The organism is Streptomyces avidinii (genome assembly GCF_014650695.1).
Classification (GTDB): Bacteria; Actinomycetota; Actinomycetes; order Streptomycetales; family Streptomycetaceae; genus Streptomyces; species Streptomyces avidinii.
On record NZ_BMVL01000013.1, the window covers coordinates 92391 to 150061 of the forward strand.

A 57671-nucleotide genomic window follows, 5' to 3' on the forward strand; every position below is an offset into this window, starting at 1 on the left:
AGGACGGAACGCGCGGGCGGCGGACCGGTCTCGGCCGTCCCGGTCGTCGTGCCGTGCAGGGGTGTGGTCGCCACGGTGGGGTGCTCCTCGTTCGTCGGCAGGTAGCGGATCGCGGCTCGATGACCCCGACCCGGGGGTGTTAATGAAAACGATAACCATTACAGTAGCGTTTGAACGAGGCACTCCTGCCCGGTGCACGACCACACCCGCGCCCTTCCACGCACTTCCACGCCCTTCCACGCTCTTTCCAGACCGGAGAACCCATGCGCCACCGCGCCCGACCCGGCATTCCCCTCACGCTCGCCCTGGCCCTCGCGGCCGCGGGCTGCTCGACCGCCACCACCACCGAGGACCGCGCGTCCGCCGACAGGCCCTCGGCCGCGGCGGCCATCGACAGTTGCGGCCGGCAGCTCTCCTTCGACCGGCCCCCGCAACGCGCCGTCGCCCTGGACCAGACCTCGACGGAGACCCTGCTGGAACTGGGCCTCCAGGACCGGATGGCCGGCACGGCCAACCTCAAGACGAAGATCCCGGCGCGCTACCAGGAGGCCTACGCCAAGGTCCCGGTCATCGCCCCGAAGATCGCCACCGGCGAGCAACTGCGTTCTGCCGCGCCCGACTTCGTGGTGGCCGGTTCCGCCGACCTCTACACGAAGGACCGCGCCGGCACCCGGGAGGAGCTGGCGGCCGTGAAGGTCCCGGCCTTCGTCAGCGCGGTGGACTGCCCCCAGCAGAACGAGGCCGGAAAGTCGCCCTTCGAACTTCTCTTCTCCGACTACGAGCAGCTCGGCAAGGTCTTCGGCAGCGAGCAGCGGGCCGGCGCCCTCGCCCGCGAGCAGCGCGCCGTCGTCGCGAAGGCCGGCGAGAACGCCGGCAGGGCCGCCGCCCGGGACGGTGGGCAGCCCACCGTCGTCTACCTCTACTCGGTCTTCAACGGCATGCCGTACGTGGCGGGCGGGACCGGCCTGCCCGGCGAGATGAGCCGGATCGTCGGCGCGAAGAACGCCTTCGACGACGTGGCCGAGGACTGGCCGGAGGTCTCCTGGGAGGAAGTCGCCGCGCGCGACCCGGACTTCATCGTGATCGGCGATCTGAGCGAGCGCGGTCGGCCCGGAGACAGCGCCGCCGAGAAGCGCGCCGCGATGGCCGGGGACCCGGTGGTCTCCCGGCTGGCGGCGGTGCGCGAGAACAGGATCATCGAGGTGCCGGGCATCGAACTGGACCCCTCCGTACGCTCCGTGCACACCCTGGGGCTGCTGGCGGACGCGATGAAGGACCTCGGATATGTCCGCTGACCCGGGGACGGTGGACCTGCTGCTGCCGGCCGCCCGCGACGTCCGGGTGGACGGCGCCCCCTCGCGGCGGGTCCGGGCCGGGCGGGCCGGCGGGCCGGCCCGGACGGGGCTGTTCCTCGCCGGGGTGCTCGTACTCGCCGTCTCGGTGGCGGCCGGTACCCGGATCGGCGCCGCCGACGTGGGATGGACCGACCTCGGCCGGGTGCTCGGGGCCCGGCTGGGACTCGGCACCGAACCACTGCCGCCGCTGCTGGACTCGCTGGTCTGGGACCTGCGGCTGCCGCGGGTCCTGATGGCGGCGCTGGTCGGCGCGTCGCTCGCGGTGTGCGGCACCGTGCTGCAGGCCGTCACCCGCAACGCGCTGGCCGACCCGTACCTGCTCGGGGTGTCCTCCGGCGCCTCGGCCGGGGCCGTCATCGCGGCCGTCCTGCCGCTGGCCCTGGCCGGGCCGGGCGCCGGCGCGCTCGGGGTGACCGGCGGCGCGCTCGTCGGCGCCCTGCTCTCCTTCGGCCTGCTGCTGGCGCTGCTGCGCCGCACGGGCCTGGACTCGGTCCGCATCGCCTTGACCGGAGTGGTCGTCGGGCAGCTCTTCACCGCCCTGACCTCGCTGGTCCTGATGGCCTCCGCGGACGCCGACACCACGCGCGCGCTCACCCACTGGCTGCTGGGCTCGATGGCTCCGGCTCGCTGGGATGCCGTCGCCGTCTGCGCGCTCGTGACCCCGCTCGGGCTCGCGGCCGCCTGGCTGTGCGCGAACTCCCTCGACGGGCTCGCCTTCGGCGCGGACACCGCCGCCTCCCTGGGGATCGGCGTACGGCGCACCCGGATGCTGCTGCTGGTGGTGACGGCCGTGCTGACCTCGGTGGCGGTGGCCACCGTCGGCGCCATCGGGTTCGTCGGGCTGATCGTTCCGCACGGGGTGCGTCTCCTCGTCGGTCCGCTGCACCGGGTCCTGCTCCCGCACGCGGCGCTCGCGGGAGCGGTGTTCCTGGTGTGGACCGATGCCCTGGCACGGGTCGCCTTCGCGCCGCGCGAGATCCCGGTCGGCGTGATCACCGCACTGCTCGGCGTCCCCCTGTTCCTCGTCGTCCTGCGCAGGAAGGGGGAGCTGTGAGGATCACCGCCGAAGGGCTGAGCTGGTTGGCCTCGGGCACGCCCGTCGTCCGCGGGGTCGGCCTGGACATCGCGCCGGGCGAGACGGTCGGCCTGCTGGGCCCCAACGGCTCGGGCAAGTCCTCCCTGCTCCGCTGCCTGGCCGGGCTGCGCGTGCCCGACGCGGGCACGGTGCGCTACGACGGCCTGCCCGTACGGGACTGGAGTGCCCGGCGGATCGCCCGCCGGATCGCCTTCGTCGAGCAGGACTCCGGGCTCGACACCGACCTGCGCGTCGCCGACGTCGTGGGACTGGGCCGGACGCCCTTCCGCGACCGCCTGCACGGACCCGACGCCACCGACCGGGCGGTCGTGGCCGCCGCACTGGACCGTGTGGGCCTGACCGCGCTCGCCGGGCGCTCCTGGCGGGGGCTGTCGGGCGGCGAGCGGCAGCGCGCCCACATCGCCCGCGCGCTCGCCCAGCAACCGTACGGCCTGCTGCTCGACGAGCCCACCAACCACCTCGACGTGAGGCACCGGTTGGAGCTCATGGAGCTGCTCGCCGGCACCGGGCAGACCGTACTGGTCGCCCTGCACGACCTCACCCTGGCCGCCCGCTACTGCGACCGGCTGCTGCTCATGCACCACGGCCGCCTGATCGCCTCCGGGCCCCCCGCCGCCGTCCTCACGACCGAGCACCTCGCCGGGATCTTCGAGGTGGACGCCGAGCTGGCCACCGACGCCCTGGGGCGGCCCGCGGTCTGCTACCGGGGACCGCTGCGGCCCGCCGTACCGGCATCCGCAACCGCAACCCCGCCCGAACCCGCGCCTGCGCCCGCGCCCCGACCCGTATCGACACTCCGTGAAGGAACCTCATGACGACCCGGACCACCACCGCGCCCGCACCGACCGTCGACGCCCTCATCACGTCCGTACTGGCCGGTGAACACGGGCCGTTGCCCTCCGCACTCGTGGCGACCAGCGTGTTCTGGATCCACCACGGCACCCGCCTGGCGGGCGGCGACACCACCTATCTCAACCAGTACGTCCTGGTGCGCCTCGGCGGCTCCTTCGGCGGCTGCGCCTTCGAGCCCGGCGAGATCGACCCGGCGGTCTGCCGCGACGCCTCGGGCGCCCCGCTCGACGTCCTGCTGCGCGAGGCACCGCGCCCGCTGCGGATCGCCGCCCTCGACGCGTACCTGGCCGAGCAACACCCGCACCGCGACGCCGCGGCCGAACCGATCGCCCTCCCGGTCGGCACCCCCGAAGTGCGCGCCCGGGCCCGCGACGCGGCCATCACCGGGCTGCTGGACATCGGCGCGGGCGCCCGGGTCGGCCTCATCGGCGTGGTCGACCCGCTCGTAGCGGCCATCCGCGAGCGGGGCGGCGTACCGCTGCCGTGCGACTTCAACCTCAGGGCCACCCGGTGGGGCGATCCTGTGACCACCGACATGCACGAGGTGCTGGAGCGCGCCGACGCCGTCGTCGCCACCGGCATGACCCTCGGCAACGGCTCCTTCGACACCGTCCTCGACCGCTGCCGCACCCGGGGTATCCCGCTGGTCGTCTACGCACAGAGCGGCAGCGCGGTGGCCCGCGCCTTCCTCGGCTCCGGGGTGACCGCCCTGTCGGCGGAGCCCTTCCCCTTCTCCCAGTTCAGCGCCGACCCGACGACCCTCTACCGCTACCGGGCGGTGGCGCAGCCGTGATCGCACCCACCGCCCGCCGCGGGGTCGGGCAGGCCCCCTGCCACCACGGCGAGATCCTCCAGGGCGTCTTCCTCGACGCCGCCGGGCGCCGGTGCGCCGGTCTGGTCACCCTGCCGATGACCGGGATGGGCAGCCGGGCCGAGTTCACCCGGCGTCCCGGCACCGCGCCGGAGAGGATCGGTGTGCTGCCGGGCGACCGTACGAAGGCGGCGAGGGCCGCCGCCCTCGCCGTGGCGGAGTGCGCGCCGCGATGTCAGGAGGCTCCCTGCGGAGGCGAGTTGCGGATCGCCTCCGACATCCCGGTGGGCCTCGGCATGGGCAGCTCCACCAGCGATGTCATCGCCGTCGTACGCGCCGTCGCGGACTCCTACGGGGTGCGGCTGGCGCCCGGCACCGTCGCCCGGCTCGCGGTGAGCGCCGAACTGGCCTGCGACCCGCTGATGCTCGACGCCCGCCCGGTGCTCTTCGCCCAGCGCGAGGGGCGAGTGCTGGAGGTGCTCGGCCCCTGCCTGCCGCCCCTCGTCGTCGTGGGCTGCGCCCTGGGCGGGGGTGCGCCCGTGGACACCCTCTCGCTGCCGGTCCCGGCGCACGGCGCGAGCGACGTACGCGCCTTCGAGCGGCTGCGCACCCTGCTGCGGCGGGCCGTCGCCACGGGGGACGCGGCCCTGCTGGGCCGGGTCGCGAGCGCCAGCGCACGACGGGGCCAGCAGCTGTTGCGCCACCGGGAGTTCGACACGCTCACCGACATCGGCCGGCGGCTCGGGGCGGTGGGGGTCCAGATCGCACACAGCGGCGCGGTGGCCGGTCTGCTCCTCGACCCGGCGGCCAGGGGCCTGCGCCACCGGGTCCGCAGCTGCGTACGCGCCCTGGAGAGCAACGGCATCCACGCGACCCGCACCTTCACGACCTTTCCGACGCCCCTTCAGACGACCAGGGAGTTCCCGAGTGGACCAGCACATCGCGGAGGCCATCGGCCGACCGGACCTCATACGCCTCGACGACCGGCTCCTCTGCCTGCGCTTTGAGACCATGAAGGTCGTCTCCGCCCTGGCCGCGGTCCGCCACCTGCTCGACACCGGGGCGGTGCGGCGCGGCGACACCCTGCTGGACAGCTCCAGCGGGATCTACGCGTACGCCCTCGCGCTGGCCTGCCACCGCCACGGCATGCGCTGTCACATCGTGGGCTCGACGACCGTCGACCACACGCTGTGCACCCAACTCGCCGTGCTCGGGGCGACCCTGGAGCGGATGGAACCCTCCACCGACCTGAAGCTGGACCAGAAGCGGCGGGTCGAGCGCATCCACGAGATCCTCGCCGAGCATCCCGAGTACCACTGGATGCGGCAGTACCACGACGACATCCACTACCTGGGCTACCGCGCCGTGTCCGACCTGGTCCGGAAGTCGACGGGCGGGGACGGCCTCACCGTCGTCGGCGGGGTCGGGTCGGGCGCCTCCACCGGCGCCCTCGCCCGCTACCTGCGGGAGGACTCCCCCGACGTCGAACTGGTCGGTGTGCAGCCCTTCGGCAGCGTCACCTTCGGCGCCGAGCACGTCGCCGACCCCGAGATCATCATCGCCGGGATCGGCAGCTCCATCCCCTTCGGGAACGTCAGCCACGCGTCGTACGACACGCTCCACTGGATCTCCTTCGACGCCGCCCTGGCCGGCAGCGTCGACCTGCTCCGACGGCACGCGGTGTTCGCCGGCCTGTCCACCGGGGCCGGCTACCTCGCGGCCCGCTGGGAACGGTCCCGGGCGCGGGAACGCACGGTCCTCTTCATCGCCGCCGACACCGGCCACCGCTACGTGGACACCGTGTACGCCCGCCACCGCGAGGCGGTCGCCGTCGACTCCCTGTCCCCGCGCCCGGTCGCCGACCGTGCCGAACTCGCGCTCCCCTGGTCCCGGATGCGCTGGAACAGGGCCTCGGGCATCGAGCCTCGGGGGTGACCTTGGCTGATATACGGGTTCGGTCGCGGCCGGGACACGATCCCCCGTAGGCATGAACACCTGGGGAGTCACGTACGCCCGTAGTACGAGCCCGGCATTCTGCAGCTTGTCGACCGCCGAGCCGGGGATCGCGATGTGACAACGAGAGGGATGGCCGTGAAGGTTGAGCAGGCGCACGGCGGTTCGTCCTCGTCACCGGTCCCGTTCGGCCCCCGCCGCCCGGCGGGCGAGGGCCGCGACGGACGCGTGCCGCGGCATGTCGCCTGCGTGATGGACGGCAACGGCCGATGGGCGGCGCAGAGGTCGCTGCCACGCACGTCCGGTCACACCGCGGCCGAAGCGACGGTGATCGACGTCATCGAAGCGGCCCGGGCGGCCGGGGTGGAGTGGCTGAGCCTGTACGCCTTCTCCACCGAGAACTGGAGCCGCCCGAGCGGCGAGGTGGATTTCCTGATGCACCTGGTGCGCCGTGTGGTACGCAAGCACGCTCCGCTCCTGCATGCGCGCGGGATCCGCTGCAGGTTCCTGGGCGTTTCGGATGCCAGGATTCCGGCTCCGCTGGCCCAGGACTTCGCCGATCTGATGACGCTGACCGGTGCCAACCGCGGCATGACCCTGACGGTGGCGTTCGATCACGGCGGGCGCAGCGACATCGTCGAGGCGGCGCGCTCACTCATCCGCGCCGGGGTACCGGCCGAGGCCCTGGACGAGCAGGTCTTCGCCGCTCATCTCCCCTTCCCGGACACACCCGATGTCGACCTCGTCATCCGCACGTCCGGCGAGCAGCGCATCTCCAACTTCATGCTCTGGCAGGTCGCCTACGCGGAGTGGATGTTCCCGCCGGTGCTGTGGCCCGATTTCCGCGCGACGCACTTCGCCGAATGCGTACACACCTACCAGCAGCGCGACCGCCGTTTCGGCGGCGTCGCACCGCACGCGAACGGAGACCTTCGACCGTGACCTCCTTCAACCCCGGCGCACCGGGCGATGCTCACCACGACGGGGCCTCGGTGTTCGGGCCGGAGTCCGAGTTCCACCGGTTCGCGAACGACCCTCGCTGGGCACTGGCCCTCATCCGGGCGACGGTACTGGAGGCCGCTCACCCGCAGGTCGGCGCGGCACTGATCGACAACTCCACCTTCGTGACGCACCCGTGGCGACGGCTGCGGAACACCTTCCTGAGCCTGCAGCGCATGTTCGGCGCCGATGACCAGGTGCGGGAACGGGAAGCGGCGCGCTTGAACCGGCTCCATGCCCGGATCAACGGCGCCGACGCACACGAGCAGCCCTACGACGCGATGGATCCCGGGGTCCGGGCCTGGGTGGTGGCGACCTTGTTCGAAAGCGTCGTCACCATGTGCCGGCTCAGCGGCCAGCCCCTGGAACAGGCCACCATGGAGCGTCTGTACGCCGAGCACCAGGCCTTCCTGGCGCTGTTGGGAGACCGGTCCGGCCACCTGCCGCCGACCCTGCGGGAGTTCTGGCCCTACTTCGACCGGATGGTCGCGGAGGAGCTGGAGAACACCGAGGCGCTGCGCATCATCCTCTACAAGCTCTTCGACCACCTTCCCGCGCCCGCGGTACTGGGTGATCTGCCCACCCTCTGGGCAGCCGGCCGGACCCTCGCCGGCCCCGTCATCGGCGCCATCACCGTGGCCTCCCTCCCGGAGCCCTTGCGGCGCCGGGCCGGGCTGCCCGACATCCCCGGCGCCCGGACGCTGACGCAGAGTGCGTACCTGGCCATGGGCCTGGCACGCTTCCTGCCCGCCGGCTGGGTCCAGACGGATGAGCTGGTCGACCTGCTCTCCCTCACTCCCGACAGCGATGACCCCCGTGCGAGAACGCTCACCGCGGTCCGCGACGGCATCAAGCGGGCCGGCGCCCTGCTCAGGCTGATCACACCGCTTCCCCCGGAACCCGGCCCCGCCCCGTCGGCCGGGCCCGCGCGCAGCGCCGAGGAGTTCTTCCACGACGTGCTCGACCAGACCGGCGACGGCTACCTGGACTGGCCCGACCTCGCCGCAATGGCCCGGGAGCTGTCGGGCCGCCTCGACCTGGACGAGCCCAAGGAGACCCGGCTCTACAACGCCTTCGCCGACTGGTGGCGGGAGCTGCAGGCATCACTCGACGCCGACGGGGACGGCCGCATCAGCAAGGCCGAGTACGCAGCGGCCGTGCCCTCCCTCGCCGGGCCCGCACTGATCAAGGTCGCCGAGGTGCTCTTCGACGCCGCCGACTCCGACGGCAACCAGTCCATCGACGAACAGGAGTACCGAGCGCTGTTCCGCACCGGGTTCCGGCGCTCCATGACCGACACCGGAGCCACGTACTCCCGCAGCGCTTTCGTCAAGGACTTCGTGTCCTTCATGTCGGGCCGTCAGCGTTCCAGCGCCTACGACCCCCTGCTGGCGGAAGCCTGAGGAACCCACAGACGGCGCCACCATGGGCGGCGGCGGGTACCCCTCAGGCGTGGTTGACCGGGAGGACGTCCGGGGAGAGGGCGCCCGCCCGGGCCGCGGCCGAGGTCATGCGCCTGCGGTGGTGGCGGCGGCAGAGGACCTCGTAGCCGATCTCCTCCGCCGGGCGGTTCACGTCGCCGACGACGACCTGGGCGCCCTCGACCACCATCTCCCCGCCCACCGTACGGGCGTTGTGCGTGGCCCGGGCGCCGCACCAGCACAGGGCCTCGACCTGGAGCTGCTCGAGCCGGTCCGCCAGCTCGATCAGGCGCTGCGAGCCCGGGAAGAGCTTCGTGCGGAAGTCCGTGGTGATCCCGAAGGCGAAGACGTCCAGCCCGAGGTCGTCCACGATCCGGGCCAGCTGGTCGATCTGCTCCGGGGCGAGGAACTGCGCCTCGTCCACGATCACGTAGTCCGCCCGGCCGCCCTTGGACAGCTGCGCGACCAGGTAGCCGTACAGGTCCATGTCCTCCGGCGCCTCGACCGCCTCCGTCACCAGGCCGAGGCGTGAGGACAGCTTGCCCTCGCCCGCCCGGTCGTCACGGGTGAAGATCACGCCCTGGAGTCCCCGCGCGTCACGGTTGTGCGCGATCTGGAGCGCCAGGGTGCTCTTTCCGCAGTCCATCGTTCCGGAGAAGAACACCAGCTCGGGCATGGGAAGTACGGGACCTTTCGGGTCGTGGGCAGGTGGTGGGCGGTACAGGTCCGGGCGCGGTGGGCCGACGCGCGTCAGGTGCGGATTTCGAGCAGCGGGACGAGCTGCTCCGCCGCCGTCATGGAGCCGTGCATTCCGGCGAGGGCGGACTCGTTCGGCTCGTTGCGCGAGGCGGTGATCGCGGCATCGGACTGGGCGGCCGCCACCACGTCGCCGATGCGGCCGAGCACGCGCTCGTCGCACTCCCCCGGCACGCCGAACCAGCCCAGTTCCAGGGCCTCTTCGCGGCTCGCGACCCAGAACCGGTCGCCGAGCACCTCGCGCCACACGGTCAGTACGTCCGCCTGCGCACCCGGCACGGCGTACACGTGCCGGGCCCGGCCCTCGCCGCCCAGCAGGGCCACGCCCGCGCTCAGCTCCCAGTCCTCGTCGAAGTCGATCCGGGAGTCCTCGTCGAAGGGGACGTCGACCATGCCGTGGTCGGCGGTCACGTAGAGGGCGGTGCGCGGCGGGAGCTGCTCGGCGAGCCGCTGGACGAGCCGGTCCACGTACATCAGCTGGCCGCGCCAGGCGTCGGAGTCCACGCCGTGGCGGTGGCCGGCGCCGTCGAGCTCGCTGTAGTACGTGTAGACGAGCGAGCGGTCACCGGCCGCGAGGCGTTCGGCCGCCAGGTCCATCCGCTCCTCGCCGGTCATCCGGCCGAGGAAGGTGCCCCCACTGAGCGCGATCTTGGTGAGCGGGGTGGTCTGGAAGGCGGGCGAGGAGACCTGGGCGGTCGCCACTCCGGCCTTGTCCGCCTGCTGGAAGACGGTGGGGTACGGCTGCCAGGGTTTCGGCGCGGTCCACGGGTACCAGCGCAGCTGGTTCATCAGTTCGCCGGTGGCCGGGTTGCGGACGGCGTAGCCGGGCAGGCCGTGGCGGGCCGGCGGCAGGCCCGTGCCCACGGAGGCCAGGGAGGTGGCGGTGGTCGCCGGGAAGCCCGCGGTGATCGGGCGGCCGGTGCCGCCGCGCGAGCTGCCGAGCAGGGAGGTGAGGTACGGGGCCTCGTCCGGGTGGGCCTTGATCTGCTCCCAGCCCATGCCATCGACCAGGAACACGCAGTTCCGGTCGGCCGGGGTGAGCTCGGGGATCGCGGCGGTGAAGCCGGGGACGCCCTGGCCCGCCACGAGCGTGGGCAGCAGGTCGGCGAGCGACCCGGTGCCGTACTCCGGGACGGGGGCGCCGGCCAGGTCGAGCAGCTCCGGCTCGGGCCACTCCTGCGCCGCGGAGTACGCCATCAGCGGGCGGGGGTGGACGTGGCCGCGGTGGCCTCGGAGAGCGCCTGTGCGAAGACCAGGGTCTGGCGCACCGCCTCGGGGCCGTCGCCGGCCTCGCTGACGCGCAGGCTGAGGTCGTCGGCGGTGGAGTTGCCGGTGTAGCCGTGGTCGGAGTCGCAGTTCGGGTCGCCGCAGGCGGCCGGCTCCAGGTCGATGCGCGAGACCGCGCCCCAGCCGATGGTCAGGACGACCTCACGGGGCAGGGTGCCGGGAGTGTAGGACTCCGGGTTGGCGACGACGCGGCTGAGCACCACGGAGGAGATGCTGGACAGCTTGACCGACTCGGTGGAGGTGGTCGCGTACGGGGAGGGGGACCCGGCGTCGGCGGCCTGCTCGTCGGTGTGGCTGACGATGAAGCGGTTGCCGGTCAGCACCAGCACGGTGACGTGGCGCCGCACCTCGTTGGAGTCGAAGGTCGTCTCCTGGTGGACCAGGTACGACGAAATCGGCTCGCCGCCCACCGCGGCCTCCACGGCCTCGGCCACGAGGGCCGGGTAGTAGCCGCTGCGCTCGATCGCCGTGCGCAGCCCCTGGGTCGTCGTACCGGATTTCGCCATGAGGTCCATCCTAAGGCCCGTACGGGGCCCTCAGGCCGCGCCGTACCCGGTCAGTAACTGGGGAGGGTCCGCGGGCCGAGATCGCCGCGGGCGGGCGGGTGGGCGACGCGGACGGTGGCGCTGAGCACGGACAGCCCCTCGGCGGCGACCACGACGGGCTCCAGGGAGACTCCGATCACCTCGGGGTGGTCGTCCACCAGGCGGGACAGCCGCAGGAGCAGGTCCTCCAGGGCGGGCGTGTCCACGGGGTCGCTGCCGCGCCAGCCGAAGAGGAGGGGTGCGGTCCGGATGGACCGGATCAGTCCGGCGGCGTCCCGGTCGGTGGCCGGGACCAGCCGGTGCGCGGTGTCGCCGAGCAGCTCGGAGGCGACGCCGGCGAGCCCGAAGGAGAGGACGGCGCCCGCGGCGGGGTCGATGACGGAGCGGACGACGGTGTCGACCCCGCGCGGCACCATGGGCTGCACCACGGGCTGGAGCTCGGCCGGCTTGCCCAGCGCGTCGGTGAGCTCCTCGTACGAGCGCCTCAGTTCGGCCTCGTTCGGGAGGTCGAGCCGTACGCCGCCCAGGTCCGCGCGGTGGCGCAGGTGCGGGGCGGTGGTCTTGAGCGCCACCGGGTAGCCCAGCACCCCGGCGGCCCGGACCGCCGCGTCGGCGCTCGGCGCGGGCAGGGTGGGCAGGACCCGGATCCCGTACCGCGCGAGCAGCTCGCGGGCGTCCCAGTCGGTGAGGGTGAGCACGGCTCCGGCATCGACGTCCGTGAGCAGTCCGGCCAGCTGGGCCGCGGCTCCGGCCTCGTCGATGTCCTCGTACTCGGGAACCCGCCCGTCGTCGTCGGCGGTGGCCCGGCGCCACTGGCCGTAGCGGACGGCTTCGGCGACGGCCTTGACCGCCCGCTCGGCGGCGGGGTAGCTGGGGATGCTGGCCCCCGCCGTGGTCGGCAGGCCCGCCGGGGACCGCGGGTCCGGGGCAGGGACCCCGGCCGGGTAGGGGGCCGGGTGCGGCAGTCCACGTACCGCGGACAGGGCCTCGACGAGCTCCTCCAGCTCGACGTGCACGACCGCCACCGGCTTGCCGGGATGCTCGGCAACGGCGTCGCGGAGCGCACCGGCCAGGTCGTCCGCGGGAGCGTCCTCGCTCACCCAGGGGATGGCCGTGACCACGACCGCGTCGCAGTCCTCGGAGCGGAGGGCATCGGTCAGGGCGGTGCGGAAGTCGGCCGGCGAGGCGGCCGTCGTCAGGTCCAGCGGCGGCAGCGGCTGCAGGCCCTGGGTGAGGCAGGCGTCGTAGGTGAGGATCCCGAGGGACTCGGAGTTGCCGAGGATCGCGATCCGGGGCCCGGCAGGCAGCGGCTGCGCGGCCAGCAGGAGGCCGACGTCCACCAACTCGGTGACCGTGTCGACGCGGATGACGCCGGCCTGCCGCAGCAGCGCGGAGACGGTGGCCTCCGGGAGCCTGGTGCCGGGGACGACGTGCCCGGCCGGGCTGTGGCGGCCGCCCTTGGCGACGACCACCGGCTTGACGGCCGCCGTCCGGCGGGCGAGGCGGGTGAACTTCCTCGGGTTGCCGAGGGTTTCGAGGTAGAGCAGGGCGACGTCGGTCGCCTCGTCGTCGTACCAGTACTGGAGGATGTCGTTGCCGGAGACGTCGGCCCGGTTCCCCGCGGAAACGAAGGAGGACAGTCCCTCACCGCGCCGGAGCAGGCCGGAGAGCAGGGCGATCCCGATCGCCCCGGACTGGGTGAACAGGCCGATCCGGCCGCGCGTGGGCATCGGCGCCGGGGTGAGGGAGGCGTTGAGTTCCACCTCCGGCGCGGTGTTGATCACCCCGTAGGCGTTCGGGCCGATCAGCCGCATCCCGTACGAGCGCACCTGCCGCACGAGTTCGCGCTGGCGGGCGAGCCCGGCGGGGCCGCTCTCCCCGTAACCGGCGGACAGGACGACCAGCCCCTGCACCCCGTGCTCGCCGCAGGCGGCCACCGCATCGGGGACCCGGTCGGCCGGGACCGCGATCACGGCGAGGTCGACCGGGGCGCCGACGGATCCGATCGTGGGGTAGGCCCGTACGCCGTCGAGCAGGTCACGGGTGACGGCCTCGTTGACGGCATAGAGGTGGCCGCGGAAGCCGCTGTCTCGGAGGTTGCGCAGCGCGGCCGCGCCCACGCCGGCGCCGGACCGGCTGACTCCGACGACGGCCACCGATCCGGGAGCCAGCAGCCGCTGCACCGAGTGGGCCTCGGCACGCTGTTCGCGGGCCCGCTGGACGGCAAGGGATTCGGCGGTGGGTTCGAGGTCGAGCGTGAGGTGGACGGAGCCGTCCTCGAAGCTGCGCTTCTGCTGGTAGCCGGCGTCCGTGAACACCTTGATCATCTTGTTGTTGGCGGGCAGCACCTCGGCGGCGAACCTCCGGATGCCGCGCTCGCGGGCCACCGCGCCGATGTGTTCGAGGAGGGTGGAGGCGACCCCGCGACCCTGGTGGGCGTCCTGAACGAGGAAGGCGACCTCCGCCTCGTCGGCGGGCCCCGAGGCGGGCCGGCCGTCGGGGCCGATGCGGTCGTAGCGGACGGTGCCGATGAACTCCCCGCCGATGGTCGCGGCGAGCCCGACCCGGTCCACGTAGTCGTGGTGCGTGAAGCGGTGCACGTCGCGGTCGGAGAGCCGGGGGTAGGGAGCGAAGAACCGGTAGTACTTCGACTCGTCCGAGACCTGTTCGTAGAAGCTGACGAGCCGCCCCGCGTCCTCGGTGGTGATGGGCCTGATCCGGGCGGTACCGCCGTCGCGCAGGACGACATCGGCTTCCCAGTGGGCCGGGTACGAGGGGTCCGACTCGATGGTCATGGGCCTACCTTACGGCCGGATCGGGCGGGGCAGCTCTCGCGCGGCGCATTAGGCAGGACTGGACAAACCAGTGCAAGCTGGGCAAGGTCGAACGGCGAAAAATTGAGGCCGAAGGTCGGTCCGAGCATTCCGGACGTCGTGAGAGACTGGTCTAGACAACCGTAAGAACCTGAAGGGCATCACCATGGCAGAGCGCCGCGTCAACGTCGGTTGGGCCGAGGGCCTGCACGCTCGTCCCGCCTCGATCTTCGTCCGTGCGACGACCGCTTCCGGCGTCCCGGTGACCATCGCGAAGTCCGGCGGCGACCCCGTCAACGCCGCCTCCATGCTGGCGGTTCTGGGCCTGGGCGCCCAGGGCGGCGAGGAGATCGTCCTCGCCTCCGAGGCCGAGGGCGCCGAGGCCGCACTCGACCGCCTCGCGAAGCTGGTCGCCGAGGGTCTCGAGGAGCTCCCCGAGACCGTCTGACCCTTCGGGTTCGACCCCACGCACGAAGCCGCGGCCCCCGCTCCCGGGACCGCGGCTTCGTCGTATCCGGTCCGGGCCCCTGCCTGCCGGCCGGAACCCCGGTCCCGGTCCCGGCCCCGGCAACACCCCCTGCCGGGCCGCACCCTTGACACCCGAACCGAAGCCGCCCGGAGGGATCCCGCCGGGCAAAGAAAAGCCCGTCCGAAATCCCGGCGCACGCCGAATTCAGATCCGTGGAAATTCGGCACGGCAAATAGGCCCGGCACGCAATCCGACCCGCCGCCGCGCAGCGAATTCGCGCGATTCCATCCTTTGTATACGGCTCCTGTTAATGCCGGCCGCCCGACATGTTTACGGCAGGTTGCGAAGTCCTCACCGCCGCGCGGAGCCGAAGCCGGTGCGCCCCCGCCGCCCGGTCGGCGTGGACCACGGTCAGCGCCCGCGCCCGTTCGGCGTCCCCGCGCGCCACCGCGTCCACGATCGCGCCGTGCTCCGCCCAGGACTCCACCGGCCGGACCGGCGCGTCCACCACGTACATCCAGGCGATCTTGTGCCGCATCTGCGTGAGCAGCGAGATCAACCCGGGGCTGCCGGAGGACTGCGCGAGCGTCTCGTGGAACCAGCCGCCCAGGGACCGCAGATCCTCCCCCTGGCCCCGTCTGGCCCGCTCCTGCCCCAGCCTGACCAGCCCGCGCAGCACCTTGAGGTGCGCGTCGGTGCGCCGCCGGGCCGCTCTGGCGGCCGCCAGGGGCTCCAGGAGCATCCGCAGCTCCAGCAGGTCCGCGGCCTCCTGCTCGGTCGGCTCGGCCACGCAGGCCCCCGCATGGCGCCGCGTGGTCACGAAGCCCTCGGACTCCAGGGTCCGCAGGGCCTCTCGGACCGGGACGCGCGAGACCCCGTACCGGCGGGCCAGCACCTCCTCGGTCAGCCGGGCGCCCGGCTCGAACGCCCCGGAGACGATGTCGTCGCGGATTGCTGTGCATACCGCGTGCGCAGGAATACGCAAGACCGAACCTCCGCCTATTTCCGACTGCCAGTCTCATTGCACGCACATGCGCGTGCTGCGACTCTATTGCAACACACGATAATTTCCGAGAGCAGCCGAAAATGCGAAACATTTGCACAAGGGCGCAACACAAAGACCCCGGCTCGGGGAGCCGGGGCCTTCGGTGAAGCGGAGGGTGGAGCCGACGCGCTGCGGCGCAGCCTCAGAGTTCGACGCCGTGCGAGCGCAGGTACGCGATCGGGTCGATGTCCGAGCCGTACTGTGAGCCCGTGCGGGCCTCGAAGTGGAGGTGCGGGCCGCTGGAGTTGCCGGTGGAGCCCGACAGACCGATCTGCTGGCCGGGGGTGACCTGCTGGCCGACCGAGACGTTCAGCGAGGTCATGTGCCCGTACTGGGTGTACGTACCGTCGTTGTGCTTGATGACGACGTTGTTGCCGTACGCGCCACCCCAGCCGGCCTCGACGACGGTGCCGACGCCGACGGCGTGGACCGAGGTGCCGGAGGCGGCGTGGAAGTCGATGCCGGTGTGGCTGCCGGAGGACCACATGCCGCCGCCCGCGTGGTACTGCGTGCTGACGTACGAGCCGTCCACCGGGGCGACGAAGGTGTTGAGGCGCTTGCGCTCCTCCTCGCGGGCGGCGCGCTCGGCGGCCTCGCGCTCGGCCTTCGCCTTGGCCTCCGCGAGGCGCTTGGCCTCCGCGGCCTTCTGCTTCGCGTCGGCCTCGGCCTGCGCCTTGGCGGCGGCGTGCTCGGCTGCGCGGTGCTGGGCGTCGGCCTGCTCGGAGATGTCGCCCGCGAGCTCGTCGGCGACGACGACGGCACCCAGGCCGTTGTCCATGCCGATGTTGCTGCTGTGGTTGTCCGCGGCGAAGGCCGGGGCGGCGAGGGAACCGACGACACCCGTGGTGGCGATCGCGGCGATACCGGCGTAACCGGCGGTCTTCTTGCTCAGACGGCTGGAACCACGGTGCTTACCGGAACCAGCGGGACGACTGCCAAACGCCATGAAGGGTTTGATCCTTTCCTTCCTTCTCGCCTACCGGGTTAGCTGACGGGTTCGGAGCAGGAAGGTCTCCTACGGACCTCCTCTTTCGAGGGGGTCCGATTCACCCCAGGGACTATGTGGGTCCCCGGCTCCCCAGGCTCGCGCCTGACGGGGACTCGGCGATCGCTGCCCGGTGCCGCGGGTGCGGCGGGCACAACTGACGGACAGCACGGCCGACGCTAGGCGGATCATCAGTCAATCGCCAAACAGACACGGCTTTTTGTTGCGTACGCCACACCGCATACAAGCAACCTCGCCACTAAACGGACAAAAGGGGTTCTGGTAAACAAGTCACCAGAACCCCTTGCTGAAACCTTCAGCCGGCCCTCAAGGGGCCGCATCCCGACCGTCAGTTGGAGACGACCGTGACCTCACCGATCCCGAGGGCCCGCACGGGCTCCTCGATCAGCGCCGCATCGCCCACCAGGACGGTGACCAGCCGGTCCGCCGGGAAGGCCTTCACGACCGCCGAAGTCGCCTCCACCGTGCCGGTTTCGGCCAGCTGCGCGTACAACTGCGCCTGGTAGTCGTCCGGCAGTTCCTGCTCGACCTGATCGGCGAGCGTGCCCGCGACCGAGGCCGCCGTCTCGAACTTCAGCGGGGCCACGCCCACCAGGTTCTGGACGGCGACATCACGTTCGGCATCGGTCAGACCGCCCTCGGCGAGGGTGCGCAGCACCTTCCAGAGGTCCTCCAGCGCCGGGCCGGTGTTCGGGGTGTCCACGGAGCCGCTGATGGCGAGCATCGAGGCGCCCTTGCCGTCCGCGGTGGAGCGCAGCACCTGGCCGAAGGCGCGCACCCCGTAGGTGTACCCCTTCTCCTCGCGCAGCACCTTGTCCAGGCGCGAGGTGAGGGTGCCGCCCAGGCAGTACGTACCGAGCACCTGGGCCGCCCACACCCGGTCGTGGCGGTCCGCCCCGATCCGGCCGATCAGCAGCTGCGTCTGGACCGCTCCGGGCCGGTCCACGATGACCACGCGACCGGTGTCGTCGGCGGTCACCGGCGGCACCGGGAGGGCCGCGGCGGTGTTGCCCGTCCAGGTGCCCAGGGTGTCCGCCAGCACGGCGTCCAGGTCGATGCCGGTCAGGTCCCCGACGACCACTGCGGTGGCCGTGGCGGGGCGTACGTGGGCCTCGTAGAAGGCGCGTACGGCGGCGGAGTCGATCCGGGCGACGGTCTCCTCGGTGCCCTGGCGCGGCCGGGACATCCGCAGGGTCGCCGGGAAGAGCTCCTTGGAGAGCTGCTTGGCGGCGCGGCGCTGGGGGTTGGCCAGCTCGTGCGGGATCTCGTCGAGCCGGTTGCGCACCAGCCGGTCGACCTCGGCGTCGGCGAACGCGGGGGCGCGCAGCGCCTCGGCGAGCAGGCCCAGGGCCTTGGGCAGGCGGGAGGCCGGGACCTCCAGCGAGACCCGGATGCCGGGGTGGTCGGCGTGCGCGTCGAGGGTGGCGCCGCAGCGCTCCAGCTCGGCCGCGAACTCCTCGGCGGAGTGCTTGTCGGTGCCTTCGGAGAGGGCCCGCGCCATGATGGTCGCCACGCCGTCCAGGCCCGCGGGCTCGGCGTCGAGCGGAGCGGCGAGGTTGACCTCGACCGCGACGACCTGCTGGCCCGGCCGGTGGCAGCGCAGCAGGGTCAGCCCGTTGGACAGCTGCCCGCGGTCGGGGGCCGGGAAGGCCCACGGCTGCGGCTCGCCGGCCTGCGGCTGCGGGTGGAAGGTCATCGTGACGGCTGCGGTGTCGCTCACTGCTCCGCCCCCTCGTTCTCGTCGGACTCGTCGTGCTGGTCGGACCCGTCGGCCGCGATCGGCTCGTAGACGAGCACCGCGCGGTTGTCCGGGCGCAGTCGGGCCGCGGCCACGGCCTGCACTTCCTCGGCCGTGATGTCCAGGACCCGCTGGACGGCGGTCAGCGCCAGCTGCGGGTCGCCGAACAGCACCGCGAAGCGGCACAGTTCGTCGGCGCGCCCGGCCACCGTGCTCAGCCGGTCCAGCCACTCCCGCTCCAGCTGCGCCTGGGCGCGCTCCATCTCCTCGGCCGTCGGGCCCTCTGCGGCGAACCGCGCGAGCTCCTCGTCCACGGCCGCCTCGATGGCGGGGATCTCGACCCCGCTGGAGGTCTTGACGTCCAGCCAGCCCAAGGAGGGTGCGCCGGCCAGGCGCAGCATGCCGAAGCCGGCCGCGACGGCCGTCTGGTCGCGGCGTACCAGCCGGTTGTGCAGCAGCGAGGACTCGCCGCCGCCCAGGATGGTCAGCGCCACGTCGGCGGCGTCGCACTCGCGGGTGCCGTCGTGCGGGAGCCGGTAGGCGGCCATCAGCGCACGCGCCGGGACCTCCTCGACGATCTCCTCGCGCAGCTGCTCCCCGATGGTGTCGGGCAGCGAGCCGTCGCGCGGCGGCTGCTTGCCGTCGTGCGCCGGGATGGTGCCGAAGTACTTCTCCACCCAGGCGAGCGTCTGCTCGGGGTCGATGTCCCCGACGACGGAGAGCACCGCGTTGTTGGGCGCGTAGTACGTACGGAAGAAGGTGCGCGCGTCCTCCAGGGAGGCGGCGTCCAGGTCGGCCATGGAGCCGATCGGAGTGTGGTGGTACGGGTGGCCCGCGGGGTAGGCCAGGGCGGTGAGCCGCTCGAAGGCCGTGCCGTAGGGAACGTTGTCGTACCGCTGGCGGCGCTCGTTCTTGACGACGTCGCGCTGGTTCTCCATGGACTCGTCGTCCAGGGCGGCCAGCAGGGACCCCATCCGGTCCGCTTCCAGCCAGAGCGCGAGCTCCAGCTGGTGGGTCGGCATCGTCTCGAAGTAGTTGGTGCGCTCGAAGCTGGTGGTGCCGTTGAGCGAACCGCCGGCGCCCTGGACCAGTTCGAAGTGGCCGTTGCCCGGTACGCTCGCAGACCCCTGGAACATCAGGTGCTCGAAGAGGTGAGCCAGGCCGGTACGTCCCTTGACTTCGTGGCGCGAGCCGACGTCGTACCAGAGGCAGACCGCGGCGACCGGGGTCAGGTGGTCCTCGGAGAGCACCACGCGCAGGCCGTTGGCCAGCCGGTGCTCGGTCGCTGTCAGGCCGCCGGAGCCGGCCTGGGCTGTGGCCGTGTGACCCATGGGCATGTGGTCCCTTCGATCGCGATGCAGAGATTTCTTATCGACCTGCCACTGTATGCAAGCGCGTCGGCCGCCGGATAAGTTCCCGGGTCACTCCCCCGCACTCCGTCCGGGGGACCCCCGGGGTCGGAGTCGGCGTTGTCGGTGCGTCGGGCCACAATGGTCCGCGTCGTACCCTCGCCGGACACCACAAGACCGCCAGACCGAACCAGACACCCCGCCAGACACCCAGCACATCCCATTTTGGTTAAGGAGCCGCGCAGCGATGGCCCGCCGCAGCACGAAGACCCCGCCGCCGGAGGATTTCGAGGAGAAGATCCTCGACATCGACGTCGTCGACGAAATGCAGGGCTCCTTCCTCGAGTACGCGTACTCGGTGATCTACTCCCGCGCCCTGCCCGACGCCCGGGACGGCATGAAGCCGGTGCACCGGCGGATCGTCTACCAGATGAACGAGATGGGCCTGCGCCCCGACCGCGGCTACGTGAAGTGCGCCCGTGTCGTCGGCGAGGTCATGGGCAAGCTCCACCCGCACGGTGACGCGTCGATCTACGACGCCCTCGTGCGCATGGCCCAGCCCTTCTCGATGCGGCTGCCGCTGGTCGACGGCCACGGCAACTTCGGTTCGCTCGGCAACGACGACCCGCCGGCCGCGATGCGTTACACCGAGTGCAAGATGGCCGATGCCACGTCGCTGATGACGGAGTCGATCGACGAGGACACCGTCGACTTCACCGCCAACTACGACGGCCAGGAGCGGGAGCCGGTCGCGCTGCCCGCCGCGTACCCGAACCTGCTGGTCAACGGCGCGTCCGGGATCGCGGTCGGCATGGCCACCAACATGCCCCCGCACAACCTCGGCGAGGTCATCGCGGCCGCCCGCCACCTGATCCGCCACCCGCAGGCGGACCTGGAGGCGCTGATGCGCTTCGTGCCGGGTCCCGACCTGCCGACGGGCGGCCGGATCGTCGGCCTCTCGGGCATCAAGGACGCCTACGAGAACGGGCGCGGCACCTTCAAGATCCGCGCGACGGTGGCCGTGGAGGACGTGACGCCGCGCCGCAAGGGCCTGGTCGTCACCGAACTGCCCTTCACGGTCGGTCCCGAGAAGGTCATCGCGAAGATCAAGGACCTGGTCGGCTCGAAGAAGCTCCAGGGCATCGCCGACGTCAAGGACCTGACCGACCGCGCGCACGGCCTGCGCCTGGTCATCGAGATCAAGAACGGCTTCCACCCGGAGGCCGTCCTGGAGCAGCTCTACAAGCTGACGCCGATGGAGGAGTCCTTCGGCATCAACAACGTGGCGCTGGTCGACGGGCAGCCCCTGACCCTGGGCCTCAAGGAGCTGCTGGAGGTCTATCTCGACCACCGCTTCGAGGTCGTGCGGCGGCGCAGCGAGTTCCGCCGCACCAAGCGCCGCGACCGGCTGCACCTCGTCGAGGGCCTGCTGGTGGCCCTCATCGACATCGACGAGGTCATCCGGCTCATCCGGGACAGCGAGAACTCGGCCCAGGCCAAGGCCAGGCTGATCGAGCGGTTCTCGCTGAGCGAGATCCAGACCCAGTACATCCTGGACACCCCGCTGCGCCGGCTCACCAAGTTCGACCGCCTGGAGCTGGAGTCCGAGCGCGACCGGCTGACCGGCGAGATCGACGAGCTGACCGGGATCCTGGAGTCGGACAGCGAGCTGCGCAAGCTGGTCTCTGCGGAACTGGCGGCGGTCGCGAAGAAGTTCGGCACCGAGCGCCGTACGGTGCTGCTGGAGTCCGCCGGTACCGCGGTGGCGGCGGTTCCGCTGGAGGTCGCGGACGACCCGTGCCGGGTGCTGCTGTCCTCGACGGGCCTGCTGGCGCGTACGGCGAACGGCGACGCGGTGCCGGAGGAGGAGGGCGGAGCCCGCGCCAAGCACGACCTGATCGTCTCGCAGGTCGCGGCGACGGCCCGGGCCGATGTCGGCGCGGTCACCTCGTACGGGCGGCTGCTGCGGCTGGCGGTGATCGACCTGCCGCAACTGCCGGACACCCACGCCGCGCCGAACCTGGCGGGCGGCGCCCCGGTCTCGGAGTTCCTCTCCGGGCTGGAGCCGGACGAGAAGGTGATCTGCCTGACATCGCTGGACGAGTCCTCGCAGGGTCTGGCGCTGGGAACCGAGCAGGGTGTGGTCAAGCGCGTCGTGCCGGACTACCCGGCCAACAAGGACGAGCTGGAGGTCATCACCCTCAAGGAGGGCGACCGGATCGTCGGCGCGGTCGAGCTGCGCACGGGCGAGGAGGACCTGGTCTTCATCACCGACGACGCCCAGCTGCTGCGCTACCCGGCGAGCCAGGTGCGCCCGCAGGGCCGCCCGGCGGGCGGTATGGCGGGCATCAAGCTCGCCGACGGCGCCAAGGTGATCCACTTCTCGGCCGTGGACCCGGCGCGGGACGCCGTGGTCTTCACGGTGGCGGGCTCGCAGGGCACCCTGGACGACTCGGTCACGTCCGGGAAGCTGACCCCCTTCGACCAGTACCCGCGCAAGGGCCGGGCCACCGGCGGCGTGCGCTGCCAGCGGTTCCTGAAGGGCGAGGACGTCCTGGTGCTGGCCTGGGCGGGCGGCTCTCCCGCCCGCGCGGCGACGGCGAACGGCACTCCGGCCGAACTGCCCGCCGTGGACCCGCGCCGGGACGGTTCGGGGGCGGTGCTCCCGGCGACCGTCGCGGCGCTGGCGGGAGCCGCGCTGTAGGGACGTACGAGGGCATTCGGGTGGTGCGACCGGGGGGACGTACCACCCGAATGCCGACTAGTGTTTTCCCCGTGGACGCGGTGGGGGGAGAACACAACTGATGAGCCGTCGAGCGGGCAGCGGACTGATCGGGAACTGGGCGGAGGCCCAACGCCGTCAGCAGCAGACGCAGCTGATCCAGCAGCGGGAGGCGGAGCGTCGGCAGCGGGCCTACGAACGGGACGCGAACCGGAGCCACCGGCAGTACCGCGAGGCCGAGGCCCTGAGGCGCACCGCACAGCTCGACGCCGAGGTCACCGCCCTCAAGGGCCTGCTCGTCGCGGGCTGCCGGGCACCGGCGTTCCGGATATCCGACCTGGCCCGGCCCGACCGCCTGGAACCCTTCAACCCCGGGGCCCTGGCGCAGCCGGTGCCGATGCCCCGCATCGAGGACTTCCAGCGGCAGAGCAGCGGCTGGACCCTCGGCTCGAACCACAGGGCGCAGGCGGAGCGAGAGGCCCACGCCCGGTACACGCAGGCCTGGCAGGCCGCGAACGCCGCGGAGGCGCAGCGGCAGCAGCAACTGGCCGCGTACCGGCAGCAGTACGACCGGTGGGCGGCGGAGCAGCTCGCCGGGGTGCGGGCGCACAACGGCGGGCTCACCGAACTGGCCGACGCGCTGCGCGCGGGCGATGCCGAGGCCGCGGTGGAGTACTTCTCGGCAGCTCTGTACGCCTCGACGGCCTGGCCCGAGGCACTGCCCCGGCAAGTGGCTGCCGCCTACGACCCCGCGGCGCGCCAGCTGGTGCTGGACTGGGAGCTGCCCGGGTACGCGGTCGTGCCGGAGGCCCGGGCCGTGCAGTACCTGCCCAGCACGGACCAGGACAAGGTGAAGCCGCGCCCGGTCACGGAACGGCGGGCCCTGTACCGGGACCTGCTGGCCCAGTGCGTGCTGCTGGTGGTGCGCGAGCTGTACGCGGCGGACGAGTTCGGCGTACTGGACTCGGTCGTGGTCAACGGCTTCGTGGACTGCCACGATCCGGTGACGGGGCAGGAGGCGCGGTTCGTGCTCTCCACGGTGCCGGCGGAGCGCAGCGCCTTCGCCGGGCTGCGGCTGGAGCAGGTCAGCGCGGTGGACTGTCTGGTCTCGGGGCTGGGCGGGCAGTTGTCGGCGCGGCCCGACCAGCTGACTGCGGTGCGCCCCGGGCGACGGCCCGACGAGGTCGGCGGGGGTGTCGTCAGCCACGGCGGTCACGGGGGCGGCACGGACGACGACGAGCCGGATCTCTTCGTGATGGACCCGATCGCCTTCGAGAACCTGGTCGCCGAGCTGTTCCGGGCGATGGGCATGGAGGCGGTGACGACGCAACGGTCGGGCGACGGCGGGGTCGACGTGGAGGCGGTGGACCCGGCGCCGATCCGGGGCGGGCGGATCGTGGTGCAGGTCAAGCGCTACCGGAACACGGTGCCGCCGACGGCCGTGCGTGATCTGTACGGCACGGTCCAGGACAAGGGGGCGAACAAGGGGGTGCTGGTCACCACCGCGTCCTTCGGGCCGGGGTCGTACACCTTTGCCAACGGCAAGCCGCTGGAGTTGGTTCCCGGAGCGGACCTGGTCGAGCTGCTCCACCAGTACGGGCTCCGCGGCCGCCTCGGCGGCGGCAGTGCCGCGGCGCCCGCGCGGCGGGCGCCGGAGCCCGAACCGGCTCCCCCGGCGGACCACAACGTGCTCGGCATGTCCTGGTCGGGTTCGGTCGCCCTGGACGTGTGCGCCCTGGTCTGCACGGGCAACCGGGTGCTGAGCGAGGACCACTTCGTCTTCTTCAACAACCCGCGCACCCCGGACGGTTCGGTCCGCTCCCGTGAGCACGCGAGGCCCGACAAGGCGGCGCTGGAGGTCTCCTTCGACGCACTGCCGTCGCAGGCCGACCGCCTGGTCCTGGTGGCCGCGATCGACCCGGAGGTCGATCCCCGCGCCGACCTCGCCGGATTCGCCGACGCCCACATCCGCCTGCTGTCGGCCGGCGGTGAGGAACTGGGACGGCTCGACGTCTCCGACGGGCGCGCCGGCGAGACGGCCCTGGTCCTCGGCTCGTTCCGGCGCCGCTCCAACGGCGACTGGGACTTCGTGATCGGCGGCAAGGGCTACCGCGGCGGTCTGGAGGCCCTGCTGGGCGAGTACGGGGTCGAGGTCGCCTGAGCCTGAGCCCCCGGAGCCTGAGCCCCGTCCGGGCGTTCGTCGCCGGGTTCGGTGCGGAGTAGGGGTGCCGGCTCCCTCGGTCCTCCTCAGTCCACCTCAGTCCTCGTCCGAGCCGGTCCCGGTCTCGGACTCGGACTCGGATTCCGTCCCGGGCTCCGCGGGCCGGGCGACGTACCGCAGTACGCCCCACATGCTCTCGGGGCGGGCCTCGTGCGGGGCCGGTTCCCGGCAGGCCTCCAGGTCGCGCAGCAGACCCGGACCGTCGGTGCCCGCACCGATCAGGACGAGCTGGGTCAGGCGTGCCTCGCCCCGCCCCCAGGGACCTGGGGCGAAGCGGAGGAAACGGCCGACCGCGTGGACCTCGTAGCGTTCCTCGTGCCCGGGTACGCCGAAGTAGACGAAACCCTTGATCCGGTAGAGCCCGGCCGGGCGCCGGTCGAGGAAGTCGATGAACCGGCGCGGGGACAGGGCCTGCTCGGAGGTGAACTCCGTGCTCTCGTACGCGGCATGCGCATGGCCGCAGCCGTCGTGACCGGGGCCGGGGCCGGGGCCAGGGCCCTGACCGTGGTCGTCCGCCTCCGCGAGGAGGTCCTCGAAGGAGAGCTGGCCGCGGGTCTCGGTCCAGGGCCGCCGGTCGAAGAGGAGTTCCGGGTCGATCCGGCCGTGGTCGGCTCCCACGACCGGGGTGCCCGGGGCGCAGAGCGCGGCGAGCTCCTTCTCGATCCGGGCCCGCTCGGCCGCGTCCACCCGGTCGGTCTTGTTGAGCACCACCAGGTCGGCGACGGCGAGGTGGCGGTCGGTCTCCGGGTGCCTGGCCCGGGTCGCGTCGAATTCGGCGGCGTCCACGACCTCCACCATGCCGCCGTACCGGATGGCCGGGTTCTCGCTGGCCATGAGCATCCGGATCATCTCCTGTGGCTCGGCCAGTCCGCTCGCCTCGATGACGATCACGTCGATCCGGTGGACGGGTGCGGAGAGCTTCTCCAGGTAGGCGTCGAGTTCGCTGCCGTCGACGGCGCAGCACAGGCAGCCGCCGCCCAGGGAGACCATCGAGTCCCCGACCTGGCCGGCCACCGACATCGCGTCGACCTCGATCGAGCCGAAGTCGTTGACGACGACCCCGATCCGGGTGCCTCCGCGGCCGGCGAGGAGGTGGTTCAGCACGGTGGTCTTGCCGGATCCGAGGAAACCGGCGAGGACGACGACGGGGATGGGCTGCCTGCTGTTCACCCGGTCGATCGTAGCCAGGATCCCTCAGGGCAGGAGCGGCACCGGCTGGGGCGGGGTGGGGCCGGTGTACCGGGCGGCCGGACGGATGATCTTCGAGTCGGCGGCCTGTTCGAGGATGTTGGCGCTCCAGCCGACCACCCGTGCCGCGCAGAAGGTGGGCGTGAACATCTCGCGCGGGAGCCCGCACAGTTCCATGACCACGCCCGCGTAGAACTCCACGTTGGTGTGCAGTTCCCGGCCCGGCTTCAGTTCGGCGAGGATCTCCTCCACCTGGCGCTCGACCTCGACGGCGAAGTCCACGAGGGGACCGCCGAACCGGAGGGCGATCTCGCGCAGCATGCGCGATCGGGGGTCCTCGGTGCGGTAGACGGGGTGGCCGAAGCCCATGATCCGGTCGCCCGCCAGGACCCGCTCGCGGATCCACGGCCCGATCCGGTCCACGGTGCCGATGGCGTCGAGGGTGTCCAGGGCCCGGCTGGGGGCGCCCCCGTGCAGGGGTCCGGAGAGCGCCCCGATCGCCCCGGTCAGGCAGGCCGCGACATCGGCGCCGGTGGAGGCGATCACACGGGCGGTGAAGGTGGAGGCGTTGAAGCCGTGGTCGACGGTGGACATCAGGTACTGCTCGACCGCGCGGGCCCGGGCCTGGTCGGGTTCCCGGCCGGTCAGCATGTAGAGGTAGTTGGCGGCGTACGGGAGGTCGTCGCGCGGCTCCACCGGCTCCAGGCCCTGCCCCAGCCGGTGCAGGGCGGTCAGCAGGGTCGGTACGGCGGCGCAGGCGGCCAGTGCGTCGGCGGCCCGGCGGTCGGGGTCGAGGTCGTAGACCGGGCGGAAGCCGGCGGAGGCACCGAGCAGCGAGAGCGCGGTGCGCAGCCCGGCGAGGGGGCCGGAGAGCCGGGTGGCCCGGGCGAGGTCCGGCAGCGCGTCCCGTACCTCCTCGGGCAGTCGGCGCAGGGGTGCGATCTCGGCCGTGAAGGCGGCGCGCTCGGCGGCGTCCACCGGGAGCGTGCCGCGGAACATCAGGTGCCATACGTCCTCGAAGCCGCGTACCGCGGCGAGCTCCACGGCCGAGTACTGGCGGTAGTGGTAGAAGCCCTCCCGGCCCCGGACGTCGCCCAGCCCGGTTTCGGTGACCACGACTCCCGCGAGACCGCGGGGTACTTCCAGAGTGGTGTCCATGGATTGACCATCCATGATGGATTCAATCTCTGTCAATATTGATTGAATCAATACATCGTCCATCTGTAGGGTGTGGTCATGAGCGACCAGACGGACGGCGGGCGCAGGCTCAGCACACAGGAGGCGGCGCGCGCACTCGGGGTGAAACCGGCGACGGTGTACGCGTACGTGAGCCGCGGCCAGCTCACCAGCCGCCGCGATCCGACCGGGCGGGGCAGCAGCTTCGACGCCGCCGAGGTGGAGGCGCTGGCCCGGCGGAGCCGGCGCGAGGCGGCCGCCCCCACCGGGGAACTCGCCGTCCGGACCGCGCTCACCCTCATCGAGCCCGACCGGTACTACTTCCGCGGCGTGGACGCCGTCGAGCTGGCCTCCCACTACCGCTACGAGGAGGTCGCCGAGTGGCTCTGGACGGGCGCCGTCGCACCCGGAGCCCGGTTCACCGCTCCCCCGCAGGCTCTCGCGGCCGCCCGGCGGGCGGTGGCCGCGCTGCCGGCGCACGGCGGCCCCATCGACCGGTTGCGGGTGGCTGTCGCCGCCGCGGCCGTGGCCGATCCGCTGCGCTTCGACCTGTCCGAGGAGGCGGTACTCGGCTCCGCGCGCGCCCTGGTGCCCACGCTGGTCGGCGCGTTGCCCGAGGCGGGCCCGGACCGCTGGGCCGGGGACGGCCGGATCGCCCGGCAGCTGTGGTCGCGGCTGACGGCGCGGGAGCCCGATCCCGACGCACTGGCCGTGCTGGACCTGTCGCTCGCGCTGCTGGTCGACCACGATCTGGCGGCCTCGACCCTGGCCGTACGGGTCGCCGCGTCGGCGCGGGCCCATCCGTACGCGGCGGTGTCCGCCGGGCTCGGCGCCCTGGAGGGCCCGCTGCACGGCGCGGCCGGGCGGCTCGCGCACCGGATGCTGGTGGAGGTACTGGAACAGGGCGGGGCCGCGCCGGTGGTGGCGGAGTACCTGCGGGCGGGGCGCCGGGTCCCGGGGCTGGGCCACCGGCTGTACCGGGGCGAGGACCCGCGTGCGCGAGCGCTGTTCGCCCGGCTGGAGGCGCTGGAGCAGGCCGGTCCGGCGCTGGGTGCGGCGCGCGAGGTGGCCGCGGTGATGGCCCGGCAGGGCGGGCTGCACGCCAATGTCGACCTGGCGCTGGCGGTGCTGACGGTGTCGTGCGGAATGCCGGCCGAAGCCGGGGAGACGATCTTCGCGGTCGCCCGTACGGCCGGCTGGATCGCACACGCCCTGGAGGAGTACCAGGAGCGGCCGCTGCGGATGCGGCCGAGCGGGCAGTACTGCGGACCCCGGCCCCCGCAGCCGATGCCCGAGCGGGCGCAGGAGGCCTGAGGCGGCCCAAGGCGCGTCCTGCCGATCGGGCCGGGGGCGGCGGGCCGCCTCGTCGGGCCACCTCGTCGGGCCGTCCCACTGCTCGGCAATGGCCATGGCGCGCGCGAAGTGGCCGACGGCCTCCTCCTCCGGCCCCAGCAGCAGGGCCGGTTCACCGAGGGTGCCGGCGACGGGCCGGACCGCGACGGTGAACCAGGAGGAGGGCGGCGGTGCGTCGCGGTAGGGCAGCAGGGCCGCGTACAGCTCGTCGGCGCCCGCCCGCTCCCCCGGCGTCACCGGGGTCATCGCGCCCGAAACGTGGCGGAGACCTTGAAGAAGCAGTCCGTCCGCAGCGGTCCGCCCCCTCGAGGAACTCGCGGGCCTCCCGCTCCTGCCCCGCGGCGGCCGGCGCGACCGCGAGCAGGTCCCCGGCCGCCGGGCCGTGGGCCGCGTACACCTCGCGGAGCCAGGGCACCAGCTCCGCGAGCCGCTCCTGGCCCGCCCGCAGGGCCGTCGTCGCGACCACGAGCATCCCCTCGGCGTGCGGCGACCCGTGCCGGGCCCTCCCGACGGCCGCCTGCCGGCAGAGGCGTTCCGCCTCCTCCGGGCGAGGGTCGCCGCCGCGGTCTCGGCGACGGCGGCCGGCCCGGGCATCCGGTAGTCCTGCGCGAGCCGCGTCCACCGCGCCACGAGCCGGTGGGCGCCGGCCACGTCCCCCCCGGCCGCCACCTTGACGTCCGGCTTCACCCGCAGTGAGCCCTGGAACACGGTCCGGGCATGACGTGAGTGGCGAACCCGACAAGCCGGGCGTAAGCATTCCGCTTCCGCCGGTGCCGACCTACCGTTGCTGCCCATGCGGTTCCCCCTCATGAGCGCTCGGCGCCTCGGGCTGCCCAGACGGGCCGTCTCCCAGATCCTGCTGACGCAGCTGGCCATCGCCGCCGGGGTCGTGGCCCTGGCAACCGGACTCTTCCTGGCGCCCCTGAGCGCCCAGCTCGACGACCAGGCCATGCGGCGCGCCCTGGCCATCGCGCAGAGCACCGCGGCCGACCCCGAGATGGCCTCCGGGCTGCTGGGCTCCGGGGCCTCGGCCGACAGCCCCGTGCAGGCCTCGGCCGAGCGGATCCGACGGGCCACCGGAGCCGAGTACGTGGTGGTGCTCGACCTGGACGGCATCCGCCGCTCGCACCCGACGGCCGACCGGATCGGGCTGCCCGTCTCCACCGACCCGAGCGACGCGCTGGCGGGGCGCGAGGTGATGGAGATCGACGACGGAACCCTGGGCCGCACCGCCCGCGGCAAGGTCCCGCTCCTCGCGGCCGACGGCGAGATCGTCGGCGCCGTCTCGGTCGGCATCGCCTACGACAGCGTCCGCGACCGGCTGCTCGGCACGATCCCCGGTCTGCTCGCCTATGCCGGAGGCGCCCTCGCGGCGGGCGCCCTCGCCGCGTACCTGCTCTCCCGCAGGATCCAGCGGCAGACCCGCGACCTGGCCTTCTCGGACATCGCCGGCCTGCTCGCCGAACGCGAAGCCATGCTGCACTCCATCCGCGAGGGCGTGATCGCCCTCGCCCCGGACGGGCGGGTCCGCCTGGTCAACGACGAGGCCGCCCGCCTGCTGGGGCTCGCCCCGGATGTCACCGACCACTGCGCCGGGCGCCCGCTGGACGACGTACTCGGTGCGGGCCGCACCGCGGACGTCCTGTCGGGCCGCGTCACCGGCCGGGACCTGCTCACCGTCCAGGGCCCCCGGGTGCTGGTGGCCAACCGCATGCCCACCGAGGACGGCGGCGCCGTCGCCACCCTGCGCGACCGCACCGAGCTGGAGCACCTGGGCCGCGAACTCGACTCGACCCGGGGTCTGATCGATGCCCTGCGCGCGCAGGACCACGAGCACGCCAACCGCCTCCACACCCTCCTCGGTCTGCTGGAGCTGGGGCTGCACGAGGAGGCGGTGGAGTTCGTGACCGAGGTCGCCGGGGTGCACCGCACGACCGCCGAACAGGTCACCGAGAAGGTCCACGACCCGCTGCTGGCCGCCCTTCTGGTGGGCAAGGCGACCGTCGCGGCCGAGCGCGGCGTCCCCCTGCGGCTCGCGGGAACCACCCTCCTCCCCGACCGCCTGGTGGACCCGGGCGGTCTCGTCACGATCCTCGGCAACCTCGTGGACAACGCCCTCGACGCGGCGGCCGGTTCGGCGGCGCCCCTGGTCGAGGTGGAGCTGCACGCCGAGGGCCGTACCGCCGTGCTGCGGGTGCGCGACAGCGGCCCCGGGGTGCCTGCCGCGCGCCGCGAGGAGATCTTCACGGAGGGCTGGTCGACCAAGCAGCCCAGGGCCCACCGCGAGCGCGGACTGGGCCTCGCCCTCGTGCGCCGCCTCGCGGAGCGGCAGGGCGGCAGCGTCCGGGCCGGTGAAGCAGCGGACGGAGGGGCGGAGTTCTCCGTCGTACTCCCGGAGGCCCTGCGATGAGCGAGACCCCGAGCAGGGTTCACGTCGTACTGGTCGTCGACGACGACACGCGTGTTGCCCGGATCAACGCGGCGTACGTGGCGAAGGTTCCCGGGTTCCGGGTGACGGCGCAGGCGCATTCCGCGGCCGAGGCCCTGGAGTTCCTCGCCACGCATCCGGTGGACCTCGTCCTCCTGGACCACTACCTGCCCGACGAGAACGGCCTGGACCTGGTCCGGCGCCTGCGCCAACTCGGCCACCGCACCGACGTGATCATGGTCACCGCCGCCCGCGACCTCGCCACCGTGCAGGCCGCGATGCGGCTCGGCGCCCTGCAGTACCTCGTCAAGCCCTTCACCTTCGCCGGGCTGCGTACCCGGCTGGAGGCCTACGCGTCCCTGCGCCGCGCCCTGGACACCGGAGGTGAGGCCGAGCAGGCAGAGGTGGACCGGATCTTCGGCGCGCTCGCCACCGCGGGGTCCTCGAACGATCTGCCCAAGGGCCACTCCACCACCACCGCGGAACTGGTCCGCCAGGTCCTGCTGTCCGCCGAGGGACCCTTGTCCACCCAGCAGATCGCCGACCGAGCCGGCATCAGCCGCCAGACCGCCCAGCGCTACGTCAAGCTCCTCGAACGCACCGCCCGGGTCAGCCTCGCCCTGCGCTACGGCGAGACCGGCCGCCCCGAGCACCGCTACACCTGGCTGCCGTCGGAGGGGCCGGCCTGACCGCGCTCAGACGGCTCCGGCACCGGTCAGCGAACGAACCTCCGTCTCCGCGTGCTTCGCCTCGTCCGGTTCCTCGTGCGAGGTGACCGTGCCCAGCCAGCCGGCCAGGAAGCCCAGCGGGATCGAGACGATCCCCGGGTTCTGGAGCGGGAAGTACTGGAAGTCCACCCCGGGGAAGAGGGACTCCGGGCTGCCCGACACCACCGGCGAGACCAGCACGAGCAGCACCGACGGAATCAGGCCGCCGTACACCGACCAGACGGCTCCGCGGGTGGTGAAGCCGCGCCAGAAGAGCGAGTACAGCAGGACCGGCAGATTGGCGGAGGCCGCCACCGCGAAGGCCAGCCCCACCAGGAACGCCACGTTCAGGTTCTGGGCGAGCAGCCCGAGGGCGATCGCGACCGCCCCGATGCCGACGGCGGCGACCCTGGCCACCGCGACCTCGCTGCGCTGCCTGGCGTGCCGGCGCTTGAGGGAGGCGTACAGGTCGTGTGCCACGGAGGCCGAGGAAGCCAGGGTGATACCGGCGACCACGGCCAGGATGGTGGCGAAGGCGATGGCGGCGACGAAGGCGAACAGCACCGCGCCCCCGGTCGAGCCCGCGCCCCCGCCGAGGAAGGCGGCCAGCAGCGGAACGGCCGTGTTCCCGGAGGCGTTGGAGGCCCGCACCGCGTCCGGACCCACCAGGGCCGCCGCCCCGAAGCCGAGCACGATGGTCATCAGGTAGAAGCCGCCGATCAGCGCGATCGCCCACACGACCGAGCGGCGGGCGGCCCGCGCGGTGGGCACGGTGTAGAAGCGCGACAAGATGTGCGGCAGCCCGGCCGTCCCCAGGACCAGCGCGAGACCGAGGCTCATGAAGTCGATGCGGGCGGTCCAGTCCCCGCCGTACTTGAGGCCGGGGCTCAGGAACGCCCGGCCGTGCCCGCTGCGGTCGGCGGCGCTGGTGAGCAGCTGGTCGAAGTTCCCGTGGAAGCGCAGCAGCACGAGCACGGTCAGGGTGATCGCCCCGCCCATCAGCAGCACGGCCTTCACGATCTGGATCCAGGTGGTGGCCCGCATCCCGCCGAAGGACACGTAGACCACCATCAGCGCCCCGACCCCGACCACGGTGAGGGTCCGTGCGACGGGGCCCGAACTCCCGAGCAGCAGGCCGACGAGACTGCCCGCGCCGACCATCTGCGCGATGAGGTAGAGGACGGAGACGACGACCGAGGAGGTGCCGGCCGCGATCCGGACCGGACGCTCGCTCATCCGGGCGGCGACCACGTCGGCGAGGGTGAAGCGCCCGCAGTTGCGGACCAGTTCGGCGACGAGGAACAGCACCACGAGCCAGGCCACGAGGAAGCCCACCGAGTAGAGCAGACCGTCGTAGCCGAAGAGGGCGATGAGACCGGAGATGCCGAGGAAGGAGGCGGCGGACATGTAGTCGCCCGCGATGGCGAAACCGTTCTCCATGGGGGAGAACAACCGCCCGCCCGCATAGAACTCCTCGGCCGACCCGTGCCGGTTCCGGCTCACCCAGGTGGTGATGCCGAGGGTCACCGCGATGAAGAGGCTGAAGAGGATCAGCGCGAGGGTCTGGTGCTCGGTGGTCACCGGCCCGCCCTCCTCGCCCGGGTCCGCTCCTGGCCGCGTTCCTGTTCGAAGACGGTCCACCGCAGGTCGAGCGCGGCCCGGTCCCGGCGCAGCCGCGCGTGCCGGGCGTACGCCCAGGTCAGCAGGAAGGTGCTGAGGAACTGGCCGAGGCCCGCCAGCATCGCCACGTTGACCGCTCCCACCACGGGCCGGGCCATCAGGCCGGGCGCCGCGGTGGCGGCGACCACGTAGGCGACGTACCAGAGGAAGAACCCGGTGGTGGCGGGGACGACGAACCTGCGGTAGCGGCTGCGGACCTCCTGGAAGGCCGCACTGCGCTGCACTTCGAGGTAGATGTCGGATGCGCCGGGCGCGGGGCGTCCACCGCCGGGGGCCGGGGCCGGCTGGGACGTTTCCTCACCCTCGCCCCACCCGACGGCGAGCGCGTCGTACCAGGGGTCGTCCAACCGGATCGTTCCGGTATCACGACCTTCGTGCTTGTCCACCGAACTCTCCTTGTCCGCTGCCGCATTGGCTGCGTGCCCACAAGGATGTGCGGAATCGGCCCTTTCCGGACTGGTGTACCGGCGCTCTTCACTCCAACAGGTGATGGAGCGAAGGGCGCCGGTGTGCCGTGTCGCCTTCGGTGCCCGTCTCTGCCGGTGGGTCCGGCAGCAGCCGGATCAGGCGTCGATGCGCGAGCGGTCCAGGGTCGCCGCGGAGCTCGTGATGAACTCCTTGCGCGGGGCCACCTCATTGCCCATGAGCAGGTCGAAGACCTGCTCGGCCGAGTCCAGGTCGCCGATGTTGATCCGGCGCAGGGTGCGGAAGCGGGGGTCCATGGTGGTCTCCGCCAGCTGGTCCGCGTCCATCTCGCCGAGGCCCTTGTAGCGCTGGATCGAGTCCTTGTACCGGATGTTCTTGCGCTGGTACTCCAGCAGGGTCTGGCGCAGCTCGTTGTCCGAGTACGTGTAGACGTACTTGTCCTGGCCCTTCTTCGGCTGGACCAGCTCGATCCGGTGCAGCGGCGGTACGGCCGCGAAGACCCGGCCGGCCTCGACCATCGGACGCATGTACCGCTGGAAGAGCGTGAGCAGCAGGCAGCGGATGTGCGCGCCGTCGACGTCGGCGTCCACGAGCAGCACGATCTTGCCGTACCGCGCGGCGTCGATGTCGAAGGTCCGGCCCGAGCCGGCTCCTATGACCTGGATGATCGCCCCGCACTCGGCGTTCTTGAGCATGTCCGAGATCGAGGACTTCTGGACGTTGAGGATCTTGCCGCGGATGGGCAGGAGCGCCTGGAACTCCGAGTTACGGGCGAGCTTCGCGGTGCCGAGGGCGGAGTCGCCCTCGACGATGAAGAGCTCGCTGCGGTCGACGTCGTCGCTGCGGCAGTCGGCCAGCTTGGCGGGGAGCGAGGAGGTCTCCAGCGCGGTCTTGCGTCGCTGCGCCTCCTTGTGCTGACGGGCCGCGATCCGGGTCCGGGCGGCCGCGACGATCTTCTCCATCACGGCGCGGGCCTGCTGCTTGTCGTCGCGCTTGGTGGAGGTCAGGAAGGCCTTGAGCTCCTTGGCGACCACGGCGGCGACGATCCGGGTGGCCGCGGAGGTGCCGAGCACCTCCTTGGTCTGGCCCTCGAACTGCGGCTCGGCGAGGCGGACGGTGACGACGGCCGTCATGCCCTCCATCGCGTCGTCCTTGACGACGTCGTCCTCGGCGACGCGCAGCAGCTTGGCCGAGCGCAGGACCTCGTTGACGGTCTTGGCGACCGAGCGCTCGAAGCCGGAGACGTGGGTGCCGCCCTTGGGGGTGGCGATGATGTTCACGAAGGACTTGACGTTGGTCTCGTACCCCGTGCCCCAGCGCAGGGCGATGTCCACGCCGAGCTCGCGGGTGACCTCGGTGGGGGTCATGTGGCCGCGGTCGTCGAGGACCGGGACGGTCTCCTTGAAGGTGCCCGTGCCGGTCAGGCGCAGGACGTCGCAGGCGGCCTTGTCCTGGGCGAGGTACTCGCAGAATTCGCTGATGCCGCCGTCGAAACGGAAGGTCTCCTCGGTCTTGCCGGCCCCGTCGATGCCGCGCTCGTCGCGGACGACCAGGGTCAGGCCGGGGACGAGGAAGGCGGTCTGGCGGGCTCGCTGGTAGAGCGTCTCCAGGTTGAGCCGGGCGTCCTTGAGGAAGATCTGGCGGTCGGCCCAGTAGCGGACCCGGGTGCCGGTCTTGCCCTTGGCGACCCGCTTGACCTTGCGGAGACCGTTGGCCGGGTCGAAGGGGCTCTCGGAGCCCTGCTCGGTGAACATTCCCGGCACGCCGCGGCGGAAGCTGATGGCGTGGGTCGCGCTGTTGCGGTCGACCTCGACGTCGAGGCGGGCGGAGAGGGCGTTGACCACGGAGGCGCCGACGCCGTGCAGGCCGCCGGAGGCCGCGTACGAGCCACCGCCGAACTTGCCGCCTGCGTGCAGCTTGGTCATGACGACCTCGATGCCGGACAGGCCGGTCTTGGGCTCGACGTCCACGGGGATGCCGCGGCCGTTGTCCCGGACCTCGACGGAGGCGTCCTCGTGGAGGATCACCTCGATGTGGTCGCAGTAGCCGCCCAGGGCCTCGTCGACGGAGTTGTCGATGATCTCCCAGAGGCAGTGCATGAGGCCCCGGCTGTCGGTCGAGCCGATGTACATGCCGGGACGCTTGCGGACGGCCTCCAGCCCCTCGAGGACGAGCAGGTGCCGCGCGGTGTAGTTGGAACCGTCCCGGTCTGCTCCGGACAGCAGCGCGCTGGAAGGCACGGACGTGTCGGCGGTCACGCAGTTCGCTCCTCGCTGAATTTCTTTTCTGGCCCGGTGGGGCGCAGGGGTGGCTCGGGTGCCGCTCGAAGGGTACCGAGGCCAGGTAGAGCCGATGCAACGCCACCCTCGCGCATTCTTCAGCCTAGTGCAGATCCGCACGGATGTTCGATCCCCCAGGCGGGTGAAGGAAACATCACGTTCCCTTCCGCGCATGAACCATTTAGGGTTCGGGCACGTCCTCATGAACAACCTGGCACTCTCGCCGGGGGAGGATGGAACTGCAACAAGCGCACGACTGACAACGCGAAACCGTAAAGCAACGCAATACGGCTCCTTCGCCGCCAACCGGCAACAGCCGGCCAGCTTCGGAAGGAAGTTTCGAGGAAAAGCCGCGAGCGGGAACGTTTTCGGCCTGGTTGGATGTTGACCCTGGTACGACAGCTCGTCGAGCTAGAGAAGAGGCGACGTGACTACTGTTCTGACACCCGCGACCCCGCTGACGGCCGCTGACCGATGCGACCGTTGCGGCGCCCAGGCATATCTGCGCGTCGTCCTGCTGAGCGGCGGTGAACTGCTCTTCTGCGCCCACCACGGTCGCAAGTTCGAGCCGGAACTCAAGAAGATCGCCGCGGAAATACAGGATGAGACCGAGCGGCTCACGTCCGCTCCGGCTGCCAATGCCGAACCCGAGGACCGCTGACACAAGGCCTGCACCTCGCATCCGACGAGCCAGGACCGGCTAGGCCGGTCGACGGGCGGCACCCCTGAGACCCAGGGGTGCCGCCCGTCCTCACGTCCGCAGCCCTCGGCTACCGCGTGCGATGCCCCTGTACGGGCCCTACGGCGGGCGCGGAGGCCCTGCGGGACCCCCACCGGACCTCCTGCACCTTCCCGGCCTGCGAGCCCGCCTGCGGGGCCAGCACGAAGTCGACCAGCGGGGCGATGCGCGTGTAGACGCCGGGACTGTCGGCGCGGCCGCATCCCCGCCCCCACGAAACCAGGCCGATGAGCCGTCCCTGCGCCACCAGTGGCCCACCGCTGTCGCCCTGGCAGGCGTCCTTGCCGCCGTCGCCGTCCCCGGCGCACACCATGGACTCGGGGCGGTACTGCCCGTCCGCATCCCCGGGATAGGCACGTACGCAGACCTCGTCCGCCAGTACGGTCACCGCAGCGGCCCGGAGCGCGTACGCGTAGTCACCGAAGCCGCTCGTGTCGCCCCAGCCGTACACCGCCGCCTCGGTTCCCGCCCCGTAGGCCCCGTGCCCGGTCTCCGCCATGGGCAGCACGTGGTGCGCCGGCACGGGCTCGGCCAGCTCCAGGACAGCGAGGTCCCCGGCATTGCTCACGGGGTCGTAGGCCGGGTTCACCCTTGCCCCGCGCACCGCGATCTCCCGGCCGTCGGCCGCCCTGAGCTCCGTACGCCCGGCGATCACCCGGAAGTCCGCCACGGATTCGACCGGGCCACCGAGCACCTGGGTGCCCAGACAGTGCGCCGCGGTCAGCACCCTCGTCGGGGCCACGACGACACCGCCGCAGAACTGCCCGCCGCGCGTACCCCCGAACCGGTCACGGCTGGCGAGGGCGACGACCCAGGGGCTGTCGGCCACCTTCACCGGCTTCCCGCCGATCACCACACTGTCCGCGGCCGCCTGCGGCACCTGGGCGAACGGCGCCGCGGCCGCTCCCGCCGCCAGGGTCAGCGCTCCCGCCAGAGCACGGGCAAAGGGACGACGCATGAGGCCTCCTGACTCCGAGTGTGCATGACTCCACCCAGAGTGGGATGCCCGGTGGCCGAGCGCACCCGCGCGGCCACCGTCGCACCGTCGCACCGTGGAAAGCCGGCCGGTCAGTCCAGGTAGTCGCGCAGCACCTGGGAGCGGGACGGGTGCCGGAGCTTCGACATCGTCTTCGACTCGATCTGGCGGATCCGCTCGCGCGTGACCCCGTAGACCTTGCCGATCTCGTCGAGCGTCTTGGGCTGGCCGTCCGTGAGGCCGAAGCGCATCGAGACCACGCCCGCCTCGCGCTCGCTCAGGGTGTCGAGCACCGAGTGCAGCTGCTCCTGCAGCAGCGTGAAGCTCACCGCGTCGGCCGGGACGACCGCCTCGGAGTCCTCGATCAGGTCACCGAACTCGCTGTCCCCGTCCTCGCCCAGCGGCGTGTGCAGGGAGATCGGCTCGCGGCCGTACTTCTGGACCTCGATGACCTTCTCGGGGGTCATGTCGAGTTCCTTGGCCAGCTCCTCCGGGGTGGGCTCGCGGCCCAGGTCCTGGAGCATCTGGCGCTGCACGCGGGCGAGCTTGTTGATGACCTCGACCATGTGCACCGGGATGCGGATGGTGCGTGCCTGGTCGGCCATGGCGCGCGTGATCGCCTGGCGGATCCACCACGTGGCATAGGTCGAGAACTTGTAGCCCTTGGTGTAGTCGAACTTCTCGACCGCGCGGATCAGACCCAGGTTGCCCTCCTGGATGAGGTCCAGGAAGAGCATGCCGCGGCCGGTGTAGCGCTTGGCGAGGGAGACCACGAGGCGGAGGTTGGCCTCCAGCAGGTGGTTCTTCGCGCGGCGGCCGTCCTCGGCGATGATCTCCAGCTCGCGCTTGAGCTTGGGCGCCAGCTTGTCCGAGTTCGCGAGCTTGTCCTCGGCGAAGAGGCCCGCCTCGATGCGCTTGGCGAGCTCGACCTCCTGCTCGGCGTTGAGGAGGGGGACCTTGCCGATCTGCTTGAGGTAGTCCTTGACGGGGTCGGCGGTGGCGCCGGCGACCACGACCTGCTGGGCGGGGGCGTCGTCCTCGTCGTCGGAGATGACGAAGCCCTTGTTCTCCCCGCCCTCCTCCTCTTCCTCGGCCTCGGCCTTGGCGGCGTCGGGACCCTCGTCCGAGGCGTCGTGCTCGGCGCCCTCGTCCGCGTCCTTCTTGGCGGCGGTCTTCTTGGCCGCCGTCTTCTTCGCCGCGGTCTTCTTGGCGGCGGTCTTCTTGGCCGCCGTCTTCTTCGCCGCGGTCTTCTTGGCGGCGGGCTCCGTTCCGGGCTCCCCCGCGATCGCGTCCACGGTCTCCGGGTCTGCCGCTGCGGCTGCCGGGGCCGCGGTGGCCGCGGGCTGCGCTGCCGTCGTCCCGGCCGCGGTCTTCTTGACGGTCTCGGTGGCCGTCCGCTTGGCCGGGCTCTTGGCTGCGACGCTCTTGCGGGTGGTGCGCTTGGGCGACTCCGCGGCACTGACCATCAGCGTCACACCCTCTTCCTCGAGGATCTGGTTGAGGCTGCGCAGAACATTCTTCCACTGGGTCGCAGGAATCTGGTCAGCCTCGAAGGCCCGACGCACGTCATCGCCGGCGATCTGCCCCTCGGCCTTGCCCCGCTCGATGAGCGCCATCACAGACTCGGAATCGGCGATCTCCGGCGGGAGCGTACGGGATGTGCTGGCCGACACGAACAACCTCTCGGAACGATGGGAACGGCTTCCGACCCCGGGCCTGGTGGTGCTGGACCGGAGCCGACGACCACCGACCGGGGATGGGCCGGCGGCGCGGGCAGGGGCCGGGGAGCTGCACAGCACCCCCAAGGGCTGCTGTCTTCCCTCCCTCGGCCATCACCTCTTAAGTCATCGCGTGACCTCGCAGAGCGTTACGCCCAATCTTCGTGGCCCGAGTCACACCCCGTGCGCACCCGTGCCGGTCATAGCGTCGCACCCGATGCCCCGCCGAGGCGGAACCGCCGCGAAAGAGGGCCTCACACAGGTGTCGCCGGACCCGACCGGGCCCGGCGACACGTCCTGCACCCCCGCGCCCCCGCGCGTCCGCCCGTCAGTGCTCGCGCGGGGCGGGGACCACGCGCTCGACCTCCGGATGAACCGTCAGGAGCTGCCGCATGGCGTTCTCGGCGCCCGTCGCGTCGCCCGCGGCGAGGGCTTCGACCATCCGCGCGTGGTGCGCGACGCAGGTCTCGCTCGGGCGGTCGCAGGCGGTGATCGGGCTGCCGGAGACCTGGAGGGCGGCGGAAACGATGCCGGAGAGGTGCTCCAGCATGCGGTTCCCGGCGACCTGGATGAGGAGCGCGTGGAACTCGTGGTCGGCGCGCGCGAAGGTGATCGCGTCCCCCTGGCCGAGCGCGTGACCCATGATCTCGACCATGTCGGTGAGGCGCTGCTGGATGTCCGGCCGGCCGTGGCCGGCGGCGAGGCGGGCCGCGAGCGGCTCGATGGTCAAGCGGAGCTCACCGAGCTCCCGGCGCTGGTCGTCGCGCTGGGGGCCGAAGGCGCGCCATTCGATGATGTCGGGGTCGAGCAGGTTCCAGTCGGCGACGGGGCGGACCCGGGTGCCGACGTTGGGGCGGGCGCTGACGAGGCCCTTGGCCTCCAGGACCCGCAGGGACTCGCGGACGACCGTACGGGAGACCTCGAATCGCTGGCCGATCTCCTCGGGGACCAGCGGGCGGTCCGCGCCGAGGTCTCCGGAAACGATCATCTGGCCGAGCTGCTGGACGAGTTGGCCGTGCAGTCCGCGTCCGCGGCTGCCTGCCGCGCGGCGGCCCACGCGGCTCAACTCGATGTCGGCACCGTCCCAGTGGGGTACGCCGACGCGGTCGGACCCGGGGGTCTCCGCGTAGGGGTAGCGGTCGAGTTCGCCCGGGCCGGCGAGGCCGGAGTCGGCTGCATGGCGGGCGGCGGTCATCATGGTGTGCGCAAGGGTACTCACGAATCCTTTGTCGGCCGTGCCTCCACGACCCTTGAGGTCTTTGGTGAAAAGCACACGAAAGGGTGATCGGTGCCACCTACGCAATTGACGACTTATCGTAAAGAATCGGGCCCTTTGTGGGGAGTTGCGGTCCGATTGACGTGACACGGACCGCAACGATCCGTCCGGGACTTCTCCCGAACCGGAACGATCACCAACGGACCCGGCTGCGCAGTCCGGTGAACCCATAGGCGCACAACAGGACCATCAGCGACAACACGAGCGCGGTCCCGACGGGTTGGGCCATCACCCGCAGGGCGCCCACCAGCAGGCGGTCGACCTCCGGCGGCCACTGACCCCAGGTCAGGGCGCGCAGCCGCGACCCGAGCCCGGTCGACGGGTACGCGGACGTGCCCTCCAGTGCCTTGCGCACCAGCGGAACCACCATCACCGGTACGGCGAGCACCGCGGCCAGTCCGGCGGTGGCGGACCGGAAGACGCCGGAGGCCAGTACGCCGGCCCAGGCGCAGCCGATGAGCAGCCCGGCCCAACTCGCCGCCGGGGAGAGCCACTCCACCGGAGTGCGCAGCGGGCCTCCACCGAAGACCAGCGCGAGCGCGGCGGCATCGGCGACCACGGTCAGGGCGCCCAGCAGCAGGGCGAGGGCGGCGCAGACGCCCAGCTTGGCGGTGAGCAGCCCCATCCGGCGGGGCACCGTGCCGCGGTCGGCGGCGAGTGCGGGGTAGCGGTACTCCTCGCCGAAGGCCAGCGCGCCGAGCAGTCCCGCGCCCAGGGCGGCGGGCGGCAGTGGCAGCAGTTCGGGCCAGGCGGCGAGCAGCCGGTTCTGCGGGGTCTGCCCGAGCCGGGCCAGTACCAGGGCGGTGAGCACCGAGACCGCGACCACGAGGGCGGCGGTGAGGACGGGGGTGGCGGTCCCGAACGCCCGGAGCAGCTCGTAGCGCAGGGGCCTCAGCGGGCCGCCCACGCGGCGCACGGCCGAGGCCGGGCGCCCGGAGCGGAGCTGCCGGGGGTGCTCGTAGCCGGTCTCGGCCGGGGCCGCGCCGGTCTCCGGCGGGGTCCCGACCTCGGTGCGGGCGGCCGGGACCGGCGCCGTCGGGGCACCGGAGTCGCCCGTCTCGTCGGCGAGCTGGTGGACCAGCACGCCGTGCCGGAACGCCGCCTCGCCGACCTCGGCGCAGTTGCTGCCGTACACCGACAGGCGGCTACCGCTCTCCGCGACGATCTCCACCGAGCGCCGGGCGGCCCGGGCCTCCCGGCCCAGCACGTCGGCCAGTCGGGCCGCGTGCGGGGTGCGCACGGCGACCCGTGGCCGCAGCCGGGTCCGGGCGAACTCGGCCGCGTCCTGGTCGGCGACGAGCCGGCCCGCCTCGATGCTGACGACACGGTCGGCGCTGCGGGCGGCTTCCTTGGCGTCGTCGGTGGTGAAGAGCACCGCTCCGCCGAGGGAGGCGTGGCCGCGCAGCAGCCCGTGCAGCCAGCCGCGTTCGCGGGGGGAGAGTCCGGCGCCGGGCTCGTCGAGCAGCAGGGTGCACGGATCGGCGAGCAGCGCCGAGGCCAGTGCGACGCGGCGCTCCATGCCGAGCGAGAGGGAGCCGAGCCGCTGGTCCCGCAGTCCCCCGATGCCGACGACCTCCAGCATGGTGTCGGCCCGCGAGGCCGGCACCCCGGCGGCGGCGCAGAGCATCCGCAGCTGGTTGCGGACGGTCCGCGCGGGGTTGCCGGGGACGTCGCCGAGGAGTACTCCGACCTCACGGCCGGGGTGAGGGATCCGATGCAGCGCACGGCCGCGGAAGTAGGTGACGCCGCGGCCCGGTTCGAGTTCGAGCATGAGGCGCAGGGCGGTGGTCTTGCCCGATCCCGGCTCGCCGAGCAGGGCGGTCACATGCCCCGGGCGGGCCTCGAAGGTGAGGTCGTCCACGAGGGGCGGGGCGTCGGGGCGGTTCTTGCTGGTGAGTCCGATGGCCTGGAGCATCGCTTCTCTCGCGGGGGGTGAGACCGCTCAGCGGCAGGGTGGGTACCGCAAGCAAGATAACGCGATATGTCCGATTTTCGACGCAACCGGTCCGATGGGCTGCCCATACTTCCGCAGTCGCCGAGTGTGGCGCGGCGTCAGACTTCCGGACGCAGCATCGGAGGGTTGAGGAGGGTGGCCCCGCCCGCGCGGAACAGCTGGGCCGGCCGCCCGCCCTGACGTGTCGTCGTCCCTCCGGCCGGCACCAGGAACCCGGGGGTGCCGGTGACCTTGCGGTGGAAGTTGCGCGGGTCGAGGGAGACCCCCCACACCGCCTCGTAGACCCGGCGCAGCTCGCCGACGGTGAACTCCGGCGGGCAGAAGGCGGTGGCAAGGGAGGAGTACTCGATCTTCGAGCGGGCCCGCTCGACACCGTCGGCGAGGATCCGGGCGTGATCGAAGGCCAGTCCTGCGGAGTCCTCGCCCGTGTCGGCCAGTACCTCGTCGACCGGGGCCCAGCGCGCGCTGTTGGCATCGCCGCCGGCCCGGGGCGCAGGCAGGTCCGGAGCCAGCACCAGGTGCGCCACGCTGACGACGCGCATCCGCGGATCCCGCTTCGGATCACCGTAGGTGGCCAGCTGTTCGAGGTGCGCGCCGTTGCCCGCGCCGGGCAGGGCCGGGTCGTGCGCGCACAGGCCGGTCTCCTCGGAGAGCTCCCTGGCGGCGGCCCCCGCCAGGTCCTCGTCCCCGCGGACGAATCCTCCGGGCAGCGCCCAGCGCCCCTGGAACGGCTGCTCACCTCTCCGGACGACCAGCGCGCACAGCGCGTGGCGCCGCACGGTGAGCACGACCAGGTCGACGGTGACGGCAAAGGGCGGATAGGCCGACGGGTCGTAGGGCGACATGCGGCGATCATAGTCGTCTGCCTGACGATAAACAGCGCTTTGGTGACCTTGAAGACACTGTCCCGGAGGCAGGAGCGCCTCGGCCGGGCCCCCGCCCCGGCCCGGACGGGGCGAGCGGGCTCAGCCTCCCAGTTGGAGCGCATCGGCCGCCTCCTCCACCATGCCGAGGCCGAGCCGGCTGATCCGGACGGCGAACGGCGCCCCCGCCACGCGCAGGCCCGAGAGCCTGAGCGCACCCAGCGGCGCCCCGGGGAGAGGGACGAGAGCGACCGTACCCGCGCGGGCGTCCGGGCGGATTCCGGCGAGGGCCGTCAGCGCGTGGACCCCGGCCGCCGCGGCCACGGCCGCCGGGCGGCAGGCCGCCGGATGCGGCACCGGGGCACTGCCCGCGGTGCGCTGCTCGGCGGCGAACATCTCCGGCAGCCGGTACCCGAAGCTCTCCGCCGCGTCCAGCAGGCCCTTCAGCAGGCCTGCGGCTTCCTTCTCGAACCCCGCCCCGGCCAGGCCCGCCACGGCCACCGCGCTCTCGTACGCCCGCACGGCTCCCGAACGGTGGCCGAACGGATTGTGGCCCGGCTCCTTGAGGGCCATGCTCCTCAGTCCCCATCCGGAGTCCATGGCGGGGGCTCCGAGCAACCGGGCCAGCTGCTCGGCGCGCGTCCGGTCCAGGAGCCCCGGGGCGAGTAGGCCGCCGCCGATCAGTCCGGTGTCGAGCAGGTGGGCGGCGGCCCCGGTGAGCCGCGGCAGCGGCCGTCCATCGGGGTGCAGGGCCGAAGCCGGCCGGCCGCCGTCCGGACCGTCGATCCAGAACCCGGCCCGGAACCGCTCGCGCAGCGCGGCCGCCCGCTCCCGCCACTCCTCCGCGCCGGGCCGCCCGCAGGCGGCGAGCAGGTCGGCTCCGAGGACGGCGGCCCGGTGGGCGTGGGCCTGGGTCTCGCAGCGCCGCGGCCCCGGAGCGGGGTCGGCCAGGAGGCCGTCCTCCCCGAGCGCGCCGCGCAGCCAGTCGAGGCACCGCTCGGCGGCCGGCAAGAGCCGGGCCACTTCCTCCTCCGGCATGCCCCAGAGCCGGGCCTCGGCCAGCACCGCGGGGAAGGCGAGGGTCGCCTCCGTGCCGGTGCATCCCGGTGGAAGCTGCGCGCCCGCTCCGCGCAGCGGGCCCGGAATCTTCCCGAGGTCGGGCCCGCGCTCCTCGGTTTGGGTCCGGGCGAGGATGCGCAGGGTGGCCGCCGCGAGACCGGTGCCGAGCGGCAGTGCCATCCGGGCGGCCCAGAGCGATTCCGCCGGGGCCAGGCCCAGCCGCCACGGAGCACCCGCCGCGGCGAAGGCGTCACCCGGCACCTCGGGATCCCTCAGGAGCAGGGCGCCCAGGTCCTCGACGCTGGTGCGGAACCACGCCTCGGCCCTCGGCTCGTCGCCCTCGGCCCGGGCGTCGGCCAACGGGTTCGCCACCTGTCCGGCGGGGGCCCGCACCACCCGGTGCTGCGTGGTCCGCAGCTCGATGGTGCGGGATTCGCCGGGGGCCAGTTCGAGCTGCCAGCGCAGCAGCCCCGCCGAGGCCAGCGCGTCGTCGGGCGGCGGCTCGGCGGCGGTCACTGCCTGGGCCTCGCCGGTGCTCCAGCGCAGCCCGGCCGCGTGCACCCCGGCGGGCAGCTCGGGTCCGGCCCGACCGGCGGCCACCGCGGCGAGTTCCGCCAGGTCGGTGCCGAGCAGCACTTCCACGGGCAGGCGTACCGGCCGGGCCGTGAAACTGCGCAGGGTGATCCGCTCGGTGCCGTCCGCGTGCCGGATCCGTTCCACTCCGATGTCGGGGTCGGGACCGGGCTCGGCCCCGGTACGCACGGTCGCGGTGAAGGCCGCCCGGTCAGCGCCGAGGCTGCGCCCCTGCACCGCGACCGGGTCCCGGCCGCCGACCCGCAGCACGCAGCGGGAGAGCAGCCGGCGCCCGGATCGGTAGATCCCCTCGATCCCCCGCCCGGTCAGCTGGCCGTGCTCCGGGGAGATGACCAGGCAGGGCGCGGCGACGCAGATGACGGCTCCGTGCACGGGCGGCAGTTCGGACCGGCGGGCGGCGGGCACGCCGGCCGGGCGGGTAGGTGCGGGGTGAGACATGTGTCGCCTTGTCTGCGCTCCGGTCGGTTCAGCTGGGCGGCGGTGCGGCCGGGCCCCCACCACCCCCCAGCTGAACGCCCCCGACCCCGCCCGGGTCACGGGCCGGGGCGCCGACCGGGCGTGCCGGGGGGCGGGCCTGCGCCGCCGGGGCGTGCCCGGGGCGCACCGGAGCCGCCGCCCCCGGCCGCCGCACCGGCCGGCGTTCACTGCCCGCTCCCCGCTGTGCGGCGCGACCCGCGGCGCGGGGCCGTCCGGCCCCGTCGGCCCGGAGGGCGGGTACCGGCCGAGGAGCGACCTCGCCGCGGCTCCCGGCGGCGCCGCTCCTCCCGCAGGCACTCCCGCAGCCCCTCGGGGTCGATTCCCTCGTTGCAGGCGTGGTGGAGCAGCTGGGCGAAGCGGTACTCGGCGTCCGCCTGCAGGGCCAGGCCGAAGGCGATCCGGGCAGTCGGCTCGTCCCCCATAGACCAGCAGACCCAGCCGGCGAGGGTGAGCGGGGCCGCGGCGTGCTCCGCGTACGCCCCGACGCAGCGCCGGGCCAGGGCTCGCCACAGGCGCAGGGCCGGGGCCGCCTCCTCGTCCTCCATCCACTCGGCTGCGATGTCCCGGATCTCGCGGTCCTGGAACCCGAGGATCAGCGAGGCGGCCTCGTCGTGGCCGAGCAGCGCGTCGTCCCAATCATCGGCGTGTGCCCCGCCCTCGACGGGCGGGGCCAGCGTCATCCGCCGCATCAGGGTCCGCGCCAGAGCGATGGTCTCGACGCCGACCTCCTCCCGGGTTGCCCCGTCGAGGATCCTCGGCATCAGAGCGGCGGCGGCCCGGTCGAGGGCCCGTTCCGCCTCGTCGGCCACGGCTCCGCGCAGCGGTGCCAGCCTGCCCTCGATCTCCTTGAGGGAGCCCCGGACCTGGAGCCCGGCGAAGGTGGCCGTCGCGGCCAGTACCGAGGTGCCGACGGCGGCCAGCCGGGTGCCCTCGGCCGGGCAGCACCGCTCGTCGGGGCAGACGTAGGACCAGAACCGACCGGCGGACAGGCACAGGGCCTCCAGCACGGGCACGTCCAGTGCGCCGCAGGCCAGCCGGATCCGCTGGGCGAGCGGCCGCAGGCGGTCCATCACCCGGCGGCCGTTCTCCTCACCGGTCGGCTCCTGGCAGAGGTAGACGACGATGCCGTCGGGCTTGCCGGCGCGCCGTTCGCTGCCGCGGATCAGGCAGTCGGCGACCTGCCGGGCGGTGTCCTCCCATTCTGCGGGGGTGCTCGGGATGCCGACGCGGAGCCGGCCGCCGAAGCGTCCGCCCTCGCCGTGCACGGCGACCATCACGAGGGAGTCGGTCGGGTGGAAGCCGAGCATGTAGGGCAGCGCGTCGGCCAGTTCGGCCGGGCTGCGCAAGGTGATCTGAGGTCCGGTGGCGGCACCTGCCGGGCTGATGGAGGGCCGGTCGGAGGGGATGCGTGATTCGTGGTTGTTCGTCATGCCACGAAGGTCCCGCGCATGATCCGATCCCGAAAGCCCTGTGGATAACTCCCGGCGCCACTTGTCCACAGGCGCGGAGCGGCATTGGTGCGATGTCGGAGGCATCAGGTTGCATGGGGGCATGAACGCAGACCTGAGGTCCTCGGCCGACTCCGTACTAGCCCGTCTCGTGGGCGACCCCACGGGCGCCGCCAGGCTGCGCGAGGACCAGTGGCGGGCGATCGAGGCCCTGGTCGCGCACAAGCGGCGGGCGCTGGTGGTGCAGCGCACCGGCTGGGGCAAGTCCGCGGTGTACTTCGTCGCCACCTCGCTGCTGCGGGCCGGCGGCGCCGGCCCCACCGTGATCGTCTCCCCGCTGCTCGCCCTGATGCGCAATCAGGTCGAGGCCGCGGCCCGGGCCGGGATCCGCGCCCGCACCATCAACTCCGCCAATCCCGAGGAGTGGGAGGGGATCCAGGCCGAGGTCGCGGCCGGTGAGGTCGACGTCCTGTTGGTGAGCCCGGAGCGGCTCAACAACCCCGACTTCCGGGACCAGGTCCTGCCCAAGCTCTCCGCCGCCACCGGCCTGCTCGTGGTGGACGAGGCTCACTGCATCTCCGACTGGGGGCACGACTTCCGCCCCGACTATCGCCGGCTGCGCACCATGCTGGCCGACCTGCCGCCGGGCGTTCCGGTGCTCGCCACCACCGCCACGGCCAACGCCCGTGTGACCGCCGACGTCGCCGAACAGCTGGGCACCGGGGCCGGCACCGACGCCCTGGTACTGCGCGGCCCGCTGGACCGGGAGAGCCTGAGTCTGGCGGTGCTGACTCTGCCGGACGCGGCGCACCGGCTGGCCTGGCTCGCCGATCACCTCGGGGACCTCCCCGGCTCCGGGATCATCTACACGCTGACCGTCGCGGCCGCCGAGGAGGTCACCGCGTACCTGCGCCACCGCGGCCACACCGTGTCCTCGTACACCGGCAAGACGGAGAACGCCGACCGCCAGCAGGCCGAGGACGACCTCCAGGCGAACCGGGTCAAGGCGCTCGTGGCCACCTCCGCCCTCGGGATGGGCTTCGACAAGCCCGACCTCGGCTTCGTGGTACACCTTGGCTCGCCCTCCTCCCCCATCGCCTACTACCAGCAGGTCGGCCGTGCCGGCCGTGGCGTGGAGCACGCGGAGGTCCTGCTGCTGCCCGGCCGGGAGGACGAGGCGATCTGGCAGTACTTCGCCTCGGTGGCCTTCCCCCCGGAGGAGCAGGTGCGCCGGACGCTCGACGTCCTGGCCCAGGCCGGCCGGCCGCTGTCACTGCCCGCCCTGGAACCGCTCGTCGATCTGCGCCGGACCCGGCTGGAGACCATGCTCAAGGTGCTCGACGTCGACGGCGCCGTGCACCGCGTCAAGGGCGGCTGGACCTCCACGGGCGAACCCTGGGCGTACGACTCCGAGCGCTACGCGTGGGTCGCCCGCCAGCGGGCCGCGGAGCAGCAGGCGATGCGGGACTACGCCGCCGCCACCGGATGCCGGATGGAGTTCCTGCGCCGCCAGCTCGACGACGAGGAGGCCGCGCCCTGCGGCCGCTGTGACAACTGCGCCGGAGCCCGGTTCACCGCGGAGGTCTCCACCACCGCGCTGGACACCGCCCGCGGCGAGCTCGGCCGTCCCGGCGTGGAGCTGGAGCCGCGCAAGATGTGGCCGACCGGGCTCGCGGCGGTCGGCGTCGACCTCAAGGGACGCATCACCGCCGGTGAACAGGCCTCGACGGGCCGGGCTCTGGGCCGGCTGTCCGACATCGGGTGGGGCAACCGGCTGCGCCCGATGCTCGCCCCGCAAGCCCCGGACCAGCCGATTCCGGACGACGTCGCGCAGGCTGTCGTCGCGGTACTGGCGGACTGGGCCCGGGGCCCCGGCGGCTGGGCCTCAGGAGCGCCGGACGCCCCGGCCCGGCCGGTGGGCGTGGTCTCCCTGCCCTCGCGCAGCCACCCCCAGCTGATCGGTTCGCTGGCCGCGCGGATCGCGGAGGTCGGGCGGATGCCGCTGCTCGGCACGGTCGCGTACACGGATCAGGCACCGGAGTTCGGGTCGGTCTCCTCGAACAGCGCGCAGCGGGTGCGGGGGCTCCACCAGTCCCTCACCGTGCCCCCGGCACTGGCCGAGGCGCTGGCGCAGGCCGCAGGCCCTGTGCTCCTCGTGGACGACCGCGCGGAGAGCGGGTGGACCCTCGCGGTGGCCACCCGGCTGCTGCGGCGCGCAGGCGCGAATGAGGTGTTCCCGCTGGTGCTGGCGCTTCAGGGATAGCCGAATGCGTCAACTTCGGCGTGGCGGGGCAAGGATATGAACGGCATACCGGCGAATTCCGGTCGGCGGCGTCAATTGCTCGTTGCCGCACGCTCTCAAGCCACGCGAGAATTGGGGTGCTCCCGCTCGGCTCCTCGGCACCCTCCTGGGCCGCGCTGCGGCGCGCCCTGACTCCACCGTGCCCGTCCGCGGGCGTGTACCCGAAGGGAGGACCGTGACCTTCGGATTCGCGCCGCCCCCGACCACGTCCCTGGCGACAGCCACCGGCGGCACCAGCCGGCACGGCAGACTGCTGGAACCGGCGGAATGGACAGCGGCGGGCATCCCGCTGCTGCGCAATCCGCGCGAGGTCGTCAGCGGGCTGCACTCGCGGCACAGCCCGGTCCCCTCGACCGCGGTCATCGCAGTCCTCGGCCCGGAGGAGCAGCTCGTCGCGAGCGCCTCCTTCGTGCAGCGGTCCGCCTCGGCCGACGGCTGGGAGTACCGCAATGCCCTGCTGTCCCGGCTGCGCCGGGTCCTCCCGCACGACCTGCGCCGACGGACCCCGGTGCGGACGGCCGTACTGCTCTACTGCCGCGAGGGCGACGAGCGGTGGACCGAGGAGGACGGGGCGTGGATGTGGGGACTGCGGGACGCGTGCACCCTGCACGGCCTGCGCTGCGGTGCGTACATCACGCTGACCCGCGGCGGTTGGCAGGTGCTGGGCGAAGGCCGCGGCGGCCGACGGCCCAGCTCGGACTCGCGGCCGCAGCACCTCGGCGACACCGTGGCCGAGTTCTCACCGCTGGCGCTGCACACCGGGGGCGGCGCGGTCGAGGTCCTGCGGCGGACCGCCGCGCGCTGATCCTCGCGTGCCGGCCCGGACAGGCCGAGCCCGGTGAGCCCGCCCTCGTGGCCGCCCCGTGTGCGCCGTCCCTCGTGCGCCGCCCCTCGTACGGCCGACCGGCCCGCGGGCACGCCTCACGGCCGTACACCCGGGAACGGGCGTACGGCGGATCAGGCCCCGGGCTCCGCTCCGGGGCCCGGCGCGGGCTACAGCGGGGCCGGCCGAGGGCCCGCCCCGCCCCGCCCCTCGCCCGTGCCGGGGTACAGGGCGTCAGACGCCCGCACCCAGCACGGAGTTGATCTGCTGCGAGTCTCCGCACACGATCAGCAGCGCACCCGCCCGGGTGAGCGCGACCGGCAGCGCTTGCGCGACGGTGTCGACCGATCCGCCGTTGGCCGCGAAGACCACGACGGGACGGCCTGCGGCTCGCTGGGCCTGCGCCGCGTCCGCGTAGAAGACGTCGTCCCCGGCGTCGTGCAGGGCCCAGTACGCGGCCTCGCCGAAGGACAACTCGTGCGCGGCCCACGGGTGCGGGTCGCCACTGGTGAGCACCAGGATGTCGCCGGGCGCGCGCCCGGTGTCGAGCAGCAGGTCGACGGCCTCTTCGGCCGCGTCCAGCGCGCCCTCGGCGGAAGCCGGGATCAGCTGGATCTGCGGCACCGCCGCGGAGACGGACGGTGTGGTGGGGACAGCGGCAGGGGCTGCGGGAACGGGTCCGGGGGTGGCCTGCGGCGCACGCTGCGCGGGCGGTGCGGGCCGGGCGGGACCGGGGCGGCCGGGCCGCGGTACGGCGGCGGGACGCGGACCAGGTACGGGGCGGGGGGTCTGCGCGGTGCGGCTCGCGGCCGGCGTGACGCGGGGACCCTGGGCACTCTCGTGAATCTGAGGCTCCTCGATGGCGGGGGTGAGAGGCATGCGTTGATGTCTATCAAACACCGGTACGAAACGTACCGGCCGGTGGCACGTGCGTGCGATCAGAAATCGAAGCCGAGTTGGCCTCCGTTTTCCAGCTCCATCGACTCCTCGCTGCGGCGCACCTTCTTGAGGTGGCGCCACTGGGGCAGCGCGTCGAGGTACGACCACGAGAGCCGGTGATAAGGGGTGGGTCCCAGCTCCTCCAGCGCGGCCCGGTGCACGGGCGAGGGGTATCCGGCGTTGGCGCCGAAGGCGAAGTCCTCGATCCCACCGCCCTGTTCCCCGAGTGCGGCCATCATGCGGTCGCGGCGGACCTTGGCGATGACCGAGGCCGCGGCAACGGCGATGCAGGACTGGTCGCCCTTGATCACCGTACGAACCCGCCAGGGCGGGCCGAGATAGTCGTGCTTGCCGTCGAGTATCACCGCGTCGGGGCGCACCGGCAGGGCGACCAGCGCCCGCTCCGCCGCCAGCCGAAGGGCGGCCGTCATCCCCAGCTCGTCGATCTCCTCGGGCGAGGAATGCCCGAGTGCGTATGCGGTGACCCAGCCCTCCAGGACATCGAGCAGGGCGTCGCGCCGCTTGGGGGTGAGCAGTTTGGAGTCGGTGAGCCCGGCGGGCGGCCGGCGCAGGCCGGTGATCGCCGCGCACACGGTGACGGGTCCGGCCCAGGCCCCTCGTCCGACTTCGTCGACCCCGGCGATGACCTTGGCGCCGGTGGTTGCACGGAGGGAGCGTTCGACGGTGTGGGTGGGTGCTTCGTACGGCATGGCGCCAGCAAGGTTACGCCGCCCCGAGCCGACTGCACACCCCCGCCCGGGTCGAACCGGCCCTCGAACGGACGTGAACCGCGCTCCGCGCCGCCCCCTCCGCGTCTCACACCGTGAGCAGCGGCACCATCACCTCGTCGATCAACGCCGCGATGTCCCCATCCTCCCATTCGCTTCCGCACACCTTGGCGCGGTACATCAGCATGGCCGGAATGACATCCACGACAAACGGACCAGTCGCGTCCGTCCGCACGTCACCCCGCTCGATTCCGCGCCCGACAAGCTTCCTGATCAGACGCTGGGCCGGCTCGTGCAGACCGGACCAGATGACTCCATGGAACCGGTCCGCATGCATGTGATCACATTCGTGAAGCACGGATCGAAGGGCCTGCCCGGCGCGCGAGTGCATGACGTCCCGCATGCGCACGCACAGCAGGTAGAGGTCCTCACGAATCGATCCACAGTCGGAAATGTCACCGATCCGCGGCAGACCGGTCCGCAGCGCATCGGCCACCAGGTCCGCCTTCGACGGCCAGCGGCGGTAGAGCGCGGCCTTGCCGGTGTGCGCACCGGCCGCGACGCCCTCCATGGTGAGCGCGTTCCAGCCGATCGTGCTCAGCTGCTCCAACGCGGCGTCGAGAATCGCCCGTTCGAGTTCCGGACCCCGCCTGCGCCCCGGCGAAGCCACTGACCAGCGTGAACCCACCATCTCCCCGCCTCCGACCGGCTTACGCGTTCGACGCACGCATTTTCCGCCTTAGTGAACGCTTGCGTTCACTAAGGCGCGGCTCCTACCGTGGGCCCGCAGTGAACGGATGCGTTCACTATTTCACTTTGGGGGGATCCTCAGTGACAAGCTCTCAACTCGCCACACCCCGGATACCGGGCGCGGCACGCCGGGAGGGGCGCCCCGGAGTGGCGCTCGCCGTCATCGCCGCATGCCAGCTCATGGTCGTCCTCGACGCGACGATCGTGAACATCGCGCTCCCGCACATCCAGAGCGCGCTCGACTTCACCACCACCGACCTGTCATGGGTGCTCAGCGCCTACACCCTCACCTTCGGCGGCCTGCTGCTGCTCGGTGGCCGGGCGGGCGACATCCTGGGCCGCCGCCGGGTGTTCCTGACCGGCATCCTGCTCTTCACCCTGGCTTCCCTCCTCGGCGGCTTCGCCCAGGAGCCCTGGCACCTGCTCGCGGCCCGCGCCCTGCAGGGGGTCGGCGGCGCGATCGCCTCGCCGACCTCGCTCGCCCTGATCACCACGACCTTCCCCGAAGGCCCCGAACGGAACCGGGCCTTCGGAGTGTTCGCCGCCGTCTCCGCGGGCGGCGGCGCGATCGGCCTGCTGGCCGGCGGCATGCTGACCGAGTGGCTCGACTGGCGCTGGGTCCTCTTCGTCAACGTGCCGATCGGCGTGCTGATCGCAGTTCTCACCCCGCTCTTCATCAGCGAGTCCGAGCGCCACCCCGGCCGCTTCGACATCGCCGGAGCCCTCACCTCCACCGGCGGCATGGCCTCGCTCGTCTACGGGTTCATCAGCGCCTCGGAGGAAGGATGGCGCGACACGCTCACCCTCGGCTCGTTCGCGGCCGCCGCGGTCCTGCTCGCGCTGTTCGTCGTCATCGAGTCGCGGGCCCGCGAACCGATCATCCCGCTGCGCATGTTCGCCGACCGCAACCGCACCGGCACATATGTGATCATGCTCGGCCTCGCCGCGGCGATGTTCGGCATGTTCTTCTTCATCGTCCAGTTCGTGCAGAACGTGCTCGGCTTCTCGCCGATCCAGTCCGGACTCGGCTTCCTGCCCGTGACCGTCGCCATCGTCACCGCGGCCGGCCTCTCCCAGCGGTTCCTGCCGCGCTACGGCCCCAAGCCCTTCATGGTCCTCGGGTCCGCGCTCACCGGATCCGGGCTGGCCTGGCTACCTTCATCCGGACCGACAGCTCCTACGTCTCCGGAGTGCTCGGGCCGATGCTCCTGTTCGGCTTCGGCATGGGCCTCAACTTCGTGACGCTCACGCTCACGGCCGTCTCCGGTGTGGCGCCGAAGGAGGCGGGCGCGGCCTCCGGGCTGCTCAACGCCAGCCAGCAGGTCGGCGGCTCGCTCGGCCTGTCCATCCTGGTCACCGTCTTCGGCACGGCCAGCCGCGACGAGGCCACGAAGCAGGTCCCGGCCTTCATGGCCCAGGCCGACCCCGGTCAGATCGCCGCCTTCAAGGAGACCGGTTTCCTGCCCGACCCCTGGGGCGACCTGGTGCTCACCCAGGGCATCTCCACCGCGTTCTACGCCGCCGTCGCCATGGCGGGCCTCGCCCTGGCCACCGCCCTGCTGGTGATCCGGGTGCGCAAGAGCGACCTGGATGCTCTGGCCGGGGCCGCCGCGAAGGCCGGTCCGGCCGCCTGAACCGGGCCGGCTCGTCGTACGGGGCCGGGCGCGGGAACATCCCCGCGCCCGGCCCCGTACGCGCTTGCTCCGGAGCCGCTAGTACTCGATGCGGGTACCGAAGGCGCCCATCCGCGAGCAGGCCTCGTACGACGCGGTCACCGGACGCTCGCGCAGGATCTGCCGGGCCCGGTACTCGCCCAGGCTCATCGCGTACCAGGGCACGTCTCCCGCCCGGGCCATCTCGTCGTTGATCCCGCGCAGGGCGCAGGATCGCTGGGGCTCGGGCAGCCGGTCCAGGGCCGGGACGGCGTCCGCCGACAGGGACTGGAAGTAGGCCAGGTCGATCTTCGCGTCCGCCTCGAAGCGGGTCACGTTCCGCTCGGCGACCATCCCGTCCGGGGACAGCAGGCCGAAGGCGAGCACGGCCGCTCCGACACTGGCCGCGACCGCGCGCGCCAGCCAGCGTCCGCCGAACAGCCCGGCCGCCATGATCAGTACGATCACCAGCCCGAGCCACAGCTCCATCGCGGCCACCGACACACGCAGTCTGGTCAGCCCGTACGCGTCCACGTAGAGGTCCATCCGGCGCAGCGCGGCGGCGACGACGACCAGGGTGAGCGCACACAGCAGTCCGAGGACGACGCGGACGAGGCGGCGGTCGCCCGGTCCGGAGCGCGGGGCCCAGCGCAGGGCGAGCGCGATCACGGCGAGGGTGAGCAGAGTGGCCCAGAGAAGCTGCCAGAAACCCTGGCGTGCGTACTCGGCGTAGGTGAGGCCGGTGCTCTGCAGGACCTTGTCGTAGCCACCGAACAGCACGGCCAGCTGGACGGCATTGAAGCCGGCGAAGAGCAGGTTCATGACGATGAGCGGAAGGGCCCATTCGACGCGGGAACGGGGCTTGCCCGGGGCCACCTTGATCCGGTCCCAGCGCAGCGGGGCCGCCGCGGTGCGGGCCGCCGCGAGCGCGAGGACCGCACCGAGGACGAAGAGCACGACCCGGACGGGCCCGTCCTCGAACGACGCGTCGGGCATCAGGTCGCCCAACAGGTCGGCGAAGGCCGCATCGGCGGAGGCGAACAGCGCGCCGAAGAGCACCAGCAGTACGACGGCCACGCCGGACGCCTTGGCGACGGGCAGCCAGCGGTCCTTGCTGACCCCGCTGCGCGAACGCAGCCCGGTCAGCAGCCAGCCGACCCCGGACACCGCGGAGTTGACGAAGCCGAGCGGGCTGAGCAGGACACCCGGCCAGGTGCGGCTGCCGTGGAGGGCCAGTGCGCCCAGCAGGACTGCGGACAGGATCGCCAGCGTGGCCGGCCAGGCGGAGTCGCGCAGGGCGGGTATGACAAGGAGGGCGAGGCAGCCGACCACCCAGGCCAGGCTCCAGGGCCGGGCGCTGCGGCGGGCCGTGCGGGCGGCGATGTACGCGGCGGCGACGGCGGGCACCACCGCGACCAGTAGCCCGGGGCCCATTCCGTCGGCGAGCAGCAGCGCGGCGGCCAGGCCGGAGGCGAGGACAGCGACGAGGGTCGCGGTTCGGATGGGGGCGGCCTCGGCGGGGCGCACCAACGTGCTCCAGGAGGGCGGGGCGGAGCGCTGCTGCACCTGCCAGGGGTTCGCGGCCACTGCGCCGGCGGGTACCCCCGGCAGTGGACCGGCCACCCCGGAGGGTCTGCCGCCGGCCGGAGCCGGCTGCGCGGGCGGATCTCCTGCCGTGGCCCCTGGATCCGTCGCGTCCGCGGACCTGGCTTCGCCGGCTCCGCCGGTGTTCTCTGACATCGGGTTCCCTCCCCTGCCGGCCGCCCCGCGGTTCAGGGTGGGGCGGCGATTCGGACAGAGTAGGCCGGGGCCCGGCGCTTTTGAACAGGATCAAAAGAGTGCTGTGGCAGGACCGTGACAATCGGAACGCGCCATCTCACCTCGCGTCACCGCGCGGCGGACACCGCCAACTCCCCGGGATCTACCGGCCCCACCGGCTCCACGGGCATCAGCCCGCCGCGATCTCCGGCAGCCAGGCCGGCAGGGCCTCCGTACGCGCCAGCCACGTGGCCGGCAGCACCTCGTCCCCGCGCGCGCCCAGCACCCCGCCGACGATCGCGCAGGTCGTGTCGACGTCCCCGCCCACCTGCGCGGTGGTCCAGAACGCCCCCTCGTAGTCGTCCAGCGCCCGGGCGGCCGACCACAGGGCGAACGGCACGGTGTCGTGCGCGCTCGTACGCCGCCCGCAGCCCAGAACCGCTGCGACCGTGGTGGCGTCGCCGTAGTCCAGCATGTCCCGCGCGCGCCGCAGCCCGGCGCCCACGGCGCTGCGCGGCACCAGCGCGATCACCCCGTCCAGCAGGTCGGCGGCCTTCGGCGGGCCGTCCGTACTCGCCGCCAGCGCGGCCGCCGCGGCGACGGCCATCGCCCCGCACACGGCCTCGCGGTGCTGGTGGGTGGTGTAGGCGGAGATCTCCGCCTGGTGCGTGGCCTGCTCCGGGTCGTCCGCGTACCAGGCGCCCAGCGGTGCGATGCGCATGGCGGCGCCGTTGCCCCACGAGCCCTGCCCGTTGAAGAGCTCGGCAGCCAGCGTGCGCCAGTCCTGTCCCTCCCGCACCAGACGCAGCATCCGGTTCACCGCGGGGCCGTAACCGCGGTCGAAGTCGTGGTGGTGGGCGAAGGAGAGCGCGAGCGCGTCCTGGTCGATACGACCGTGGTCGGCGAGCACGGCCACCACCGAGCAGGCCATCTCGGTGTCGTCGGTCCACTGCCACGTGCCGGCACCGGCGGGCAGCTCGCACCGCTTGAGCAGCGGGTAGTTCACGGGGACGAAGTACTGGGAGCCCAGGGCGTCACCCAGCGCCAGCCCTCGCAGGCTGGCCATGGCGCGCGCGTAGCGCCGTTCGGGAGTGGAATCAGGCGTCATCGCGGGCAACTCTAACCGTCCAGGTCATAAGGCTCGGGTGTGGTCCACCGCTCAAACGGGCGGTCCATCCGGTACCTGCCGTCCGGGCCGAGCAGGAGGACACGGTATTCGGCGTTGCCCGGATTGGACAGGGCCTCGAATTCGGCCACGGACCAGTGGAACCAGCGCATGCAGAAGAGCCGCATCGTCAGCCCGTGCGTCACGAGCAGCACGTTCTCGGGATGGTCGGGGGCCTCGAAGCTGCGGTAGAGGCTTTCCAGGAACGACCCGACCCGGTCGTACACGTCGGCCCCCGACTCGCCCTGGGCGAAGCGGTAGAAGAAGTGCCCGTACGCGTCCCGGTACGCCTTCTGCAACCGTACGTCGTCCCGGTCCTGCCAGTTCCCCCAGTCCTGCTCGCGCAGGCGCGGCTCCTCGCGCATCCGCACCCGCGTGGGGTCCAGCCGCAACTCCCGGAAGGTCTGCAGGGTCCGGCGGTAGGGGGAGACGTACGCGCTGATCGTCTCGTCGCCGAAGAGCTCGCGCAGCCGGACGCCGGCCGCCGCCGCCTGCTCGCGCCCGTTGCGGGTCAGCCGCAGGGCGTGGTCGGGCTCCCTCTCGTACACCGTGTCGTCGGCGTTCCCCTCCGATTCCCCGTGTCGGACAAGGACGATGCGCCGTGGTCGAACCATCCCACGACCCTATTCGGCCATCGGGTGGCGCGCCGACCGGGCTCGCCGGTCGACCCGGCGGTCATCGTACGGTCATACCGTCCAGGAGGGTTCGAGGTCGACGACATCACCGGTGAGGGCCTCGACATCGGCCTGGATCTGCGCGCGCAGGGAGAGCCGCT

At 72.6% G+C, this 57671-nt stretch carries 45 protein-coding genes, 1 pseudogene and 1 riboswitch (2 of these 47 cut by a window edge); of the genes and pseudogenes, 18 read left to right on the plus strand and 28 right to left on the minus strand.

Translation table 11 applies throughout. From position 1 onward, the window contains the following. Positions 1 to 74, minus strand: the 5' end (the start) of a protein-coding gene (locus IE257_RS28790; RefSeq protein ID WP_372453095.1) for an MFS transporter. Its footprint begins 1231 nt before the window's first position; the window shows 74 of its 1305 coding nt (coding positions 1–74); its start codon is at positions 72 to 74; the stop codon falls past the left edge of the window. Between the two features lie 189 nt (positions 75 to 263). Here IE257_RS28790 and IE257_RS28795 point away from each other — a divergent pair, with 189 nt between their 5' ends. The 8 genes from IE257_RS28795 (at position 264) to IE257_RS28830 (ending at position 8469) form a co-directional block, all read left to right on the plus strand. Further along, positions 264 to 1295, plus strand: a complete 1032-nt coding sequence (locus tag IE257_RS28795; protein ID WP_189972799.1) for an ABC transporter substrate-binding protein — start codon at positions 264 to 266, stop codon at positions 1293 to 1295. Next, positions 1285 to 2409 carry a FecCD family ABC transporter permease gene (locus IE257_RS28800; protein WP_189972800.1) on the plus strand — a complete coding sequence of 375 codons (1125 nt, stop codon included), beginning with the start codon at positions 1285 to 1287 and terminating at the stop codon, positions 2407 to 2409. Before IE257_RS28795 ends, IE257_RS28800 begins: the two co-directional genes overlap by 11 nt. Continuing rightward, entirely contained in the window at positions 2406 to 3266 is an 861-nt protein-coding gene (locus IE257_RS28805) for an ABC transporter ATP-binding protein (RefSeq protein WP_189972801.1), read from the plus strand. Before IE257_RS28800 ends, IE257_RS28805 begins: the two co-directional genes overlap by 4 nt. Then, complete coding sequence (locus IE257_RS28810) at positions 3263 to 4096, plus strand: Rossmann-like domain-containing protein (RefSeq protein WP_189972802.1); 834 nt, start codon at positions 3263 to 3265, stop codon at positions 4094 to 4096. The genes IE257_RS28805 and IE257_RS28810 overlap by 4 nt, the downstream gene beginning before the upstream one ends. Next, complete coding sequence (locus IE257_RS28815; protein WP_189972803.1) at positions 4093 to 5121, plus strand: GHMP family kinase ATP-binding protein; 1029 nt, start codon at positions 4093 to 4095, stop codon at positions 5119 to 5121. Before IE257_RS28810 ends, IE257_RS28815 begins: the two co-directional genes overlap by 4 nt. Next, positions 5042 to 6049 (plus strand): pyridoxal-phosphate dependent enzyme, encoded by a 1008-nt coding sequence (locus IE257_RS28820; RefSeq protein ID WP_189972804.1) that lies wholly within the window; start codon positions 5042 to 5044, stop codon positions 6047 to 6049. The genes IE257_RS28815 and IE257_RS28820 overlap by 80 nt, the downstream gene beginning before the upstream one ends. 150 nt (positions 6050 to 6199) lie before the next feature. Next, positions 6200 to 7009 carry a polyprenyl diphosphate synthase gene (gene uppS / locus IE257_RS28825; protein ID WP_189972805.1) on the plus strand — a complete coding sequence of 270 codons (810 nt, stop codon included), beginning with the start codon at positions 6200 to 6202 and terminating at the stop codon, positions 7007 to 7009. Then, entirely contained in the window at positions 7006 to 8469 is a 1464-nt protein-coding gene (locus tag IE257_RS28830; protein ID WP_229920719.1) for an oxygenase MpaB family protein, read from the plus strand. The genes uppS and IE257_RS28830 overlap by 4 nt, the downstream gene beginning before the upstream one ends. 43 nt (positions 8470 to 8512) lie before the next feature. Here the strand turns inward: IE257_RS28830 and IE257_RS28835 are convergent, their stop codons facing one another. The 4 genes from IE257_RS28835 to IE257_RS28850 form a co-directional block, all read right to left on the minus strand. Continuing rightward, a complete protein-coding gene (locus tag IE257_RS28835) occupies positions 8513 to 9163 on the minus strand; it encodes a thymidine kinase (RefSeq protein WP_189972807.1) in 651 nt (216 codons plus the stop codon). 74 nt (positions 9164 to 9237) lie between these two features. Continuing rightward, positions 9238 to 10440 (minus strand): alkaline phosphatase family protein, encoded by a 1203-nt coding sequence (locus IE257_RS28840; protein WP_189972808.1) that lies wholly within the window; start codon positions 10438 to 10440, stop codon positions 9238 to 9240. Next, on the minus strand, positions 10440 to 11036 hold the full coding sequence (locus tag IE257_RS28845; protein WP_073909804.1) for a DUF5998 family protein: 597 nt from the start codon (positions 11034 to 11036) through the stop codon (positions 10440 to 10442). Before IE257_RS28845 ends, IE257_RS28840 begins: the two co-directional genes overlap by 1 nt. 50 nt (positions 11037 to 11086) lie before the next feature. Next, positions 11087 to 13870, minus strand: coding sequence for a bifunctional acetate--CoA ligase family protein/GNAT family N-acetyltransferase (locus tag IE257_RS28850; RefSeq protein ID WP_189972809.1), 2784 nt, complete (start codon positions 13868 to 13870; stop codon positions 11087 to 11089). 184 nt (positions 13871 to 14054) lie between these two features. On the opposite strand from IE257_RS28850, the gene IE257_RS28855 reads away from it, so the two are divergent. After that, a complete protein-coding gene (locus tag IE257_RS28855; RefSeq protein WP_030026990.1) occupies positions 14055 to 14336 on the plus strand; it encodes an HPr family phosphocarrier protein in 282 nt (93 codons plus the stop codon). A gap of 328 nt (positions 14337 to 14664) precedes the next feature. Here IE257_RS28855 and IE257_RS28860 read toward each other — a convergent pair whose 3' ends face one another. From IE257_RS28860 to IE257_RS28875, 4 genes are all read right to left on the minus strand, one after another. Further along, positions 14665 to 15342, minus strand: coding sequence for a GntR family transcriptional regulator (locus IE257_RS28860; protein WP_189972810.1), 678 nt, complete (start codon positions 15340 to 15342; stop codon positions 14665 to 14667). Positions 15343 to 15544: 202 nt separating this feature from the next. Beyond that, positions 15545 to 16348: a M23 family metallopeptidase gene (locus IE257_RS28865; RefSeq protein ID WP_052871836.1), complete on the minus strand. Its 804-nt coding sequence runs from the start codon at positions 16346 to 16348 to the stop codon at positions 15545 to 15547. 13 nt (positions 16349 to 16361) lie between these two features. After that, a riboswitch (cyclic di-AMP (ydaO/yuaA leader) is annotated at positions 16362 to 16519 on the minus strand. A 217-nt stretch (positions 16520 to 16736) separates the two neighbouring features. Beyond that, positions 16737 to 18104 (minus strand): M16 family metallopeptidase, encoded by a 1368-nt coding sequence (locus IE257_RS28870; RefSeq protein ID WP_189972895.1) that lies wholly within the window; start codon positions 18102 to 18104, stop codon positions 16737 to 16739. A gap of 20 nt (positions 18105 to 18124) precedes the next feature. Continuing rightward, positions 18125 to 19477 carry a M16 family metallopeptidase gene (locus IE257_RS28875; protein ID WP_189972811.1) on the minus strand — a complete coding sequence of 451 codons (1353 nt, stop codon included), beginning with the start codon at positions 19475 to 19477 and terminating at the stop codon, positions 18125 to 18127. A 265-nt stretch (positions 19478 to 19742) separates the two neighbouring features. Between IE257_RS28875 and IE257_RS28880 the strand changes: the two genes are divergently transcribed. Further along, positions 19743 to 22199 (plus strand): DNA gyrase/topoisomerase IV subunit A, encoded by a 2457-nt coding sequence (locus IE257_RS28880; RefSeq protein ID WP_189972812.1) that lies wholly within the window; start codon positions 19743 to 19745, stop codon positions 22197 to 22199. A gap of 100 nt (positions 22200 to 22299) precedes the next feature. After that, positions 22300 to 24378, plus strand: coding sequence for a restriction endonuclease (locus IE257_RS28885; RefSeq protein ID WP_189972813.1), 2079 nt, complete (start codon positions 22300 to 22302; stop codon positions 24376 to 24378). 96 nt (positions 24379 to 24474) lie between these two features. Here IE257_RS28885 and IE257_RS28890 read toward each other — a convergent pair whose 3' ends face one another. Beyond that, positions 24475 to 25608, minus strand: a complete 1134-nt coding sequence (locus IE257_RS28890; RefSeq protein WP_189972814.1) for a CobW family GTP-binding protein — start codon at positions 25606 to 25608, stop codon at positions 24475 to 24477. A 24-nt stretch (positions 25609 to 25632) separates the two neighbouring features. Further along, positions 25633 to 26799 (minus strand): citrate synthase/methylcitrate synthase, encoded by a 1167-nt coding sequence (locus IE257_RS28895; RefSeq protein ID WP_189972815.1) that lies wholly within the window; start codon positions 26797 to 26799, stop codon positions 25633 to 25635. 63 nt (positions 26800 to 26862) lie between these two features. Here IE257_RS28895 and IE257_RS28900 point away from each other — a divergent pair, with 63 nt between their 5' ends. From IE257_RS28900 to IE257_RS28910, 3 genes are all read left to right on the plus strand, one after another. Continuing rightward, positions 26863 to 28116, plus strand: coding sequence for a citrate synthase (locus tag IE257_RS28900; RefSeq protein ID WP_189972816.1), 1254 nt, complete (start codon positions 26863 to 26865; stop codon positions 28114 to 28116). A gap of 847 nt (positions 28117 to 28963) precedes the next feature. Next, positions 28964 to 30565: an ATP-binding protein gene (locus IE257_RS28905; protein WP_229920720.1), complete on the plus strand. Its 1602-nt coding sequence runs from the start codon at positions 28964 to 28966 to the stop codon at positions 30563 to 30565. Continuing rightward, positions 30562 to 31272: a response regulator gene (locus IE257_RS28910; protein ID WP_189972818.1), complete on the plus strand. Its 711-nt coding sequence runs from the start codon at positions 30562 to 30564 to the stop codon at positions 31270 to 31272. The genes IE257_RS28905 and IE257_RS28910 overlap by 4 nt, the downstream gene beginning before the upstream one ends. Positions 31273 to 31278: 6 nt before the next feature. Here IE257_RS28910 and IE257_RS28915 read toward each other — a convergent pair whose 3' ends face one another. The 3 genes from IE257_RS28915 to IE257_RS28925 form a co-directional block, all read right to left on the minus strand. Beyond that, positions 31279 to 32871, minus strand: a complete 1593-nt coding sequence (locus IE257_RS28915) for a monocarboxylic acid transporter (protein ID WP_189972819.1) — start codon at positions 32869 to 32871, stop codon at positions 31279 to 31281. Then, entirely contained in the window at positions 32868 to 33356 is a 489-nt protein-coding gene (locus IE257_RS28920) for a DUF485 domain-containing protein (RefSeq protein WP_189972820.1), read from the minus strand. Before IE257_RS28920 ends, IE257_RS28915 begins: the two co-directional genes overlap by 4 nt. 177 nt (positions 33357 to 33533) lie before the next feature. After that, positions 33534 to 35654 carry a DNA gyrase/topoisomerase IV subunit B gene (locus IE257_RS28925; RefSeq protein WP_189972821.1) on the minus strand — a complete coding sequence of 707 codons (2121 nt, stop codon included), beginning with the start codon at positions 35652 to 35654 and terminating at the stop codon, positions 33534 to 33536. A 448-nt stretch (positions 35655 to 36102) separates the two neighbouring features. On the opposite strand from IE257_RS28925, the gene IE257_RS28930 reads away from it, so the two are divergent. Beyond that, complete coding sequence (locus tag IE257_RS28930; RefSeq protein ID WP_030016583.1) at positions 36103 to 36336, plus strand: DUF7455 domain-containing protein; 234 nt, start codon at positions 36103 to 36105, stop codon at positions 36334 to 36336. Between the two features lie 109 nt (positions 36337 to 36445). Here the strand turns inward: IE257_RS28930 and IE257_RS28935 are convergent, their stop codons facing one another. From IE257_RS28935 to IE257_RS28965, 7 genes are all read right to left on the minus strand, one after another. Continuing rightward, complete coding sequence (locus tag IE257_RS28935; protein ID WP_189972822.1) at positions 36446 to 37372, minus strand: serine protease; 927 nt, start codon at positions 37370 to 37372, stop codon at positions 36446 to 36448. Positions 37373 to 37482: 110 nt separating this feature from the next. Further along, the gene (locus IE257_RS28940) at positions 37483 to 39063 is read right to left on the minus strand and encodes an RNA polymerase sigma factor (protein ID WP_268251444.1); all 1581 of its coding nucleotides are present in this window, start codon (positions 39061 to 39063) and stop codon (positions 37483 to 37485) included. Between the two features lie 373 nt (positions 39064 to 39436). After that, positions 39437 to 40381 (minus strand): FadR/GntR family transcriptional regulator, encoded by a 945-nt coding sequence (locus IE257_RS28945; protein ID WP_308278895.1) that lies wholly within the window; start codon positions 40379 to 40381, stop codon positions 39437 to 39439. A gap of 136 nt (positions 40382 to 40517) precedes the next feature. Continuing rightward, positions 40518 to 42299: an ATP-binding cassette domain-containing protein gene (locus IE257_RS28950; protein ID WP_189972825.1), complete on the minus strand. Its 1782-nt coding sequence runs from the start codon at positions 42297 to 42299 to the stop codon at positions 40518 to 40520. A 137-nt stretch (positions 42300 to 42436) separates the two neighbouring features. Further along, entirely contained in the window at positions 42437 to 43183 is a 747-nt protein-coding gene (locus IE257_RS28955) for an NUDIX hydrolase (RefSeq protein WP_189972826.1), read from the minus strand. A gap of 120 nt (positions 43184 to 43303) precedes the next feature. Further along, positions 43304 to 45292: a glycogen debranching N-terminal domain-containing protein gene (locus IE257_RS28960; RefSeq protein ID WP_189972827.1), complete on the minus strand. Its 1989-nt coding sequence runs from the start codon at positions 45290 to 45292 to the stop codon at positions 43304 to 43306. 203 nt (positions 45293 to 45495) lie between these two features. Beyond that, positions 45496 to 46761 carry a DUF4192 domain-containing protein gene (locus IE257_RS28965; RefSeq protein ID WP_189972828.1) on the minus strand — a complete coding sequence of 422 codons (1266 nt, stop codon included), beginning with the start codon at positions 46759 to 46761 and terminating at the stop codon, positions 45496 to 45498. A gap of 121 nt (positions 46762 to 46882) precedes the next feature. On the opposite strand from IE257_RS28965, the gene IE257_RS28970 reads away from it, so the two are divergent. Together IE257_RS28970 and IE257_RS28975 are read left to right on the plus strand one after the other, a co-directional pair. Further along, a complete protein-coding gene (locus tag IE257_RS28970) occupies positions 46883 to 49042 on the plus strand; it encodes a RecQ family ATP-dependent DNA helicase (protein WP_189972829.1) in 2160 nt (719 codons plus the stop codon). A 214-nt stretch (positions 49043 to 49256) separates the two neighbouring features. Continuing rightward, positions 49257 to 49886, plus strand: a complete 630-nt coding sequence (locus IE257_RS28975; protein ID WP_189972830.1) for a hypothetical protein — start codon at positions 49257 to 49259, stop codon at positions 49884 to 49886. A gap of 252 nt (positions 49887 to 50138) precedes the next feature. Here IE257_RS28975 and IE257_RS28980 read toward each other — a convergent pair whose 3' ends face one another. The 3 genes from IE257_RS28980 to IE257_RS28990 form a co-directional block, all read right to left on the minus strand. Further along, positions 50139 to 50783: a hypothetical protein gene (locus IE257_RS28980; protein ID WP_189972831.1), complete on the minus strand. Its 645-nt coding sequence runs from the start codon at positions 50781 to 50783 to the stop codon at positions 50139 to 50141. Between the two features lie 59 nt (positions 50784 to 50842). Then, on the minus strand, positions 50843 to 51553 hold the full coding sequence (gene rnhB, locus IE257_RS28985) for a ribonuclease HII (protein ID WP_189972832.1): 711 nt from the start codon (positions 51551 to 51553) through the stop codon (positions 50843 to 50845). Between the two features lie 106 nt (positions 51554 to 51659). Continuing rightward, on the minus strand, positions 51660 to 52262 hold the full coding sequence (locus tag IE257_RS28990; RefSeq protein ID WP_189972833.1) for a TetR/AcrR family transcriptional regulator: 603 nt from the start codon (positions 52260 to 52262) through the stop codon (positions 51660 to 51662). A gap of 140 nt (positions 52263 to 52402) precedes the next feature. Here IE257_RS28990 and IE257_RS28995 point away from each other — a divergent pair. Beyond that, positions 52403 to 53955: pseudogene (locus tag IE257_RS28995) on the plus strand (MFS transporter). 78 nt (positions 53956 to 54033) lie between these two features. Here the strand turns inward: IE257_RS28995 and IE257_RS29000 are convergent. The 4 genes from IE257_RS29000 to IE257_RS29015 all read right to left on the minus strand — a co-directional run. Further along, on the minus strand, positions 54034 to 55713 hold the full coding sequence (locus IE257_RS29000; RefSeq protein WP_189972834.1) for a DUF4153 domain-containing protein: 1680 nt from the start codon (positions 55711 to 55713) through the stop codon (positions 54034 to 54036). Between the two features lie 208 nt (positions 55714 to 55921). Then, positions 55922 to 56839: an ADP-ribosylglycohydrolase family protein gene (locus tag IE257_RS29005; protein WP_189972835.1), complete on the minus strand. Its 918-nt coding sequence runs from the start codon at positions 56837 to 56839 to the stop codon at positions 55922 to 55924. Between the two features lie 11 nt (positions 56840 to 56850). Next, positions 56851 to 57510 carry a histidine phosphatase family protein gene (locus IE257_RS29010; protein WP_079406336.1) on the minus strand — a complete coding sequence of 220 codons (660 nt, stop codon included), beginning with the start codon at positions 57508 to 57510 and terminating at the stop codon, positions 56851 to 56853. Between the two features lie 72 nt (positions 57511 to 57582). Beyond that, on the minus strand, positions 57583 to 57671 hold the end of the coding sequence (locus IE257_RS29015) for a YdbC family protein (RefSeq protein WP_030008846.1). Its footprint extends 517 nt past the window's final position; 89 of the gene's 606 nt are visible here — the last part of the coding sequence; its start codon lies off the right edge, out of view; it ends in the stop codon at positions 57583 to 57585.

What these genes read in the sequence shown, in the direction of transcription:
- IE257_RS28795 (WP_189972799.1), top strand. Translation starts at nt 264, where the DNA reads ATGCGCCACCGCGCCCGACCCGGCATTCCCCTCACGCTCGCCCTGGCC.
- IE257_RS28800 (WP_189972800.1), top strand. Translation starts at nt 1,285, where the DNA reads ATGTCCGCTGACCCGGGGACGGTGGACCTGCTGCTGCCGGCCGCCCGC.
- IE257_RS28810 (WP_189972802.1), top strand. Translation starts at nt 3,263, where the DNA reads ATGACGACCCGGACCACCACCGCGCCCGCACCGACCGTCGACGCCCTC.
- uppS (WP_189972805.1), top strand. Translation starts at nt 6,200, where the DNA reads ATGGCCGTGAAGGTTGAGCAGGCGCACGGCGGTTCGTCCTCGTCACCG.
- IE257_RS28835 (WP_189972807.1), bottom strand. Translation starts at nt 9,163, where the DNA reads ATGCCCGAGCTGGTGTTCTTCTCCGGAACGATGGACTGCGGAAAGAGC.
- IE257_RS28840 (WP_189972808.1), bottom strand. Translation starts at nt 10,440, where the DNA reads ATGGCGTACTCCGCGGCGCAGGAGTGGCCCGAGCCGGAGCTGCTCGAC.
- IE257_RS28845 (WP_073909804.1), bottom strand. Translation starts at nt 11,036, where the DNA reads ATGGCGAAATCCGGTACGACGACCCAGGGGCTGCGCACGGCGATCGAG.
- IE257_RS28850 (WP_189972809.1), bottom strand. Translation starts at nt 13,870, where the DNA reads ATGACCATCGAGTCGGACCCCTCGTACCCGGCCCACTGGGAAGCCGAT.
- IE257_RS28855 (WP_030026990.1), top strand. Translation starts at nt 14,055, where the DNA reads ATGGCAGAGCGCCGCGTCAACGTCGGTTGGGCCGAGGGCCTGCACGCT.
- IE257_RS28865 (WP_052871836.1), bottom strand. Translation starts at nt 16,348, where the DNA reads ATGGCGTTTGGCAGTCGTCCCGCTGGTTCCGGTAAGCACCGTGGTTCC.
- IE257_RS28870 (WP_189972895.1), bottom strand. Translation starts at nt 18,104, where the DNA reads ATGACCTTCCACCCGCAGCCGCAGGCCGGCGAGCCGCAGCCGTGGGCC.
- IE257_RS28875 (WP_189972811.1), bottom strand. Translation starts at nt 19,477, where the DNA reads ATGGGTCACACGGCCACAGCCCAGGCCGGCTCCGGCGGCCTGACAGCG.
- IE257_RS28880 (WP_189972812.1), top strand. Translation starts at nt 19,743, where the DNA reads ATGGCCCGCCGCAGCACGAAGACCCCGCCGCCGGAGGATTTCGAGGAG.
- IE257_RS28885 (WP_189972813.1), top strand. Translation starts at nt 22,300, where the DNA reads ATGAGCCGTCGAGCGGGCAGCGGACTGATCGGGAACTGGGCGGAGGCC.
- IE257_RS28895 (WP_189972815.1), bottom strand. Translation starts at nt 26,799, where the DNA reads ATGGATGGTCAATCCATGGACACCACTCTGGAAGTACCCCGCGGTCTC.
- IE257_RS28900 (WP_189972816.1), top strand. Translation starts at nt 26,863, where the DNA reads ATGAGCGACCAGACGGACGGCGGGCGCAGGCTCAGCACACAGGAGGCG.
- IE257_RS28905 (WP_229920720.1), top strand. Translation starts at nt 28,964, where the DNA reads ATGAGCGCTCGGCGCCTCGGGCTGCCCAGACGGGCCGTCTCCCAGATC.
- IE257_RS28910 (WP_189972818.1), top strand. Translation starts at nt 30,562, where the DNA reads ATGAGCGAGACCCCGAGCAGGGTTCACGTCGTACTGGTCGTCGACGAC.
- IE257_RS28935 (WP_189972822.1), bottom strand. Translation starts at nt 37,372, where the DNA reads ATGCGTCGTCCCTTTGCCCGTGCTCTGGCGGGAGCGCTGACCCTGGCG.
- IE257_RS28950 (WP_189972825.1), bottom strand. Translation starts at nt 42,299, where the DNA reads ATGCTCCAGGCCATCGGACTCACCAGCAAGAACCGCCCCGACGCCCCG.
- IE257_RS28955 (WP_189972826.1), bottom strand. Translation starts at nt 43,183, where the DNA reads ATGTCGCCCTACGACCCGTCGGCCTATCCGCCCTTTGCCGTCACCGTC.
- IE257_RS28960 (WP_189972827.1), bottom strand. Translation starts at nt 45,292, where the DNA reads ATGTCTCACCCCGCACCTACCCGCCCGGCCGGCGTGCCCGCCGCCCGC.
- IE257_RS28965 (WP_189972828.1), bottom strand. Translation starts at nt 46,761, where the DNA reads ATGACGAACAACCACGAATCACGCATCCCCTCCGACCGGCCCTCCATC.
- IE257_RS28970 (WP_189972829.1), top strand. Translation starts at nt 46,883, where the DNA reads ATGAACGCAGACCTGAGGTCCTCGGCCGACTCCGTACTAGCCCGTCTC.
- IE257_RS28980 (WP_189972831.1), bottom strand. Translation starts at nt 50,783, where the DNA reads ATGCCTCTCACCCCCGCCATCGAGGAGCCTCAGATTCACGAGAGTGCC.
- rnhB (WP_189972832.1), bottom strand. Translation starts at nt 51,553, where the DNA reads ATGCCGTACGAAGCACCCACCCACACCGTCGAACGCTCCCTCCGTGCA.
- IE257_RS28990 (WP_189972833.1), bottom strand. Translation starts at nt 52,262, where the DNA reads ATGGTGGGTTCACGCTGGTCAGTGGCTTCGCCGGGGCGCAGGCGGGGT.
- IE257_RS29000 (WP_189972834.1), bottom strand. Translation starts at nt 55,713, where the DNA reads ATGTCAGAGAACACCGGCGGAGCCGGCGAAGCCAGGTCCGCGGACGCG.
- IE257_RS29005 (WP_189972835.1), bottom strand. Translation starts at nt 56,839, where the DNA reads ATGACGCCTGATTCCACTCCCGAACGGCGCTACGCGCGCGCCATGGCC.
- IE257_RS29010 (WP_079406336.1), bottom strand. Translation starts at nt 57,510, where the DNA reads ATGGTTCGACCACGGCGCATCGTCCTTGTCCGACACGGGGAATCGGAG.